Source organism: Methylovorus menthalis, assembly GCF_020523625.1.
GTDB lineage: Bacteria > Pseudomonadota > Gammaproteobacteria > Burkholderiales > Methylophilaceae > Methylovorus > Methylovorus menthalis.
In genome coordinates this window covers 1-57,671 of the sequence record NZ_JAJAQH010000004.1, presented here as the reverse complement: position 1 = coordinate 57,671, position 57,671 = coordinate 1, and the positions used below count along the sequence as shown (strand labels likewise).

Below are 57,671 nucleotides of genomic sequence, written 5' to 3'. Positions count from 1 at the left end.
CGTAAATGCGATAGTCATACCGCCAGTATTTACCCTTAGGATTGATGAGGAGGTAGAGACCATTGCCGTCTGTGAGCTTATAGGGCTTTTCTTGAGGCTTGGCATTCTTGATCTGGATTTCGGTTAGAGGCATGACGGTATTTTTTTAACGGTATCTGGCGGCCGAGAGTTGAAGATACTGTCCAAAATACCGTCAAAATTTATGCACTGTCAATACAAACCATTAAAATCCATCAGGCAATAAAAAAGCCCAAGTGGCTGTAACCATTGGGCTTTTTATCTTACGTCATCTTGCTTTACATTGCTTTAGACTACTATACATCCTTAAATGGTGGAGCCGGGGGGAATCGAACCCCCGTCCGCAAGCCCTCCACAGACAGTTCTACATACTTAGCTGTGTTGTTTGATTTAACTTGATACACACCAACGAGCAAGCAAATATCAAGCGAGTTACCTTGGATTTAATGCGTTATTAAGTAACCCAATAGCGCACGATCCTCTCTATATGACGCTGCTGCGGGTTTTACCCCGCCCGACCGAGAGGCTCTTCGGTGCAGCGTTCAGCCGGGATTAAGCGGCTAAAGCGTAAGTTTCGTCGTTTGCGACTATACTTTTTTCTAGTTTATTTACGAGGTGACTAGGCCTCGGTATGCCCTGCACTGCTTTGCAACCCACGTCGAAACCTGGTCGGCCCCTGTTGGTTTTGCATCTGCAACACTATGACAATGGGGATTGCCATTCGGTTTGCAAGAGTGCAATTATACGCGTTTATCGCTGAATCCCGCAGCACAAGCTGAATATCGGCTTAGTCTCCACACTCACCTTACTTGCCGGAGTATATGAATGTCCTCACTGGATGCCCTGTTTGACCGTTTGCAACAGTCGGCTTTTCGTCGTCAGTTCAAGCTGGGGCTCAAGGAACAGGCGTATGTGCGTGACAAGGGCTTGCGACTGGTGATGCAGCACGCGGGGGAGATCGTGGCGAACCGATTGGCGGCGGCCTTGCCTGCGCGGGATGGCAAGCAGACACCGTTTCGCGGGCACCCGGTGTTTATTGCGCAGCATGCCACGGCGTGCTGTTGCCGCGGCTGTCTGGCGGAGTGGCATGGCATTGCCCAAGGTAGTGCGTTAACGGCGGAGCAGCAGGCGTATATTGTGCGCGTATTGGCACGATGGCTGGAGCAGGCGGCGGGCAATCTGCCGCCATTGGCAGAGACTGTCATTCGCCCAGCGGCAAGACCCAAGCCTAGGCGAAACACTGACAAGCATCTCGGACAACTCCCGATAGTGTTCACAGATGAGGCTGAGTAGTATGAATCACGCGACATGACCTCTCTCACTTCATGTCGAAATACTCCGCAAGGGGTTATACCTGGCAGCGGTAACGTTGCCAGGTATTTTTATGCCCGGCGCAAAGAGGCATGCAATACCAGCCCGGCCAGGAGCACCAAGGGCACCACCAGCGCGTAAAACGAGACATAAAGGAACGCATAAGCGCCTGTGACCACGCCCGCCATAAAGGCAAAAATGGCAGGGCCGATGATCTTGAGACGCTTTAAGGCGGTATCGCGATGCGTGACATCGCGACTGAGGATATCCACCATATCAATCACCGCCTGGGTGATATTGCCGGTCATGATGGTGGTAGGTACTTGGCCTGGATTGATGAGGCGAGCCTGGGCATTCTGAATACTCATGGCGGCTACCCCCATCATCCCGGCGAGAATCGCCATGGGGGCATCCGGATCCGTGATCGGCAGCGCAGCCAGGCCGACCACCATAAACAGCAACAAAAACAGCATTTGCGTGCAAAACAGCAGGCGCCAGCATTGCTGACCGCGGCGCTGGTAATACAGCACCACCAGGCGACAGAGCGCCACACACATGACAAACACAGGAATAGCCAGCAGCTTGGGAATCAAGCCATCGGCATGGGTTGTTAGCAGGCCCCCTATCATCACGATATTGCCAGTGACGTGATTGGTAAACAGCCCAAACAGCGCTACAAAACCCAGCACATCCACAAACCCCGCGACATACGAGAGCAGATTGGACTGGCAGATAATGGCGAACTCATCGCGCGCGATCGGGCTGATTTCGGGCTCTAATGGATGGTCTGGTAGTTTCATGCGTTATCCGGCGGTAAATCTCATACGAGGGCAAACAAACAGCGCTATTGCCTGCGATAGTAGCATGCAACCGCAGGTGACTTGAATCACATACCGAGCGGGCTATGCCGAAAGCAGGACGGGCAATGCATTTGCACCCCAGACCTTAATTCCTGCATCAAGCAGCCATCGCGATCAGTCCGCGCCTTTAAGGATTAGTCTTGGTGGATTCGTTCCAGCCGCCGCCCAGCACTTTATACAGCGTCACCTGATTGGTTTGCGCTGTCAGGTTCACGGTGATCAGGGTTTGCTGCGCGGAATACAACGTACGCTGGGAATCCAGCACCGCCAGGTAGCTATCAATTCCGCCACGGAAGCGGGCATCCGACAGCTTGTAGCTTTCTTGCGAAGCTTCTACCAGCGATTGCTGGGCTTGCATACGTTCCGTCAGGTTCTCACGAATCGCCAGCGCATCGGCGACTTCCTTGAACGCACTCTGAATGGCTTTTTCATATTGAGCCACAGTAATTTGCTGCGCTACCTCGGCACTCTTGAGTTTTGAGCGGTTACGTCCGGCATCAAAAATCGGCAATGTCAGCTGCGGTGCAAACGACCAGACCTTGGAGCCCGAAGCAAACAGGCCGGAAAGCTGGTTGCTGGCGCTGCCCAGTGTGGTGGTCAAGGTAATGGTGGGGAAAAACGCCGCCCGTGCAGCACCGATATTGGCATTGGCCGCTTGCAGGCTGTGCTCGGCCTGCAAGATATCCGGCCTGCGTTGCAAAACCTCCGAGGGAATGCCTGCGGGCAGATCGGCCACGCTGGTGACCTGGTCAGGCTGGGATTGCGGCAGCAGGTTGTCCGGCACAGGCTGCCCGAGCAGCAAGGCCAGTGCATTCTGATCCTGCTTCACCTGGCTGCGATAATTGGCGACATCGCCGCGGGCAGTTTCCACGCTGATTTGAATCTGGCGCAGCTCCAGCGCAGAGTACACACCTATATCAAAACCTTGCTTGGTAAGATCATACGAGGCCTGTTGGCTCTGTAGCGTATCTTGCGCGAGTTTCAGCCGTTGCATATCCGCCGCCAGTGTCAGCCATGCCGAGGCAACTTCGGACACCAACGAAATATGCGTGCTGCGGCGCGCCTCTTCTGTGGCAAAAAAGCTTTGCAGGGCCTGCTCATTCAGACTGCGGATACGGCCCCAGAAATCCAGCTCATAGGCGCTGAAACCCACGGTAGCCCGATAACTCTGCGAGACAGATCCGCTCGAGCTTGAAGTCACAGCGCCCGTTGTGGCACTAGTACTGCTACTGGTAGTGCTCGCACTGCCCAGTTGCGCGGTGCGGCTGGCGATCACATTCACAGTGGGGAACAAGTCAGCACGCTGCACCTGATACTCTGCCCTCGCCTGCTCGATATTGAGCGCGGCTACACGCAGATCGCGGTTGTTTTGCAAGGCCAGCTCAACCAGTTGTTGCAAGCGGCTATCCAGCAAAAATTCGCGCCAGCCAATATCTGCCGCTGGCGTGCCTTGGTCGGATGCCTGCGCGGGCCATTGCTCGGCCACCGGCGCTGCCGGACGCTGATAATCAGGCGCCATGCTCGCGCAGCCTGCCAACATCGCAGCCAGCACCGCCTGGGTGATCAGGGAATACTTCATGATTGATGCTCCGTCTTTTCCGCCTCGGGTGCCTGATAAGGAAACCAGCCCCTGACCAGCACAAAGAACAGCGGAACAAAAAAGATACCCAGCAAGGTGGCGGTGAGCATGCCGCCCAATACGCCGGTACCAATCGCCTGGCGACTGGCCGCACCGGCCCCGCTACTGGCGGCCAGTGGCAGCACCCCGAAAATAAACGCGAGCGATGTCATCAAAATAGGCCGCAAGCGCTGCTGCACGGCTTGCAGGGTAGCGTCCATCAGGCTAAGGCCCTGCTCTTGCAGATGCTTGGCAAACTCCACGATCAGAATGGCATTTTTTGCCGCCAACCCCACTGTGGTCAGCAAGCCTACCTGGAAGTAAACATCGCCCGATAGCCCGCGCAAGGTGGTCGCCAGTAAGGCCCCCAAAATCCCCAGCGGCACCACCATCATGACCGAGAAAGGCACCGCCCAGCTCTCATAGAGCGCGGCCAGACACAAAAACACAAACACGACCGACACTGCATACAACATCGGCGCCTGCGAGCCGGACAAGCGTTCCTGATATGACTGCGCTGCCCACTCATAGCCGATACCGGTCGGCATTTCCTTCATCATGTTTTCCACGCTGTCCATCACGTCGCCCGAGCTGGCCCCAGGGGAAGACTCCCCTACCAGCTCAATGGACGAGATGCCATTAAAGCGCGATAACTGCGGCGAGCCATACGTCCAGTTGCCCTGCGAAAATGAGCTGAATGGCACCATGTCGTTATTCGCATTGCGCACATACCATTGGCCGATATTTTCCGGCTGCATGCGATAAGGCGCGTCTGCCATAATATAGACGCGCTTGACCCGTCCACGGTCAATAAAGTCATTGACGTAACTCCCCCCCATCGCCAGCGCCAGCGTTTCATTGATATTGCCGGTACTAAGGCTAAATGCGCCGGTTTTCTGGTCGTCAATCTGCACGTTATATTGCGGCGTGTCGTCGAGGTCATTGCTGCGCACGCGGGTCATGCGGGTATCCTGGCGTGCCAGCTTGAGAAACTGGTCACGCGCTGCCACCAGGGCCTCGTGCCCCAGGCCACCCAAGTCCTTAAGCTCTACAGTAAACCCGGCACTGGCACCCAGGCCGCGCACACTGGGTGGCTGCGTCACAAAAATGGTGGCATCGCGGATTTTGCCAAGCGCACGGGTAGCCTTGTCCGCAATCTCGGCAGCGCTTTGCCCTGGCCCTTTGCGTTCATCCCAGTCTTTGAGGCGTATGAAAATCCGCCCGGTATTCTGGCTGTTTCCGCTCACACCCAAGCCCGTGAAAATATTGATCGCCACAATATCGGGCTCTTTGAGCAAATACTCCTGCACCTGATCCATCACCTTTTGCAGGCGCTGATCGGTGGCGCCCACCGGCAATTGCACCTGGGCCATCAACACGCCCTGGTCTTCAGTGGGGATAAACGAAGTGGGCAGGCGCATATACAACACTGCCATCACGCCGACGATAGCGACATACACCAGCATGGTAAGCGCTTTACGCTTGAGGATGCCCTGCACGCCACCATGGTAAGCCTTGGAACCTCGCTCAAAATTTCGGTTAAACCAGCCAAAGAACCCACGGCGTGGTGCGTGCTCACCCGGCTTCAGCACAGTAGCGCAGAGCGCAGGCGTCAGAGTCAGGGCGACCAATACCGATAGCAGCATCGCCGAAACAATGGTGATCGAAAACTGACGGTAGATCACCCCGGTAGACCCGCCAAAGAATGCCATGGGAATGAATACCGCAGAGAGCACCAGGGCAATGCCGATCAGGGCGCCGGTAATCTCTTCCATGGATTTCCGGGTGGCCTCACGCGCGGATAGCCCCTGCTCGCGCATCACGCGCTCCACGTTTTCCACCACTACAATCGCATCATCCACCAACAAGCCAATTGCCAGCACCAGGCCAAACATCGTGAGTGTATTAATGGAATAACCAAAGGCCGCCAGAATGCCGAACGTCCCCAGGAGTACGACAGGCACCGCCACCGCAGGAATAATGGTGGCGCGCCAGCTCTGCAGGAAGATGTACATGATGAGCACCACCAGCAGAACCGCCTCAAACAGTGATTTGACGACTTCCTTGATAGAGATGCGCACAAACGGAGTGGTGTCGTAGGTGACCGCGGTTTTGAGTTTCAGGCTGGCGGGGAAATAAGGCTCCAGCTCTTTGACTTTGGCCAGAACAGCCTCGGAGGTCTTGAGCGCATTGGCACCCGATGCCAGCTTGACGCCCATACCGGCGGCCGGTTTGCCGTTATACCGCCCGGCAATCGCGTAATTCTCGCTACCCAGCTCTACCCGCGCCACATCGCCCAGATGCACCACGGAGCCATCCGCCGCCGATTTCACCACGATATTGCGGAACTGCGCGACGGTTTGCATTTTGCTGCGTGCGGTAATGGTCGCATTGAGCTGTTGCTGACCAACGGCAGGCAATGCCCCCAGCTGGCCGGATGACACCTCGGTATTCTGTGCCTCAACGGCTGAGGTAATGTCCGAAGGGATCAAGGCATATTTCTGCAGTTTTTCCGGATTAAGCCAGATGCGCATGGAGTAACCGCTCCCCATGGTCTGCACGTCACCCACGCCATCCACCCGGCTGATCTGGTCCAGCAGGCTGCTGCTGATGTAATCACCAATATCGGTGGTGGTGACCTTGGGGTCATCAGAGTAAATCGACATCACCATCAGGAAGTCGGTGCCGGTCTTGTTCACCGTCACCCCCAGGCTCTGCACAATCTGCGGCAAGCGCGGCAAGGCCTGTTGCAGCTTGTTCTGCACCTGCATTTGCGCCACATCGGGGTCGGTGCCGGCATCAAACGTCAGCGACACGCTGGCGCTGCTGGAGCTGCTGGTCGAAGACATGTAGGTCAGGTTATCGATGCCCTTCATGTACTGCTCAATAATCTGGGTGACCGAGTCTTCAATGGTTTTGGCGGAGGCACCGGTATAGGTGGCATTGATGGAAACGCGCGGCGGCGCGATGTCCGGGTATTGTTCCAGCGGCAATGTCTCAATGGCGGCGAGACCCGCCAGCATGATGACAATGGCAATAACCCAGGCAAAGATAGGGCGGTTGATGAAAAAACGGGCCATGCTTGCCTCTACTTCCCTGCGGCCGAAGCTGCTGAACTGGCAGGCGACGGTGTAGCACTAGCCTCGCCGGGAGCAGCCACTTCTACACTTTTCACCGTGTCACCGACCTTTACCCTCTGCAGGCCCTCTACAATCAGCTTTTCACCAGCACTCAAGCCTTTGCTGATCAACCACTGATTGCCTATCGCCCGCTCTACGGCCAGCGTGCGCAGCTCCACCTTGTTCTCAGCATCCACCACCAGAGCCGTGCCTTCTCCGCGATTATTGCGGCTCATCGCCAGCTGCGGGATCAGGATGGCATTGGTATTCACCGCTTCCTGCAAAATACCGCGTACATACATGCCCGGCAGTAGCAAGCCCTCAGGGTTGGGCACCACGGCGCGCAAGGTCACTGCACCGGAGCTTTGGTTGACCGTCACACCCGTTACGCTCAGCACACCATCGTGCGCATAGCGGCTGCCATCCTCCAGCACTACCTGCATGCGCGTGGCATTTTCACCGGACTTTTTCAGTGCTCCACTGGCGAGCTGCCGCTTCAGTTGCAGCAAGGCGCTGCTGGGCTGGGTAATATCCACATAAATCGGGTCGAGCTGCTGCACCGTGGTCAGCGCCGTTGTCTGGTTTGCTGTCACCAGTGCGCCCGGGGTGACCGTTGATGTCTCTACCCGGCCGGCAATCGGCGACACGATGCGCGTGTAGGCCAGATTGATGCGCGCGGTTTCAAGAGCCGCCTTGGCCGATGCCAGATCCGCCTCTCCCTGGCGCAAGGTGGCCTGAATATCATCATTATCCTGGCTGCTGACCGCATTAATCTTCACCAGCTGGGCATAGCGCTCTGCTTTCAGCCGCGTCGAAACCAGACTGGCTTCCGTCTTCTGCAGCGCGGCCTCTGCACTGGAATAGGTGGCCTGATAAGGCGCCGGGTCAATCTGGTACAGCAACTCCCCCGCCTTCACATTGGCGCCCTCGGTAAAGGCACGTTTGAGGATGATGCCGCCGACCTGTGGCCGTATCTCCGCCACCATGTGGGCCGCCGTGCGGCCTGGCAGTTCGGTTTCGAGTGGCTGCGACTGCAGCTTGATGGTCATCACGCCGACTTCTGGCGTGGGTTTTTCTTTAGGGGATTTGTCGCCAGATTGGCAGGCAACCGTCAATACAGAAATAAGAGCAAGCACCGCGAAGGATGCCATCTGCTGGTAAGGTATTGTTTTCATTTATTCTCCGCTTTCCCGTTTTTTTGAGCGCCGGGAAATACGTACAGGATCAATTCAATCATCAAATTCCATACGAAAGGCATGCTGGGCAGGCTCTGCATTCAAACATGGGACGGAAATTCAGCCAAGACTGGCATTCAAGCACGGAAGAACCCGGGCAGAACACAAGCATAACATTGGCATTATTCAACGTCATGCACAGAGACATAAAAACAGGACGCAGACAATTCACTGCGCCCTGCTTTATCTCGCACCCAAGGAGCACGCATGCTTGTGGCAACGGCTCTCAGGCGATACGCCCATCATGGCGGGCATTACTCCAGACTGAACGATATATCGCCGGAGTAATGAGAGAGATAGAAACCGGACATTCTATTAGCCACGATCTTCCGGTTTTTTAGGCCCACGCTCTGGCCGGTCATTCCACTTCTGCTTTTGCTCTGGGGTCAGCAAGGCATACACCTGATGCGCCGTATCCGTGCGCAAGACAATCAGGTCAGCCTGAATCTTGGCCTGCTCGCTTGCCGCCGCCTGCACCTTGGCAGGGTCATAAGGCTCGCTCTTCGCCAGCGTCTGCAGATTCTTCATGCCATCATGCAAAGCCTGCATCTTCTGCTCGCGCACCGCCTTCTGCTTATCCAGAATCTGCTTCACCTGCGCCTTTTGATCCGCAGTCAGATCCAGACCACGCAACCCGCGATGAAACCCCGCATCTTCAGCTCCAGGGCCACCTGCATGTGCATGCTTGCCATGCGGACCGGCACAACTCTCTTCATCGCCCGCATAACTCAGTGCCGTACCAAATGCTGCGATTGAACCCACCAGCAACAGACCTGGCAAAATAATATGTTTATTGATTTTCATGTCTCGCTCCTTTAATTCACTCAGTATTAAGTGTTACGCAAAGTAAGACGCCGCGTGTAGCAAAAGGTTAAAGACGTTTGAATCAAAGTATGTTAACTGGGGTAAATAGTTGTAAAGGAACACCGGCAAGCTAAAAAAGGGCACAGATGTAATCTGCGAGACAGGCAGCAAATAAATCATCACATCCTACTGAGCTAAATTAGCTGCTGTTAAAGCTACGGTTCTACCAATAGAATCAGTGATATTCACATCTGCGCCAGCCCCTACCAACAGCTTTACATTTTCAATATGCATCAAAGCATTCATCAGCGCGTTGTAGTCACCTCCATCATAGGAAGGCATTAGCGTTCCCTTTTTCGGAACGCTAAAAAATACAATCTTGAGACAACAAGTGTCTCAAACAAGACAGATCAATCGTTCTAGATTGCGAAACATTTAAACGAATGATTTTATTATTTAGGGATGGTCGGGGTAAGAGGATTCGAACCTCCGGCCTCCGCGTCCCGAACGCGGCGCTCTACCAGGCTAAGCTACACCCCGGAAGCCATGCGGGTGATGGCGAATGGAGGTTTAATTATCCTGGTGCTAATAGCAAAATTCAACCTACGGCCACCCTTCAATATTTGGGCGGCCTGATAGCGCAGTTTCAGGCGCGGTTGAGCCAGAAGTAGCGGTAGACGAAGCCGGGAAAGGCGAAGACGAGGAACAGGCTGCCAGTGGTGGCATAGAATTCCCAGCCTTGGGGAAAGGCCTGGCCCATAGTGGAGAGCTCGGCGTAGTGGGCAATGCCACCGGTGATGAAGTACATCACGATGATTTCGAGCAGGCACCAGCCGGTGTGCTTGGTGCCGCCTTTAAGCGGGATCACGAAAAACAGGCGTTCGGAAAACCAGGGCATATTTGCCAGCACCAGGGCCAGCAATAGCAAAATCGTTTGTGTCATATCAGCTACTTATTGAAAACTGTGGGTGATGGCGTACGCGCAAATATCCATCAATCGTTGCGGGAACATGCCGAGTGCGAGCAACAGCAGCGCATTCAGGCTGAGCAGCACTTTCATGTCGATAGGGGCCTTGATCGGCGTGTTATCCAGCGCATCGTCAAAGTACATGAGTTTGACCACGCGCAGGTAGTAGAAACCACCAATCGCGGCCATGACCACGGCAAAGATGACGAGGCCGACAAAGCCAGCCTGAAGCGCGGCCTGCAGCACGGCAAACTTGGCATAGAAGCCCAGCGTGGGTGGCACACCGGCCATGGAGAACATGATAATGAGCATGAGGAAGGCATACCATGGGCTGCGCTGGTTGAGGCCTTTCAGGTCTTCCAGGTTATCGGCCTCAAAGCCTTTGCGCGACAGCAAGAGCATGATGCCGAAGCCGCCCAGGGTCATCAGCACATAGGCCATAATGTAAAACATGGCGGAAACATAGCCATTGGTGCCCGCACTCATGAAGCCATACAGCAGGTAGCCCACATGCGAGATGGTGGAGTAAGCGAGCATGCGCTTGAGGTTGGTTTGCGCAATGGCGGTGATATTGCCGATGAGGATGGATAGCACGGCCATGATCGCCAGCATGCCCTGCCAATCGATGGCGAGCACATACAGCCCTTGGATCAACAGACGGATCATGAAGGCAAACGCGGCCAGTTTGGTCACGGAACCAATGAAGAGCGTGACGGCGGTTGGCGCGCCATGGTACACATCCGGCACCCACATCTGGAACGGCACGGCGCCGAGCTTGAAGCCCAGGCCTGCAATCAGGAATACCACGCCCAGCACCAGCACCGAGCGATCCGGTGCGCCCTGCAGCAGGGCATTGGCGACTTCGGCAACATCCAGCGTACCGGTCACGCCATACAGCATGGACATGCCATACAGCAACATGCCGGAAGACAGCGCACCCAGCACAAAATACTTCATGGCGGCTTCGGTGGCGCGAGGGTTGTCCCTGTCCATGGCAACCAGTGCATACAGGCAGAGCGACAGCAGTTCCAGGCCCATGTAGAGCGTGAGGAAGTGCTGGCCGGAAACCATGATCATCATGCCCAGCAAGGCAAACAACGTGAGGGCAAAATACTCGCCACGGAACATGTCGCGCAGCGAGACATATTGGCGGGTGTAGACCAGCATGACAGATGTAGTCAGGTACATCATCAGCTTGAGCACATCGGACAGAGGGTCATCGACAAACATGCCATTGAAGGCATAGCTCACCACCGAGACATTATGCGTGCACGCTGTGACGACGGCCGCCGCTGCGAGGCCCAGCTGGGTGAAGATGTAAATCAGGGAGCGATTGTGTGACTTGAGGAAAAGGTCCAGAAGCAGCACGAACATCGCCATACAGAGAATGATGATCTCCGGCAAGGCGGCATACAGGTCGGATTGAATCGCGTTCATTGGCTGGTTCGCTTGTTATCTAGGCATTATCAAAGCAGCTTGCTCTGCGCCAGGTGCGCAAGCAGGTTGTTTACGGTGGCGTGTGTCATTTCAGTAATCGGGTGCGGATACACGCCGAACCCGATTACCAGCACAGCCAGCACCGACAGGATGAAAAACTCGCGGCGATTCAGGTCTTTCAATGCAGCCACATGGGCGTTGCCGATTTCACCATAGAACACGCGCTTCACCATCCAGAGCGTATAGGCTGCACCCAGGATCAGCGTGGTTGAGGCGAGGAAGGCAAACCAGAAGTTGGCTTGCAAGGCGCCCAGAATCACCATGAATTCCCCCACAAATCCGGAGGTGCCTGGCAGGCCCGCATTGGCCATGCCAAACAACACGGCAAAGGCGGCAAACGTTGGCATGGTGTTGACCACACCGCCGTAATCGGCGATCTGGCGACTATGCATGCGGTCATACAGCACGCCAACCGACAGGAACATGGCACTGGACACAAAGCCGTGCGAAATCATCTGCACAATTGCGCCTTCCATGCCCAGCGGATTGAAAATGAAGAAGCCCAGGGTGACAAAGCCCATGTGCGAGATCGACGAGTAGGCGATCAGCTTTTTCATGTCTTTTTGCACCAGCGCCACCAGCGCGATATACACCACGGCAATCAGCGACAGCGTGATCATGAAGCCGGAGAGGTAATGTGCGGCATCCGGGGCAATCGGCATGGCAAAGCGCAGGAAGCTGTAACCGCCAAGCTTGAGGGCAATGGCCGCCAGCACCACGGAACCCCCCGTTGGCGCCTCCACGTGGGCATCCGGCAGCCAGGTATGTACAGGCCACATCGGCACCTTGACGGCAAACGCCATGAAGAAGGCCAGGAAGATCAGGATCTGCGCCTTGAAGCTCAGCGGCAGTTGGTAGTAGTCCACCAGCTCAAAGCTGTTGCTCTGGTGATACAGATAGATAAAGGCCACCAGCATCAGCAAAGAGCCGATAAAGGTATACAGGAAGAACTTGATGGTGGCATAGACGCGATTAGGCCCACCCCAGATACCGATCACCAGGAACATGGGGATCAGCATGGCTTCCCAGAACATGTAGTAAAGAATGGCATCCAGTGCGGCAAACACGCCGATCATCAGTCCGGACATGATCAGGAATGCCGCCATGTATTGGGCCACACGCTTCTCAATCACTTCCCAGCCAGCAATCACCACAATCACGGTGGTAAAGCTGGTGAGGATGATCAGCGGTACGGCCAGGCCATCAACGCCCAGGTGGTAATTGATATTGAAGGAGGTGATCCAGCGGTGACCTTCCTGAAACTGGAAGCCGCCATCCATCATGTTGAAATGGGTATACAAGGGCAGCGTAACCAGAAAAGCCGCGATACTGCCGAACAAGGCCAGCCAGCGCGCCAGGCGTGCGTTCTGATCACCGCCCGTGCACAGCACCAGCACCCCGGCGAAAATAGGTACCCAGATACTTAGACTAAGAATAGGCCAATCCACCGCTTATACTTTCATGAACAAGGACAGTAACAGGAACACGCCGATGATCATGGCAAAGGCGTAGTGATAGATCAGGCCGGACTGCAAGTGCCGGATAATGCCGGAAATGCGACCAATCAGGCGGGCCGTGCCATTGACCAGATAGCCATCGATCAATTTGACGTCGCCTATGCCCCAGAGCTTGCCGCCCAGGAAGCGCGAGCCACCGGCAAACACCTTCTCATTGAAGGTATCAAAGCCATATTTGTTTTCCATCAGGCGATACAGCCAGCCGCAACGCTTCTGGATAGCCGCAGGGATATCTGGCCGCTTCATGTAGAAGAACCAGGACAACACCACACCCGCCAGGGCAAAAATGAAGGGCAGGCTGGTCAGGGCATGCAGCGCCATGGCACCTGCGCCATGGAAATGATGTGCCAGCTCGTGCATGACGGGATGCGCTTCGGTATCCACAAAGATCACGCCATCAAAGAAATGCCCGTACAGCATGGGGCCAATGGCGATATAACCGATGACCAGCGATGGGATCGCCAGCGCGATCAAGGGCAGGGTCACCACCCAGGGTGACTCGTGCGGTTTGTCATGCGGGCCAAGGCCGTGATGGTGCTCGTCGTGATCATGATCATCATCGGCATGTGCATCATGGTGGTCATGCGCGTGCGCTGTTTTTTCCATCCAGCGCTCCTTGCCATGGAACACCAGGAAATACATGCGGAAGGAGTAAAACGCGGTCACAAACACACCAGCCAGCACGGCAAAGTAGGCAAAGCCACTGCCGGGGATATGCGACAGTTTGACCGCTTCGATAATCGAATCCTTGGAATAGAAGCCGGACAGCAATGGCGTGCCGATCAGCGCCAGGGAGCCAATCAGCGAGGTAATCCAAGTAATCTTCATGTATTTGCGCAGGCCCCCCATATTGCGGATGTCCTGATCGTGGTGCATACCCATGATCACAGAACCCGCGGCCAGGAACAGCAAGGCCTTGAAGAAGGCATGGGTCATCAGGTGGAAGATGGCAACCGAGTAGGCTGATGCGCCCAGCGCCACCGTCATGTAGCCCAGCTGTGACAGTGTGGAATATGCCACCACGCGCTTGATGTCGTTCTGGATAATGCCCAGAAAGCCCATGAACAAGGCAGTAATCGCGCCGATCACCATCACAGTGGATAAAGCTGTCGTCGACATTTCAAACAGGGGCGACATACGCGCCACCATGAAAATACCGGCGGTTACCATCGTGGCCGCATGGATCAGGGCGGAAATCGGGGTCGGACCTTCCATGGAGTCTGGCAGCCACACATGCAATGGCACCTGTGCCGATTTACCCATGGCTCCGATGAATAGCAGGATGCAAATCACCGTCAGCAAGGACCATTCGGTATTGGGGATGATGCTGACCGTGGCATCGGCAAACTGCGGTGCGATGGAGAACACGGCGGCGTAATCCAGGCTGCCAAAGAAATAAAGCACCATGGCAATGCCGAGCAGGAAGCCGAAATCGCCCACGCGGTTAACCAGGAAAGCCTTGAGATTGGCGTAGATGGCGGTCGGGCGCGTATACCAGAAACCAATCAGCAGATAGGACACCAGGCCCACCGCCTCCCAGCCGAAGAAAAGCTGCATGAAGTTGTTGCTCATCACCAGCATCAGCATGGAGAAGGTAAACAGCGAGATGTAACTGAAGAAGCGGCTATAGCCAGGATCTTCGGCCATGTAGCCTATGGTGTAGACGTGAACCATCAGCGAAACAAACGTCACCACCAGCATCATGACGGCCGTCAGCCGGTCAATCAGGAAACCGACTTCAAAGCTGGTATCGCCACTGGTCAGCCAAGTGTAGACCGTGCCGTTGAACACCCTGCCCTGCAACACATCATTGAACACCACCACTGAGAGCGCAAAGGCACCCGCCACACCGGCAATGGTGAGCCAATGTGCAGCAGCGCGCGGCAGCATGCGGCCAAACAGGCCCACAATGGTCGCCGCCACAAGTGGCAAGAGCGGAATCAGCAGATAGATGGTTTGCATGTCAGTCATTTGTTATTTTCCGCTTAACCCTTGAGACTGTTGATGTCATCGACGTTGATGGTTTTCAGGTTTCTGAACAGCACCACCAGAATAGCGAGGCCAATGGCAGACTCAGCTGCCGCCACCGTCAGAATGAAGAACACGAACACCTGGCCAGCCGTATCCTGCAGATAATGCGAGAAGGCAATAAAGTTGAGGTTAACCGCCAGCAGCATGAGCTCAATCGCCATCAACAGCACGATGACGTTTTTGCGGTTTAGGAAAATGCCGACCACGCTGATGGCAAACAACAATGAACCCAGTATGAGGTAATGCGAGAGTCCGACCATTACGCCTTGTCCTTTCCTTCGGTCTCGGCAGCTGCCGGGATTTCCACATCAGCAGGCATGCTCACCATGCGGATTCGGTCTGCACGCTTGACCTTGACCTGCTCGGCCGGATCAATGAATTTCGAATCCTTGCGATCGCGCAGGGTCAGCGCAATCGCTGCCACAATCGCTACCAGCAAGACAACGGAGGCCAGCTCAAAAGGCAGCAGGTAATCGGTATACAGCTGGCGCCCAAGCTCGGCGGTGTTGCTGTAACCAGCGGGATGTGGCGGCGGGGCGGCAACACGGTCTACACCGAAGTGCTTGGAACCAAGGATCATGACCATTTCCAGCGTCATGAGAATACCCACCGGCAAGGCAATCGGCAGGGCTTCCCAGAAGCCTTCGCGCAACTTGTCGAGATTGATATCCAGCATCATCACCACAAACAGAAACAGCACCATCACCGCGCCCACGTAAACCAGCACCAGCGCAATCGCCAGAAACTCGGCCTCCAGCAACAGCCAGATACCGGCGGCAGTAAAAAAGGCCAGCACCAGATGCAAGGCAGCCAGCACCGGATTGCGTGAGGTAATGACGCGCAGGCCGGCAAACAGCAGGATAGCCGCCAGGACATAGAATACGTAGTCGTTGAAATTCATCTAGTCAGCTCAGTTGATTTAGGCGCATGGTTATTCGAATCCGTCGCTCATGTTTATTAGCACGCTAAATTAGCGATATTTGGCGTCCGCACTGCGATCCGCCGCAATCTGGGTTTCATATTTATCGCCCACCGCCAGCAACATGGGCTTGGTATACATCAAGTCGCCGCGCTTCTCGCCGTGGTAATCAAAAATCCGCGTTTCCACGATAGAGTCGACCGGGCATGACTCTTCGCAGAAGCCGCAGAAAATGCACTTGGTCAGGTCAATATCGTAGCGGGTGGTGCGACGCGTGTTGTCTTCACGCTGTTCGGACTCAATGGTGATCGCCATGGCCGGGCAAACGGCTTCGCACAGCTTGCAGGCAATGCAGCGTTCTTCGCCATTCGGGTAACGACGCAAGGCATGCAGACCACGGAAGCGTGGGCTCATGGGCGTACGCTCTTCAGGGAATTGAATGGTGATCTTGCGTGCAAAGAAGTAGCGTCCGGTAAGCGCCATCCCCTTCAGCAGCTCTACCAGCATCAGGCTTGATAATACAGTTTTGATCTTGGCTAGCATAATGGTCTCAGTGGAACAGATAGGCCAGCGGGGTCTGCATCAGACCGCCAACCACGATGATCCAAACAAGCGTGATAGGAATAAACACCTTCCAGCCCAGTCGCATGATCTGGTCATAGCGATAACGCGGGAAAGTAGCCCGAAACCAAAGAAAGAAGAACAACAGGAAGGCAACCTTGATGATCAGCCACAGGAACCCTGGGATCATGTTGAATGGTGCGACATCCAGCAGAGGCTGCCAGCCGCCCAGGAACATGATGGCCGCCAGCATGCAGACCAGTATCATGTTGGCGTATTCCGCCAGGAAGAACACGGCAAACGCCATGCCCGAATATTCCACATGGAAGCCCGCGACAATTTCCGACTCGCCTTCCGCCACATCAAACGGCGCGCGATTGGTTTCCGCTACCGCACTGATAAAGTAAACGATAAACAAGGGGAACAAGGGCAACCAGTACCATTGCCAGAAACCGCCCGCCTGCGCGACCACGATCTTTCCCAGATTCAGGCTGCCGGCACACATCAGCACGCCCACCAGCGCAAAGCCCATGGCAATTTCGTAAGAAACAATCTGTGCTGCCGAGCGCAACGAGCCAAGGAAGGCATACTTTGAGTTGGATGCCCAACCCGCGATGATCACGCCATATACGGCAACTGAAGTCATGGCGAGGATATACAGCAAGCCGGCGTCAATATCGGCCAGGATCATGTCGACATCAAACGGCACCACGGCCCAGGCCGCCAGCGCAGGCGCAATCGCCAGCACAGGCCCCAGCAGGAACAGGGTTTTATTGGCCGCCGAAGGAATGATAATTTCCTTCATCAGCAGCTTCAGGCCATCGGCAATTGGCTGCAACAGGCCAAAATAGCCCACACGGTTGGGCCCTATGCGTACCTGCATGAAGCCAATCACCTTGCGCTCAGCCAGGGTCAAGTAAGCCACAGCGCCCATGATAGGCGCCACGATGGCGATAATCTTGATCAGCGTCCAGACCACAGGCCACGCCGGACCCAACAGGTTTTGCATAAAAGCTATCATGCGCGTGTCACCTCAATTTCGCCCATGAGATCACCCAGCAGGCTGGTCACTGGCATCGCCGTGGGAACGCGCACCACCCCATGTGGCAGGCCATCATCGCGCTTGGCTTTAAGTAGAACGCTCGCTACGCCTTGCTTCACGGTGACCATTTCACCATCATCAAGGCCCAGCTCTGTGAGCAGTTGGCTATGCATGGCGGCTACTGGAGCCTGCACAGCACGGGTTTTCTGCAAGGGCGGTGAGCGACGCACAATGGCATCGGACTGGAACTGCGGCACTTCGCCCAGGCGCTGCAAGACATTGGATTTGATCTTGACCTGAATCTCGATCAGCTCGCGCAGATTGTTATTGAGCGAGTTCCAGACCACAGTAGACGGTTTCTGGCCGCCAAAAATCGCGTTTTTAACCTGCTCACTGCTATCGAAATCGAACCCGGACAAGCCCAGGGTATTCCCCAGCACGCGCAATATCTTCCAGCCGGGACGACACTCGCCCAATGGCTTGGTCACTGCGGTAAAGCTTTGCACGCGCCCTTCCATGCTCATGTAGGTACCCGATGTCTCGGTAAATGGCGCGATCGGCAGCAGCACATCCGCATGCTCCAGCGCCTCGGATTTGTATGCTGTCAGTGCGATCACACACTCGGCTTCCGCAATGGCCTGGCGAGCCTGGGCAGCATGATGGCAATCCAGCTCAGGCTCTACATTCACCAGCAGGTAAGCCTTGCGAGGCGACTTCAGCATGGCTTTAGCATTCAGGCCATGTTCGCCGGGCAAAGCGCCAACCAGATGGGCACCGGTGCTATTGGCTGCTGGCGACAGGATGCCAAATGTGGCGCCGCAGAGCGATGCAATCGCTTCGGCCAGACTATAAAGCTCGGTAAAGCGAGGATGACTTTGCGCAATATTGCCTAGGAAAATACCCGTGCGCGGGCTGACCAGATCGACTTCCTTGCCCAGCCCAGCCAGGCTTTCTGCCATGGCTTGCGAGTTCTCCCACACACGGACTGTTTCCAGCAGATCATTGAGTGACTTTGGCAAACACAGCGACAGGCGTTGCAAGCCGGACATGGCTTTCAGTATCTGCGCCAGCACGTTGACCATATCGTTCGGGGTACAGATCGCCTTGTGTTTCACCGCCATCAGCTGATCATCATCCATCGGATTAACCAGCGACAGCTCGGCGCCCAGTGCCACCGCTTTACGAATACGGTTTGCCAGCAGCGGGTGCTCGTTGCGCAGATTGCTGCCAATGACCAGTATGCGATCCATCTCTTGCAGATCAGGAATATTGCAGCCCATCCACGGCGTACCCATGCGCTTGCCGTCCAGGCGGAAGTCGGTCTGGCGCAGGCGGTAATCAAGATTGTCCGAGCCCAGGCCATGCGCAATCTCTTTGGCGAGATAGGCTTCTTCCATGGTGCTGTTGGGCGAAACCAGCACGCCCAGCTGTTCGCCGCCTTCGGCACTGGTGATATCTTTCAGCTGACCCGCGGCAAATTCCAGCGCGGTCTTCCAGTCGGTTTCATGCCACTCGCCATGATGCTTGATCATGGGCACGGTCAGACGGTCTGGGCTGTTCAGGCCTTCATAGGAAAAACGGTCACGGTCAGACAGCCAGCATTCATTGATGCTTTCTTTTTCGCGCGGCAATACGCGCAGCACTTTGCCATCCTTGATATGCACTTCGATCTGCGAACCCAGACCATCATGCGGCGCGATGGAAGGACGGCGGGTCAGTTCCCAGGTACGGGCTTTGTAGCGGAATGGCTTGCTGGTAAGTGCGCCCACGGGGCACAAATCAATGATATTGCCGGAAAGTTCGGAATTGACACTCTTGTCCACATACGCCGTAATTTCGGCATGCTCACCACGGCCGACCATACCCAGTTCCATCATGCCGCCGACTTCTTTCAAGAAGCGAACACAGCGCGTGCACTGAATGCAGCGCGTCATGTCGGTGGAGACCAATGGGCCGATATTCTTGTTAAGTACTACCCGCTTTTCTTCGGCATAGCGCGAAGCGGGGGCGCCGTAGGCAACGGCGATATCCTGCAGGTCACACTCACCGCCCTGATCGCAAATCGGGCAATCCAGCGGGTGATTGATCAGCAGGAACTCCATGACACTTTTCTGCGCTTCCACGGCGGCTTTGGAGCGGGTGAAAATTTTCATGCCATCGGCAACTGGCGTTGCACAGGCAGGCAGAGGCTTTGCAAACTTCTCGACCTGCACCAGGCACATGCGGCAATTGGCGGCTACGGAGAGTTTTTTGTGATAGCAGAAACGCGGAATGGCAATGCCAAGCTTGTCCGCTGCATCGATGATCGTGGTGCCGTGATCGACTTCTACGGCTTTGCCGTCTATCTCTATATTCAGCATGGTACTAACCTTGAAAAGCCTAACACTGAAAAGCTATGTACAACCCCGGACACACACAAGAACGCCATCTGGCTTGCTTCATCAGTATTGAAATCGCGTGTGTACGTGGTCATGACCATCACTCCGCCTTGCCCGTCACCATGGACTTGCCATGCTGAATGTAATATTCGAATTCGGGACGGAAATGCTTGATGAAACTGAGCACCGGCGTGGCAGCGGCATCGCCCAGCGCGCAAATCGTGCGGCCGGAGATATTGCTGCTCACATCGGTCAGGAGATCAAGATCGCCCATGCGCCCTTCGCCCTCCACAATACGTTTCACCACGCGGTAAAGCCAGCCTGTACCCTCGCGGCAGGGCGTACATTGACCGCAGGATTCTTCATAGAAGAAATACGAGAGACGCTTCAGCGTTTTCACCATGCAGGTGGTTTCATCCATCACGATCATGGAGCCAGCACCCAGGCTTGAACCTGCCTTGGACAAGCCATCGTAATCCATGGTCGCGCCCATGATGGCCGCAGCGGGCATGACGGCCGTTGATGGGCCGCCAGGAATCACGGCCTTCAGCTGACGGCCTTTCCATACGCCGCCCGCGATATCGAGCAGTTCGGTAAACGGCATGCCCATGCGCACCTCGTAATTGCCTGGACGCTCAACATGGCCCGACACCGAAAACAGCTTGGTACCGCCTGAGTTTGGCACGCCCAGCGCCTGGAAAGCATCGCCGCCATGTTCCAGTATCCAGGGAATCGAAGTGTAGGACTCGGTATTGTTGACATTGGTCGGCTTGCCGAACACGCCGTAACTGGCTGGGAATGGCGGTTTGAAACGCGGCTGGCCCTTCTTGCCTTCGATGGACTCGATCAGTGCGGTTTCTTCGCCGCAGATGTAAGCACCATAACCATGCACGGCGTAAAGATCAAAACTGAAAGTGGTGTTAAACAGGTTTTCACCGATGAATCCGGCAGCACGCGCTTCATCCAGCGCCCGCTCGAAGATCTCGTAGTCTTGCCAGATTTCACCGTGAATGTAGTTGTAGCCCACACGTGCACCCAGCGTATAGGCAGCGATGGCCATACCCTCGATCAGCTGGTGCGGGTTGTAGCGGATGATGTCGCGGTCCTTGAAGGTACCAGGCTCGCCTTCATCAGTATTGCATACCAGGTATTTGGTGCCATCGTAATAACGAGGCATAAAGCTCCACTTGAGGCCAGTGGGGAACCCTGCACCGCCACGGCCGCGCAGACCGGAGAGCTTGACCTGGGTGATGACGTCAGTGGCTTTCACCTTATCCTGCACCAGGCGTTGCAATTGCTTGTAGCCGCCTACATTAAGATAGGCTTGCAGTGATGCGGGATCAGGCTGCCCAAGCGTGCGCAGACAGACCAGGGCTTCTTTGTCGGAGCGATGTTGAACAGGCGTATCAAAAGCAGCCATTACTTCAACTCCTCCAGAATCGCATCCACTTTTTCCTTGGTCAGGAATTCACACATGCGCTTGTTGTTGATATGGAACAAAGGTGCACCGCCGCAGCAGCCCATGCATTCGCCCTCTTTGAGAGTGAATTTGCCATCAGGTGTGGTTTCGTTGAACCCAATACCGAGGCGTTCTTGCAAATGGTCAACAATGACATCGGAGTCACGCAGCATGCAGGAAATATTGGTACAGACGGTGATCTTGTACTGACCCACTGGCTCCAGCTCATACATATTGTAGAAACTGGCTACCTCAAGGGCAGCTATCGGCGGGATACCCAGATACTCAGCCACAAAGGCCACCGTATCTTTTGATAACCAGCCCTTTTCGTCCTGGGCAATGCGCAAGGCGGACATGACGGCTGCCTGACGATGGTCAGCCGGGTATTTGGTCAATTCGCGATCAATCTTGGCGAGGGATTCCTGAGACAACATTAGCGATCAATCTCCCCGAAAACGATATCCTGTGTACCGATAATGGCCACCAGGTCGGCAATCATATGGCCGCGCGTCATTTCATCCAGCGCTGCCAGATGCGGAAAACCAGGCGCACGAATTTTCAAACGGTAAGGCTTGTTGGCCCCATCCGAAATCAGATAAATGCCAAACTCCCCCTTGGGGTGCTCCACCGCCGCATAGGCTTCCCCGGCTGGCACATGAAAGCCTTCGGTAAAGAGCTTGAAGTGGTGGATCAGAGACTCCATGTCCTGCTTCATGCCTTCACGAGCAGGCGGTGCCACCTTGTGATTGTCAGTAATCACCGGGCCAGGATTTTTGCGCAGCCATTCTATGCATTGCTTGATGATGCGGTTGGATTGACGCATTTCTTCGATACGCACCAGATAGCGGTCATAGCAGTCGCCATTCACCCCCACCGGGATATCGAAATCCATCTTATCGTAGACTTCGTAGGGCTGTTTCTTGCGTAAATCCCATGCAAAACCGGAACCGCGCAACATGGGACCAGACAGGCCCAATGCCAGTGCACGCTCCGGCGTCACCACACCTATGCCGACGGTACGTTGCTTCCAGATACGATTATCGGTCAGCAGGGTTTCATACTCGTCCACATACCCCGGGAAGCGGTTGGTAAAGTCCTCAATAAAATCGAGCAGGGAACCCTGGCGATTTTCATTGAGGCGCTTGATTTCATCCTTGGCACGAACCGCGGAGCTTTCGTATTGCGGCATACGGGCCGGCAAATCACGATAAACACCACCAGGACGGTAGTAAGCAGCGTGCATGCGGGCGCCGGAGACGGCTTCATAACAGTCAAACAGATCTTCGCGCTCGCGGAATGCGTACAGGAATACCGTCATTGCGCCGACGTCGAGTGCATGCGCACCCAGCCAAAGCAGGTGGTTCAGCACGCGAGTAATTTCATCGAACATCACGCGGATGTATTGCGCGCGGATGGGAACTTCGAGCCCAAGCAGCTTTTCAATCGCCATCACATAGGCATGCTCGTTCGCCATCATCGAGACGTAGTCGAGACGATCCATATAAGGCACGGATTGCAGATAGGTACGATTCTCGGCCAACTTTTCAGTAGCACGATGCAACAGGCCGATATGCGGGTCCGCCCGCTGGATGACTTCGCCATCCAGCTCCAGCACCAGTCGTAGCACGCCGTGTGCAGCCGGGTGCTGGGGACCAAAGTTCATGGTGTAGTTACGGATTTCAGCCATGATGGAAGCCCTCGTCACGGATAACACGCGGCACATTGTTGCGGGGATCAATCGTCACCGGCTGATAGATCACGCGCTGCTGCTCAGGGTCGTAGCGCATTTCCACATTGCCTATCATCGGGAAATCCTTGCGGAAAGGATGGCCTACAAAGCCGTAGTCAGTCAGCAGTCGGCGCAAATCAGGATGGCCTTCATACATGATGCCGTAGAGGTCGAACGACTCGCGCTCAAACCAGTTGGCTACCGGCCACATGTCCACCAGCGTTGGCAGAACGGGGAAATCATCATCCGCCGCAAATACGCGCAAACGCACACGCTGGTTCAGGCTGATGGAAAGAAAATGATAGACCGTGGCAAAACGCAGCCCGGTCCAGCTGCCCTCACCATACTCCGCATAATCGACACCGCAAAGATCGATCAACTGTTCAAACTTGAGCGAGGGGTGATCACGCAGGACAAGGCAGACATCCAGCATATTGGCAACGGAACACTCTATCGTCACCTCGCCGACGTTGCTTACCAGACGACCCAGCTTGTCTCCAAGCGCCGACTCGATATTGGCGATAAGTTGTTGCAGACGGGTCATGTGTTCACCTGGCGATAGTGTTGGTACGCTTGATCTTGTTTTGCAACTGAATGATGCCGTAGAGCAGCGCCTCGGCTGTCGGCGGACACCCTGGCACGTAGACATCGACAGGAACGATACGGTCACAGCCACGCACCACAGCATACGAGTAATGGTAGTAGCCGCCGCCATTGGCACAGGAACCCATGGAAATGACCCAGCGCGGCTCGGCCATCTGGTCATACACCTTGCGCAGCGCAGGGGCCATTTTATTAACCAGCGTGCCAGCGACGATCATCACATCGGATTGGCGCGGACTGGGGCGAAACACGATGCCAAAACGATCCAGGTCATACCGCGATGCACCTGCGTGCATCATTTCCACCGCACAGCACGCCAGACCAAACGTCATCGGCCACAGCGAACCCGTGCGCGTGTAATTGATGACCGTATCCAGCGTGGTCGTGACAAATCCTTTTTCCAGTACACCTTCAATACTCATGCAGAGACCCCGTATTCGGCATCTACTTGCCACAAAGCAGGTAGCAGAGCGATAACAATATGCGTAATGGGTAGTAAGGCGGCAGACTGAGAGTGCGCCGCCAACGGCACATCACCAGGACAGCGATGGAGGTTTATTCCCACTCGAGCGCCCCCTTCATCCATTCGTAGACGAAACCCACTACCAGAATTCCCAGGAAAACCAGCATGGCAATAAAACCGAAAAGACCAATCTCCTGCAGCACCACGGCCCAAGGAAAGAGGAAAGCGATTTCAAGATCGAACAGGATAAAGAGGATAGCGACGAGATAGTAACGAACGTCGAATTTCATGCGAGCGTCTTCGAAAGCTTCAAAGCCGCATTCATACGGAGAGTTTTTTTCGGCGTCAGGGCGGCTTGGGGCCACCACTTTGCCAAGGACAATAGGGGCTATACCGACGGCTAAGCCGACGATGATGAACAGTAATATAGGAAAGTAGTTTTCCAGCATGTTCACGCCCCAATTTAACGCAATGCACATAATTGTGATTGAGTATTTTAATTATTGGTGCCGTCGATGAGACTCGAACTCATACGTCTTTCGACACTACCCCCTCAAGATAGCGTGTCTACCAATTCCACCACGACGGCAAGTCTGGCTGCTAAAGCCAGTACAACTATTACTGCGGCACATCCTTTGCTGGTGAGGATTCAGCAGGTTTGGCTGGCGCGCTTTCGCTTGCTTTGCCAGGTGCGACAACAGAATTCGTTGGGAGCTTGACGACGCTTGAACCTTGAGTGCGATGGCTCGACATATAAGCCAGGGTCAAGCTGGTAGCAAAAAAGATGGCCACAAAAACAGCCGTGGCACGACTCATGAAGTTGGAGGATCCGCTAACACCGAACAGACTGCCGGAAGCACCACTACCAAAAGCGGCGCCCATATCAGCACCTTTGCCGTGCTGAAGCAATACCAATCCGATAACACCGAGTGCAGCCAATACGTGCACAATTGATACTAAAGTTTCCATGTTCTCTCAAATCCACTGCTTAAGTCAGCTTTAGTTTGATTTTATCAAATCTACTGACAAGCAGCGCGACAAATTTCCTCAAAATCGTTGGCATTCAATGAACATCTGCCAATCAAACCGCCGTCTATATCCGGCATAACGAATAATTGTGACGCATTTAGGGGATTTACGCTACCCCCATACAGAATTCTTACGGTTTCTGCCGCATGCACATCCAGCGCGGCGATTCTATCACGGATAAACGCGTGCACCTGCTGTGCTTGTTCCGGCGTTGCAGATAAACCCGTGCCGATGGCCCACACGGGCTCGTATGAAACAACCGCATGCGCAAATACCCCTGCACCCACGGTCTTCAGCACAGCATCAATCTGGCTGGCGATCACTTGATGACACAGGCCGGACTCACGCTCGGCTAGAGTCTCGCCCAGGCACAGCACAGGCGTGATGCCAGATTTGCGCGCCACCACAAACTTGGCGGCAATATTCTCATCACTTTCGCAATAGGCGGTGCTGCGTTCGGAATGCCCCACAATCACATAGCTGGCACCAAAGTCCTTGAGCATGCGGGCACTGACTTCCCCGGTATATGCGCCGACTTCATGTTTAGCGACATTCTGGGCACCCCAGGCAATATGGCTGCCCTGCAACGCCTGCTGCGCCTGGAATAGATAGGGGTATGGAACACAGACCGCAAAATCGGCCGAGGTCAAATGATCAAGCCGCTGCCTGAATGCTTCAAACAGCACCTTGTTTTGCGCAAGGTCGCCGTGCATTTTCCAATTAGCGACCACCAGCTTACGACGCATATGAATACCTAAAAATTTTCCGAATGGTAACGTGCAGCCTGCTTGGCAGTCAATTTGACTGCGCCGGCACAGGCTGCCAGTGCTTGATCAGCAACTGAACATTACGAGCGCCATTAAAGGCATTGGTCTGCAATTCGTACACCGCCGTTACATACTGCGGCAAAAACTCTTCCTGCCGGAAAAATATCGCATCCACGGCTCTTCCACGGGTCGATAAAGTGAGTTTGAGATGCTTGCCACCGACAATACGTTGCGCCACCACCTCAAACTCGTCGCAAAACATGGGAGGAGGAAATCCCTGCCCCCATACCTGGCGTTGCAGGGCAACCGCTACATCCCAGTGCATGTCATCCAGGGCGAGCGCTCCATCAACCTCAATAATGGACTCAAGATCGGCAGGAGTCAGCAGCCCTGCCACCACCGACTCAAAGCCCAGCCGGAAGCGCTCCATGTCATCCTCGCGAATACTGAGCCCGGCTGCCATGGCGTGTCCGCCAAACTTTAGTATCAGATCAGGCTCGTGCTTGGACACTAAATCCAGCGCATCGCGCAGATGCAGCCCGGGAATCGAGCGACCCGAGCCTTTGAGTACACCATCGCCCGCTTGAGCAAAGGCGATCACGGGACGGTGATAACGCTCCTTGATGCGCGATGCCAGAATGCCAATAACTCCCTGGTGCCAATCCGGCTGATACAGACTCAGGCTATAGCGGCCTTCTGCATCCAGCCCATCCAGTTCTGCCAAGGCGCTTTCCTGCATATCGGCTTCTATACTGCGGCGTTCATAGTTGAGGGCATGCAGCTGCTGGGCCATGGCATGGGCTGATTGATCGTCCTCGGCCAGGAGGCAGCTGATACCCAGCGTCATGTCATCCAGACGACCTGCCGCATTGAGGCGCGGCCCCACACTGAAACCAAGATCCTGCGCGCAACTTGAGGCTGGCTCCCGGCCTGCCAGACGCATCAGCCACAAAATACCTGGGCTGCACTGCCCGGCACGAATGCGGCGCAGCCCCTGCTCGACCAGAATGCGATTGTTGTCATCCAGCTTGACCAGATCAGCCACCGTGCCCAAGGCCACCAAGTCGAGCAGGCTGGTCAAATTCGGCTCAGCCTTGCCCTCAAACAACCCTCTCGCCCGCATCTCGGCACGCAAGCCCAGCATCACATAAAACGCGACGCCCACGCCAGCGAGGTGCTTGCTGGGGAAGTCGCAGCCATGCTGATTGGGATTCACAATACAGGCCGCTGCCGGCATATGGTCGCCTGGCAAATGGTGATCAGTCACCAGCACGGACATGCCCAGTGCATTAGCACGCGCGACCCCATCTACGCTGGCAATGCCATTATCAACGGTAATGATGAAGTCCGGCTTGGACTGCGCAGCAAGCTCCACAATTTCAGGCGTCAGGCCATAGCCATATTCAAAGCGGTTAGGCACCAGAAAATCAACCACCGCGCCCAGCATGCGCAGCCCACGCACCATCACGGCGGTGGCGGTGGCCCCGTCCGCATCATAATCGCCCACCACCAGCAATGAGCGCTTTGCAACAATCGCATCTGCCAGCAAAGCTGCCATGCGGGTGTTATTGGTCAGACGATCGGGAGGAATCAGCCCCGCGAGCGACGCCTCAAGCTGCCCCGGCGTTTTAACTCCGCGTGCCGCCAGCAGCTGCGCCAGCAATGGCGACAAGCCACTGGCTACCAGCGTGGCAGCCGCAGACTCATCAAGCTCGCGTCTCACAATATTAACCACCAAGCACCTCCGTCCACGGTCTGGATTTACGCCAGAATTGATAGGTATCCCATTTACCCACGCGACACTGCAATACCCTATCCCCAATGGCGATATTCAGCTCCAGCTGACTTACCCCCCCGCGACGCAGCGCCTGCCATAGTGTGGGCAACCCATTGACCACCGCGGCTGCTGATTCAACCGGAGCAAGCCAGGCATGCTTCGCTTCGTATCGCAGCACTTCATGCATCTCCTGCGGCACCTCATGGCATTCGCCGACATGCAAGACAGCCAGACCACGCACCACAGGATCCTCTGTAAAGAGCAGCGGCAAGACGCCGGTAGCTTCAGATGGCAAGACGCCGCCGCCATACACCCACACCCCGCTCACTGGCAACTCGCCTCGGGCCTCGCGCGCCTGGTTAAGCGGATGCTCAAATAGCAACATCTGCACTTCATTCAAAAAGGCATTCCAGAAAGCAGCATCTCGCCCCTGGGGCATCAGGTTGCGAATGTCACGCCCCATCGCCACATCAACCGGGGTTGTTTGAATGTTAGGCTGTGTTTGCACCTGCAAATACCAGCGGTGAGCGCAATACGGGCTCTGCACAAACATCAGCCCCTGCTCCGCAAAATGCTGGTTCAATAAGGCCAGCAAGGCATCGGCCTCTGTTTTTTGCAGCGGCAAGCCCTCAGGCCCTGCAATCGAAAAAGTGTCGCGCTGCAGTTGCAGATGCACGGGCTGGGCAAACAATACATACTCAGTCGACAGCGAAAGGCCGTCAGCCAGCGCGGCCAGTGACGCCAACGGCCAGTCTCGCTGCCTGGCAAGCCCGGCGCTGCTGCATAACATTTCATCAATGGTCGTCGCCAGGAACTCGCGTCGACCTACCGCCAGAAGACGCTCAAAGGTCGCCGTCACGGCGGGACTCATGGCCATTAAGGCGTGCGGTGTTTTCAGGAAAATCTGGAGATTCAATTCAGGTTCACTTAGATGTCACTTTGTTATACGCCGTGCAGGCGCTAAGATATATTCAACTTAACAGAATGATACGCTATATGGATCTCATTTTATGGCGTCATGCCGAAGCAGACGACACCTCACCTGACATCACGCGCGCCCTCACGGCCAATGGGAAAAAGCAGGCTGCTGCCATGGGAGAATGGCTGCGCAAGCATCTGCCGCCCGCCACCCGCATTATCGTGAGCCCCGCGACGCGTACCCAGCAAACTGCGCTGGCACTGGGGATGGATTTCACAACAGTCGACGCCCTCGCTCCCGGTGCAGCTCCGCATGATGTATTGCAAGCCGCCGGCTGGCCCAAGGCTCAGGGCGCAGTGCTGGTCGTCGGGCATCAACCCTCGCTGGGCATGGCCGCCGCGCTGGCCATGAGCGGAAAGATTCAATACTGGTGCGTAAAGAAAGGCAATATCTGGTGGCTGAGCAATCGCCAGCGTGCCCATGAAGACCAGACCATACTGCGCGCGGTTATTTCACCGGACTATCTTTAAGAAATTTTATACGGTGATGACAGGTCTGATCATCGGAATATCCATGGCGCCGCATGCCGTCATGAGTGCGAAGATTTAAGTACACAGAAATTTAAGCGCAAAGAAGTCAGCGAGAAAATTCGCCACTGTATACATACACGCCTATAAAATTTTAAGCGCTCAAACACATACAGATACAAGAAAAAATGCCTCGCAGAATAACGTTACCAGCAACTGGCTGGCATACCATTCCGGCAAACAAGGAAGACTGAATTTGAGAACTGTACTGATCGCCAACCCCAAGGGAGGCAGTGGAAAAACCACGCTGGCCACTAATCTCGCCGGGTACTTTGCCAGTCGCGGACGCCATGTGGTGCTATCCGACATGGACAGGCAGCAATCCTCCCTGCAATGGCTGGAGCGCAGACCTAGTCAATTGCCTTTGATCCATGGCATGGATGGTCGCGGCAAACATGCAGACAGCCTGAGCGCAGACTGGACCATCATCGACTCCCCCGCTGGCCTGCGCGGTGACAAGCTCACCGAAGCTGTGAAAACAGCCGACTGGGTGATTGTGCCTATCCAGCCATCGGCGTTCGATATCGGCGCCAGCCAGGAATTCCTTGAAACCCTGCGCGAAGAAAAAGCTGTGCGCAAAGAGCGTACTTTTGTGGCCGTCGTCGGCATGCGCATCGACAGCCGGACCCGCTCGGCAGCGAATTTGCAGCGCTACCTGGACAAAAGCGGCTTTCCCGTCATGGGTAATCTCCGGGACGCCCAGATTTACGCCCTGGTCGCCGAGCAAGGCGCCAGCCTGTTTGACATTCGCCCATCGCAGGTCGCTCGCGACTTGCAGCAATGGGCTCCTTTGCTGCACTGGCTGGTGAACGCAGACCGCAATGCCAAATGAAATAGAACTGAAGCTGCGCATAGACGCGGCGGATGCCCCCTTCCTGTTCAATCACCCTGCACTCAAACACGGGCTGGAGCATGGCCCGCTTACACGCCAGCTCATCAGCACCTACTTCGACACACCCGAGCTGGGTTTGCTGAATGCCGAGATCAGTCTGCGCGTGCGCAGCATGTCGGGCGGCTGGTTTCAGGCGGTAAAAGCTGCAGGCTCCTCCGTCGCCGGCCTCCACCAGCGCATGGAGTGGGAAGACATCATCAACGGCAGCAGCCCTGATTTCAGCAAAATCACCGAACCCGCACTCGCCGCCATTTTTGCTGACAGTGCGTTGCGCGATGCCTTGCAGCCTATCTTTCTTACCGATGTGGAGCGCACCGAATGGCAGTTACGCATGCCGGACGGCACGGCGCTGGAAGTGGCACTTGATCTGGGCGAGCTGGAGGTAGGTAGCGATATCCGCGAAACCATCAGCGAGGTGGAAATCGAGCTGAAAAGTGGCGATGCTGCACAGGTATTTTCGCTAGCGCTCGCCTTGCAAGCGGACATTCCGCTCACCATCGAAAACATCAGCAAGGCGCAGCGCGGTTATGGGCATTACCGCACACTGCCGCCCGAGCTTTCAGTGTTGACTCCAGCCACATTGCCGGACATGCTGGATAAAGAAGGCCTCACCAAACTGGCCTGGGCATGTCTGCATCATCTGCAAAGCAAGCAAGCCCTGCTGGAAGCCGATGCCACGGAACTCCAGCAGCATGCCATCGCCGAGATCCGCAGCACATTGCAATATCTGGTCAATGCGTTGCAGGCGTACACGAGCACCCCCGCTGCATTGCTGACCGAATATCATTGGCTGCAGGATGCGATAGCGGCCATGCAGCCAGATGAAGAGGCACTACCGCAGCAAGTAAACACACGACTGCAAAGCCAGCATTGTCAGCGCCTGCTGCTGCAAACCGGCGCGTGGTTACTGGCATAGGCAACGCTTGTCCAGCCTTGGCAAGCTCTGCATAATGGGCAACCGCTTTTAGCATCATCCGCACAAGGGAATACCATGAATCTCGAGAAAGTCATTTTCGGTTTTTTTATCCTGTTGGCATTGACGCTGAATTTCGGCTTTTTTATCGGCGACATCGATAACCCGCACCATCACCACGCGTATGAGCTTTACATCGCGATTGTGGTAAACCTGATTGCCACCGTACTCAAGTTCGGCGACCGCACGCACATTGGCGCGATCCACCTGGCCACCAGCCTGGTAGCGGATCTTCAACTGATTGCCGCGGCCATCCTCTGGGCAGCAGCGGGCACACAGGGCGATGACCCCAGCGTGATTGTCAGCGTAGTGTCACTGTCGGGTGGAGCCTTGCTCGCCAACATCACCTCGGTTGTGCTACTGATTGCAGAAACCATCCAGATCAAGCGCTAGGCCAAGGCAAGTCAACCGTAAAGCCGCCGCGCCGTGAACAACATCCTGTTTCTGATTCTCAGGCGCATGCGCCTGCCTATCATCGCGGTGATTGTCAGCTACACCATCGCAGTCGCTGGCATGTCACTCATGCCCGGCGTAGACCCGGATGGTCATCCATGGCGGCTCAGCATTTTTGAAGCGTTTTACGTCATCAGCTATACCGCGACCACCATTGGCTTTGGCGAAGTGCCTTTCCCCTACTCCACCGCACAACGCATGTGGATGTCGTTTTCCATTTACCTCACCGTGATCCCCTGGTTTTATGCCATCGGTAAGATCATTACCCTGTTCCAGGACCCGGGCCTGCGCCAGGCCTTTACCACCTCACGCTTTGCCCGCGAGGTGCACCACCTGCTGGAGCCGTTTTATATCGTCTGCGGCTATGGTGAAACCGGCAGCCTGCTGGTGCGCGCGCTGGATAAGAATGAAGTGCGCGTGGTGGTGATCGAAATGGAGCAAGAGCGCATCAATGAACTGGAGCTGGAAGACTACCAGTTTGATATCCCCAATTTGTGCGCAGATGCCAAGCTACCTGAAACCCTGTTGCGTGCCGGGCTGAAAAACCCGATGTGCCAAGGCGTAGCCGCACTCACCGATGATGACCATGCCAATCTCGCCATTGCCGTAGCGGTGAAGCTGATCAGCCCGGAACTACGTGTGCTTGGGCGTGCTGAAACCGAGCAAACGGCTTCCAACATGGCATCGTTTGGCACCGACCACATCATCAACCCTTACACGATTTTCGGTGACCATCTGGCGATGGAAGTGCACGCCATCGGCACTTACCTGCTGCATGAATGGTTAACCGGGGTGCCTGGGGAAAGCCTGAAGTCGCCGATTTGTCCGCCCATCGGCAAATGGATCGTTTGCGGCTATGGCCGCTTTGGCCGTTCGGTCGTGCAGAATCTGGAGCTGGAGCACATCGTTACCACCATCATTGAGGCTGACCCGGAACGCACCGGCTGCAAGGAATGTATCGTGGGCAATGGCACCGAGAAAGAGACACTGCAACAGGCGGGCGTGCATGAAGCGGTCGGTATCGTGGCGGGTACCAATGACGACATCAACAACCTGTCTATTGTGATGACCGCGCGGGAAATGAACCCGGATCTGTTTGTGGTATTGCGCAAGAACAAGCGTTTCAACGCCGCGCTGTTCGAGCACTTCAAGGCAGATATCACCATGGAGCCCAGCGACATCATTGCGCATGAATGCCTGGCCAACATGATTTCGCCACTGCTGGCGCAATTCCTGAGTCTAGTAAGGCTGCAAAGTAATGCCTGGGCAAACAGCCTGATCCAGCGCCTAGTGGAAACCGTCGGCGAAAATGTCCCGGAAACCTGGGCCATCAGCATCACCAACGAAAACACGCCAGCCCTGTTTCACATGCTGGCGCATGAGCCCATTACGCTGGCCGACATCCTGCGCAACCCCAATGATCGCGCCGCAACCCTGCCGATTGTGCCGCTGATGATACTGCGGCGGAATCAGCCCCTGCTATTGCCAGAAGCAGATACCGTATTGGAACGTGGCGACCGCATCCTGTTTTGCGGGCATGACAACGCCAAGAGCACCACCACCTACGCCCTGGGTGATTTCAAAACCATGCGTTACATGCTGCATGACCAGCAATTGGCCGACAGCTGGTTGTGGCGGCAGATCAAACGGCGCAAATCGGCACAAACAAGCGCGCCTTAAATCTCACGCACTCTGGGCTACCAGGCCGCCACTCCTCAACGCCTTCACTCCCTGAGTGATCCAGGCTCACATTGTTTGCCCTATGTGACTGAAGTTACTGTGCAATCTCCACCTCAAGCCGATACTCGGTGACGGATCAACCGATCCTCATATAAAAAACATAATGCAACTCATGGCCACCCAGGTGGCATGGGGCAACCAACAATGGAGATGGAAATGGAAATGAACAGACACTTCTTGCACAGCTTTAGCCTGCTGGCCTTATCTCTGATTGGCACACCTGCCCTGGCGGGCGAGTTTGGCAATCAATGCACCAATGGCCTTGCTCAGGGCGCCGTCGTCAATACCGATTGCAGCATCCAGACAATCTTCAAAGGCAAAACCTACTGCTTCAGCAATCAAGAGGGGAAAGACGCTTTTATGGCAAATCCGGACGCCATGTTGCGCAAAGCGAATGCCTTTTATGAAACACAGGCTGCCCCATCACCAGCCAAAGACAAGGAAGTCATGCAGGAGCGGGGGGAAATCAGCCAGGATGACGCCATTAACCAGATCAAAAGTGCACATTGCGATTTATCCAATCGGGATGCTGGTTATCTGGAACTGGATGGCATGGACCTGCGGCATTGCAATATGCAGAACACCAGCTTCTTCGGGGCTTATCTGCGCGGAGCAGACTTGAGCGGCGCAAATCTCGAAGGGGCTTATCTGAATCTGGCGCGACTGGAAAAAACCAACCTCAGCGGCGCCAATTTGAAAAATGCGAGCATCTTCCAGGCCATTTTCGACAAGACGAATTTCAAGAACGCCAATCTTGAGAATGCACGCATGATAGGCACGCTAGGCAATGTAGACATGAGCGAGGCCCATATCACCCACGGCCGCTTTGGCCTGGATATTGGCAATCAGCCCATGGGCGCCATGCGTTTTGACGCGGTGGGCGGCAATTTTGCCGATACCGATTTTGAAGGGGCAGACATCAATCGCTCGAATTTTCAGTTCGCCAATTTCCGGGGTGCCAACTTGCGCAATACCGATTTGTTCAGGGCCGACCTGAGCAAGGCTGACCTGACCGGAGCCGATATCAGCGGTGCCAATATGAAAGAAGCTATTCTGGATGGCACCATCATGACCAAGGTCAGCGGGCTGGAAGCGATTGACGGGTATGACATCGCCAAAGGGAAATGCGTGGACTGCGCACTGCCTGTCGCGAGCAAGTCCAGCGCCGCGCAAACGGCCACCAATAGCCGATGCTTATTGGGTCATACGCTTCAGGGCCGCACGGTCCAGTAACTCCAGCTGCCCTCGCCCCAACGCCAGCCAGCCCTTCATCTCGAAGCGCTTGAGCTGGCGGCTGACCACCTCACGGGCGGTACCCAGTTCATCGGCAAGCTGCTGATGCGTACGGCGGACCTGGTCGCCGGGCTCATCCAGCAGCAGCTTCGCGAGCCTGGCATCCAGGCTGTGAAAGGCCACTTCGTCCAGCAGCACAATCAGGTCACTGATCAAGGCGCCATAGTTTTCCATGACAAAACGGCGGAATACCCGCGACTCCAGCATCATTTCATGAAAGGCAGCGGCAGGCACCAGAATGTCGCGTATCGGCTCTTCTACAATAGTGGATGCCGGATAATCGCTGGAGCCCAACAGACAGGTGGTGGTCAGCACGCAGGTTTCGCCGCCGGTGACGCGATAGAGCAAAATTTCACGGCCGCTACTGGATAGTTTGTATACGCGCGACTGGCCAGCCAACCTCAGCACATAAGCATGACACGGCGTGCCCTCTTCATAGCCTATCGTGCCGATGGGAGCTTCCACCATCTTCGCATGTTTCAGCAGCAAGCTCCGCGCCTCGGGCTCCAGTGCCGTCAGCGCGGGAAACTGTACCAACCACTCCAGATCCGTTATGGGCTTAATTTGTGGCATCGCTCCCCCGTGAATATTGACTGATGGCGTCAGGCCTTGCTCACACCTTGGATGCCATATAAAGAAGCTATTACATTAAGGGTAAAACCAACCCCGAAACCGGTGGTATCGGTGGCAACGGCGCCCAGCCCACCCTTGCGGTTCACGGCAGCGAGGTCTACATGCATCCAGGGAATATCGCCCTCGATAAAGCGTGAGAGAAAACGCGCCGCAATGATATGGTCGGCGTCCGAATCCAGCGTGCATTGCTTGATATCGGCAATATCACTATCCAGATCTTCCTCGTAATCCGCATCAAACGGGAATGCACACACGCGCTCGCCCGCCTCATTCCCCGCCGCCACCGCATGGCACAGCATGTCGGGGCGATTGCCCAGCACACCGCTGTAGCGGTTACCCACAGCCGTCACCATGCTGCCGGTCAGGGTGGCAAAGTCGATCATCAGGTCCGGCTTCTGGCGTGAAGCCAAAGTAAGCGTGTCTGCCAGCACCATGCGGCCCTCGGCATCGGTATGCACAATCTCGATAGTGGTACCGTTGAGCGCGGTAATGACGTCATTCTGTTTATAAGCTCGCGGGCCAATGTGGTTTTGCGCAATGGCAAGCCAGGCATCAATTTCCACGGGCAAGCCTGCCTCGGTAGCGGCAAGCAGCGTCCCCAGCACCACGGCGGAGCCATTCATGTCTTCATGCATGCCATTCATGTAGCGAGCGGGCTTGAGATTATGGCCACCGGTATCAAAACAGATACCTTTGCCCACCAGCGAGATGCGCTTTTTGGCATGCTTGGGTTTATAGCGCAGATGCACAATGGCTGCGTCTAGCGGGTCCGAGCCCTGGCCCACGGCCACAAATGCCCCGGCGCCCATTTTGCTGAGCTTCTTCATGTCAAAGCTCTCATGGTCCCAGCCATGCTTGGCTGCCAGCTCGGCGATACGGTCCCGGTAGAGGGCGGGCGTCAGTTCATTCGGCGGCAATACGGTAAGCTGGCGCACCAGAATATTGCCCTGGGCACGCGCACGCACCGTGGCAAAGCCGTCGGCACGCTTGTGTCCGTACAAATGAACCGTCTTGAGCGCATGTTTTTTTGGCTTGGATTTGCGGGTAGGCAACACCGCTGCATTCACCTCAGTGACATACAGCGCCTCTGCTGCTGCCTGCGCGGCCTCTTCCGCGTCACCATATACCGCGATCACCAATTGCGCGGGCGACTCATCCAGCAGCGGCTTGACCGCTTTGCGCAGCAAGGTGTGACGCTGGAACACAGATTGCTTTTGCTCAAGCACAACCCAGCTTGCCTTGGCGCCTTCTGGCAAATCTGCGGTCAAGGGGGATTTGGCGAGTTCGGCATATTGACTACGCTGGCGTTTCATTCTGGCATCCAGCACCGATGCATGGGGGATATGCTGCGGCCGCTTGGCGGGGAGTACAAACAGGATATGCGTCGCGTTGTTTAGCTGGCTGGCATCAGCATATGCCGCATTTTGCTTTAATTGGATAGCCATAAACCCTCTTGGAATGTATACAGTTTGTTACAAATTTTTCAGATTTTGCGGGCACTTAGCAGCAGAAGTTTTAAATCTACTGGAGATGCTTAACTTGACCAAAATAGTCAAAAAAGCCAATATATCGCCTTAAGTCAGTCAGTCAAAAACTGCCTCGGCACTCAAGCTTCAGTTCAAGCACAACAATAAGTCCTTGGCTGATTATACCTACAGCATAGACAAAAGTTTCCCGGAGACTTCTCACATGGCATTAACCCCCGATATTGACCCTCAAGAAACCCACGAGTGGCTGGAAGCCATCGATGCGGTACTTGAGAACGAGGGATCAGAACGCGCGCACTTTTTGCTCGAAACCCTGGTAGACAAAGCAAGACGCTCAGGCGCATACCTTCCGTACAATGCCACCACGGCCTACGTTAACACCATTCCATCGCACCTGCAGCCCAAGCACCCGGGTGACACCGCCATGGAACGCAAGATCCGCGCACTGGTGCGCTGGAACGCGATCATGACGGTATTGCGCGCCAATGAAAAATCCCCTGGCGTCGGCGGCCACATTGCCAGCTTCCAGTCTGCTGCCACCCTGTATGACACCGGGTTCAACCATTTTTTCCGCGCCGCTTCCGATAACTTCGGTGGCGACCTGGTGCTGTTTCAGGGTCACTCTTCCCCCGGGGTGTATGCCCGCGCCTTCCTTGAAGGCCGCATCGATGAAGAACAATTATCCAATTTCCGTATGGAGACCGGCGGCAACGGCCTGTCATCCTACCCACACCCATGGTTGATGCCTGATTTCTGGCAATTCCCCACGGTGTCCATGGGCCTGGGGCCATTACAAGGCATCTATACCGCACGCTTCCTGAAATACCTGCATGACCGCGGCATTGCCGATACCTCCGATCGCAAGGTCTGGGTATTCTGCGGCGACGGCGAAATGGATGAGCCGGAATCGCTGGGTGCGATTTCACTGGCCGCCCGCGAAAAGCTGGACAACCTGATTTTCGTCATCAACTGTAATCTGCAACGCCTGGATGGCCCGGTACGCGGCAATGGCAAGATCATCCAGGAACTGGAATCCGATTTCCGTGGTTCCGGCTGGAATGTACTCAAGGTGATCTGGGGTTCCTACTGGGATCCATTGCTTGCCATGGACAAGGACGGCCTGCTCAAGAAGCGCATGGAAGAAGCCGTGGACGGCGAATACCAGAACTTCAAGGCCAAGGGTGGCGCCTATACCCGCGAACATTTCTTTGGCAAGTATCCTGAGCTGAAGGAAATGGTGGCCGCCATGTCCGATGAGGATATCTGGCGTCTCAACCGCGGCGGCCACGATCCACACAAGGTGTACGCGGCCTACCACTCGGCAGTCAACCACAAGGGTCAACCTACCGTGATCCTGGCCAAGACGGTCAAGGGCTACGGCATGGGCGAAGCTGGCGAAGGTCATAACACGACCCACCAGCAAAAGAGCATGGATATTGCCTCGCTGAAGGCGTTCCGTGATCGTTTTGATCTGCCGCTGACAGACGAACAGGTAGAAAACCTGTCCTTCTACAAGCCTGCGGATGACAGCCCTGAAATGCAATACATGAAGCAGCGTCGCGAAGCCATGGGCGGTTTTGTGCCATCACGTCGCCGCAAGGGCAACGAACTGACCGTGCCCGAGCTTTCCGCCTTTGAGAACATGCTAGGTGCTACCGGCGAGCGCGAAATCTCGACCACCATGGCCTTTGTTCGCATTCTCTCCACGCTGGTGCGCGACAAGCAACTGGGCAAATTCGTGGTCCCTATCGTGCCGGATGAAGCCCGTACCTTTGGTATGGAAGGCATGTTCCGCCAGCTCGGCATCTACTCCCACCTGGGCCAGCTGTATGAGCCCCAGGATGCTGACCAGGTCATGTTCTACAAGGAATCCAAGGACGGCCAGATTCTGGAAGAAGGTATTAACGAAGCCGGTTCATTCTCGTCCTGGATTGCGGCGGGTACCTCCTACAGCGTGACCGGCGTGCAGATGATCCCGTTCTACATCTTCTACTCCATGTTCGGTTTCCAGCGTATTGGCGACCTGGCTTGGGCCGCTGGCGACAGCCGTACACGTGGCTTCCTGCTGGGCGCAACCGCTGGCCGCACCACGCTGAATGGCGAAGGCCTGCAACACGAAGATGGCCACAGCCACCTGATGTCTGCCACCGTGCCGAATTGCATTTCCTATGATCCGACCTTTGCTTACGAGCTGGCCGTGATCATTCAGGAAGGCCTGCGCCGCATGGTGCAAAATCAGGAAGATGTGTACTACTACATCACCCTCATGAACGAAAACTACAGCCATCCGGCCATGCCCAAAGGTTCTGAAGAAGGCATACTCAAGGGCATCTACAACTTCAGCAAATCCAAAGCCAAAGGCCCCAAGGTGCAACTCATGGGCAGCGGCGTGATTCTGCGCGAAGTGATTGCCGCTGGCGAATTGCTGGAAAAAGACTGGGGCGTATCCGCCGATGTCTGGAGCGTGACCAGCTTTACCGAGCTGCGTCGCGAAGGCCTGGATGTCGAGCGCTGGAATCTGCTGAATCCGGAAAAGAAACAAAAGCAAAGCTATTTGGCACAACAACTGTCCAAGGCCGAAGGTCCGGTCATTGCCTCCACTGACTACATGCGTTCGTTTGCTGACCAGATCCGCAACTTCATCCCGCAACGCTATGTCGTGCTGGGTACCGATGGTTTCGGCCGTTCGGATTCGCGTGAAGCCTTGCGCAGCTTCTTCGAAGTAGACCGCTACTACGTTGTGCTGGCCGCCCTCAAGGCGCTGGCTGACGAAGGCAAACTGCCTGCAGCCAAGGCCGCTGAAGCGATCAAGAAATACAACATCGATATCACCCGCCCAAACCCGGTGACTCTTTAATTCAGGAGACGATTAGAAAATGGCAATCAAGGAAGTACTCGTCCCCGATATCGGCAATTTTGATAGCGTAGATGTCATCGAAGTGCTGGTCAAAGCTGGCGACACCGTCGCCAAGGATGACTCGCTGGTGACCCTGGAATCCGACAAGGCATCCATGGACATTCCCGCGCCATTTGGCGGGGTAGTCAAGGAAGTCAGCATCAAGGTAGGTGACAAGGCAGCCCAGGGCACATTGATCCTGACGCTGGATGCCGCAGAAGAGCAGGCTACTGCAGCCAAGCCTGCGCCAGCTCCCACTGCACCACCCGTAGTAACCTCGGTACAGGAGCAAGCCGTGCCTGCACCTACCCGTCCAGTGGCTGAACCACCCAAGGTGATCCAGCCGCAAGCCACGCCAAATCCGGTCGCCGCCAGCACAGCGGCAGCGCCTGGCAAACTGGCACATGCCAGCCCATCCATCCGCAAGTTTGCGCGCGAGCTCGGCGTCAACCTCTCGCTGGTCAGCGGCAGCGGCCCGAAAAACCGCATCTTGCAAAGCGACGTGCAAGCTTATGTGAAAGCTCAGCTGGCCAAGCCGCAAAGCAGTGGTGCCGCCGGTGGCATTGCCGTTTCACAGGCGCCTGTGATTGATTTCAGCCAGTTCGGCAACACCGAGCAAAAGCCGATGTCCCGCATCAAGAAGCTGTCAGGTGCCAACCTGCATCGCAACTGGGTGACCGCGCCTCACGTCACACAATTCGACGAAGCCGACATCACCGATCTGGAAGACTTCCGCAAGTCCATGCAGGATGAGGCTGCCAAGCGCGGCGTCAAGCTGACCATGCTGGCTTTCCTGATGAAAGCCGTGGTCAACGCCCTGCGCACTTACCCCAATTTCAACTCGTCGCTCTCTCCCGCGGGTGACGAGTTGATCCTCAAGCAGTATTACCACATCGGTTTTGCTTGCGACACGCCAGATGGCCTGGTCGTGCCGGTCATCCGTGATGTGAACCAGAAAGATGTGCTGGATATTGCCCGTGATCTGGCCGACCTGTCGGCCAAGGCGCGCGAACGCAAACTCAAGATCGAGGAAATGCAGGGTGGTTGCTTCACGATTTCCAGCTTGGGTGGCATCGGTGGCACGGCGTTCACGCCTATCATCAATTGCCCTGAAGTGGCGATCCTGGGTGTGTCACGTTCAAGCTTCCAGCCGGTGTATGACCCCAAGACCAAGGGCTTCGAGCCGCGTCTGATCCTGCCGTTGTCGTTGTCTTACGACCACCGCGTGATCGATGGCGCCGATGGTGCGCGCTTTACCAGCCACCTGCGCATGATGCTGTCCGACGTTCGCCGTCTCTTGCTGTAAAGGGTTTTCATGAGTCAGTTAACAGAAGTTTTCGTCCCGGACATCGGCAATTTCGATAGCGTCGATGTCATTGAAGTATTGGTAAAAGTTGGCGATGTCATCGCCAAGGAAGATGCACTGGTAACCCTGGAGTCCGACAAGGCCTCCATGGACATTCCATCCTCCCACGCTGGCACCGTCAAAGAGGTCAAAATCAAGGTCGGTGACAAAGTGGCCAAGGGCACGCTGATTTTACTGGTGGAAGCCTCGGCTGCTGAGGCGGCACCTGCTGCAGCCAGCGCCCCGGCACCAGTTACGGCTCCGGCAGCTACTCCTGCACCAGCGCCCGCTCCTGTGGCCGCTGAGCCCAGTGGCAATAATGATATCGATACGGAAGTCGTCGTACTGGGCTCTGGCCCTGGCGGCTATACCGCTGCCTTCCGCGCCGCTGATCTGGGCAAGAAGGTAGTGCTGATCGAGCGCTACTCTACCCTGGGTGGTGTTTGCCTGAATGTGGGCTGCATCCCATCCAAGGCCTTGCTGCATACCGCCAAAGTCATTACCGAAGCCGAAGAAACCAGCCATCATGGCGTGAGCTTCAGTGCCCCCAAGGTAGATCTCGACACGTTGCGCAACTGGAAAGCCAACGATGTTGTCGGCAAGCTGACTGGCGGCCTAGCCGCCATGGCCAAGCAACGTGGCGTAACGGTAGTGCAAGGCGTGGGCAAATTCACCAGCTCACATCAGATCGCTGTCACAGCGGCAGATGGCAAGGTCACGACTGTCGGCTTCCAGAACGCGATTATCGCGGCTGGTTCGCAAGCTACCAAATTCCCCGGCGCCCCCGATGATGAACGCATTATGGACTCCACTGGCGCTCTCGCGCTGGCGGATATCCCCAAGCGTCTGCTGGTCATTGGCGGCGGGATTATCGGCCTTGAAATGGGCACCGTATACGACGCATTGGGCAGCAAGGTCAGCGTGGTCGAATTCATGGATGGCCTCATCACCGGTTGCGACCGCGACCTGGTCCGTCCATTGCAAAAGCGCATGGAAAAACGCTTTGAAAGCATCATGCTGTCAACCAAGGTTGCCAAGATTGATGCAAAAAAAGACGGCATTCATGTCAGCTTTGAAGGCGAAAATGCACCGAAAGAAGCCCAGGTCTATGACCGCGTACTGGTTTCGATTGGCCGCCGTCCCAATGGCAAGAATATTGGCGCCGAGAATGCCGGTGTCGCGGTGGATGATCGTGGCTTTATCGCGGTGGACAAGCAGATGCGCACCAATGTGCCCCACATCTTCGCCATCGGCGATATCGTGGGACAACCGATGCTGGCGCACAAAGCCACGCACGAAGCCAAAGTCGCCGCCGAAGTCATTGCCGGTCACAAGGTCGAGTTCCAGGCATTGGTCATTCCATCCGTTGCCTACACCGACCCTGAGGTCGCATGGGCAGGCATGACCGAAACCGAAGCCAAGGCCAAAGGCATTGAGATCGAAAAGGCCTCCTTCCCGTGGGCCGCCAGCGGCCGTGCATTGTCTATTGCTCGCACCGAAGGCACGACCAAGCTGATTTTCGACAAGGAAACCCACCGCGTCATTGGTGCTGGTATCGTCGGTGTGAATGCCGGTGAATTGCTGGCAGAAGCCGTGCTCGCCATCGAGATGGGAGCCGACGCGCATGATCTGGGTCTCACCATCCATGCCCACCCTACACTGTCCGAAACCATCTGCTTTGCAGCGGAACTGAAGGAAGGCACGATCACGGATATGTTGCCGCCGAAAAAACGCTAATCAAGTTTTTGCGATTTGTGCCGTAAAAATAGCTGAGGCTTTCCTCAGCTATTTTTTTGTCCGATTTTTCCATCCTGGCACAAGGAATACGTTATGCGCACAGCAACATGCTTGGTCATTATCCTGCTGTCCAGCCTCAATGGCTGTGCCACGCTAACACAGGATGGCATGCAGACTGTGATGCTGGAGGCCTACACCAAGGATAACCAGCCAGTACAGGCACGCTGTGTTGCCAAGAATGATGTAGGAACCTGGGTTGGCTATGCCCCCGGACGTCTGCAGATACATCGCTCCAGCGGCGACCTAAAGATTCTTTGTGAACGGGAGCGTGGTGACAATGAGGCCGGACATTTCACCTCAACCTCACATGCCAATGATGCAACACGAGGCAATTTGATCATGCCAGGTGGCGCCATTGGGGCGCTTATCGATCACGCCACTGGCTATGGCTATAACTACCCGATTACCATGCGCGTTGTCATGGGAGATGATCAGCCGCGCTTATACGAGACGAAAAAAACTCTTGGCAATGAATCTTCGGATGCAATACCTCTAACCACCGCAAGCAACACTCCCCTCCATCCCTAAATAACCCCAAAAAAACACTCTCGTCAGTGATAGCTGCATGCTCTGTTGAATAGGAGTCATGGCAAAATAGAGCGCCGCAAAAACGCGGCTTTTCTATTTTTAGGGATAATCACAATAATGAAAAAAAACATGTTTTTGCTCACAGGTTTGTTAGCATTTTCAGCAGCACTTAACGGTTGCGCAACGATCACCAAAGACGCCAATCAGAACGTCCAGATTGAAACATTCACTGCTGACAATCAACCCATGAAAGGGGTACGTTGCTCGGCCAAAAATGACAGGGGTACATGGACCACCTACACACCGGGTAGCGTCAGCGTGCATCGCTCTGGAGAGAATCTGGAAGTACATTGCGAGTTGGAAGACAAGCCTACGGGTGATGGCACGGTGATCTCACGCGCCAACGGGGGGATGTATGGCAATATCCTCCTGGGCGGAGGCATTGGTGCCATTATTGACCATAACAAAGGCACGGCTTATAGCTATCCAGCATGGATCAGGGTTGTCATGGGCCAGCATCTGGTTTATGACCGCAAGGATGAAGTAGAAAACCAACCTCTGGCAGGCAAGAGCACTGGCACTGCGCCTACCGAGGTCGCCGTTGCTAACCCGCAAGCAAGTGCAGAAGTGAAGTAATAAAGAAGTCATACCCTCGCCTGTCCTAGGCGAGGGTTAACATTGCCTACTGGCTGGACGTGTCTTCTGTTGGCACAGTCACAGAGCTTGGCTCTACCGCTTGGCTTTCCACACTCTTAGGTTTTCTCGGTGCCCGTGGTTTCCGAGTCGTTGTCGTCACGGCGCTGGCATCCTTGGGCTTACTGCGGCTGGCAGCTGGTTTTTTGGCGGGCGTGTCATCAGCAGTTGCAGCTGGCTTGGCTTTGGCGCGTGATTTGCGTACTGGTTTGGCTTTTACCGTCGATTCAGATGTTGTAGGCGTGGTCTGTGAGGGCGCTTTTACTTCCTCACTAACGCCAGCATCTTCGGCTTTGCGTTTATCAATAGCGCTCCCGATGGCCTTGGTGAGAACCTGCTTCCCCACCACGACCAATGCAGCGAGCGCGGCTTTCTTCGCGATGGACTTCAGTACTGTGTTGAATAACCCCATACTACCTCCTATTGGCAATTAACCTGCTTGAATTCAGACCCGGCAAACTCCGGTTTGAGCTTTTCGACTTCCGTCACGACCTCGGGAGATAATGGCCCGAGCAACAGTGTGGTGAGCCCTTTTTCAGCATGCCTCATTCCCTTGATTGCAGAACGCACTCCGCGGTTCCGCAAATCAGTAAGCAGGCGATTGGCGAGCTGTTCATCTGTAAACACCCCTAGTGAAATTGCGTTTCTCCACAATGGATCTTGCATTACTGCACTTTCGGCAACACCCAGCGCCTGTAGCTCCTGGATTTTTGTCTGGGCGGCCTGCAATGATTTGAATGGGGGAATATAAACCCAATAGCGGATAGTATCGCTCACCACATCCTCACGCTCCTGAGGAGATATCGACAACTTCAGCAATGCAGCACGCGCAGTTGCAACCGTATTAGTATTAAATCCGCCCCATTCGTAGCATGCGTTAGTAACGGGATCCGTCGTCACCGCCGCTTTTTTCGGCAACTTGGCCGCTTCTTCTGCCGTATAGAGCTTGATACGCTCGGGAGAAATCGACTGTTCGGCAGTTGCAGGCAATCCATCATAGGGAGATTGGGTTGCAAAATAGGCCCATATCAATACATTGATGACTACCAGCGCAGAAACCAGCCACTTCATAAACATTCTCTTTCCAGATAGAACAAGCCCCGCAATACCAGCGAGGCATCTATTATTACAGGCAAATCGGGCTGGGCATGCAGCAAGGCCTGTCTCAACAATTCCGCATCGCCGCCAGTCAGCACGCATGGAATAGTTGTGTCGGCACCCTTGCCCGGCATCGTCTTCATCTGCTGCCATTGCAACAATACGCTACCTGCCATTGCATGCGATATACCAGTATACAAGGCATCTCCCGTATTCGTCGGCGCCGAACTTCTCATCCCCGGCAACGTACGGATGCCTTCGGTGTTTTGTAAAAGCGCTTGATGCATCAGTCGAAACCCAGGGCTGATGGTCCCTCCCACAAATTCGCCTGCTGGCTGCTGGTTGCGACTCAACATATCCACCGTCAGGGCTGTTCCTGCACTCACTACCAGACAGGAGGCCTGGTAGTGTTGCCAGGCCGCAATCAATGCTGCCCAGCGATCGCTACCCAATGCCTCTGGCGGCTGGTAGCCATTAATCACCCCGGCTGCCGCATGCGATGCATGGGCCCAGTGCACCGGCGCCTGCATCTGCTGAAACAAGCCCAGTAAGGGTCGGCTTGCCGCCATACCAGCCACATTTGAGACGACGATGCGCTTTGCCTCATGCCAGCATGTGGGCAAGGCCTGATCTGCCAACTCTTCGTTTACCCAATTACCGTCTGCCACCATGCTTGCCTTGGGATCAAACAAGGCCCATTTGCAACGGGTATTGCCAGCATCAATCGCCAATATCATGCCATGGCCTTTCGCAAACTGATTTCGCCGGAGGTAAAACGCTGTTCGCCAGCCTCAGTCGTCACCAGCAAACTTCCATCCTCCGCGACGCCAGCGACTACACCATGGCGTTCAGTGGCGTCGGGCATCAGCAAACGAACGGCCTGCTGATGGTAAACGTGCATGGCTTGCCAATCTGCCACCAGCGCGGCAAACCCCTCTTGTTCGAATCGGGTAATCACCTGCAGCATGTGTTTCAGCACAACCCCCAGCACCACGTTGGCATCCACCGGTTCGGCTTTCAGGCTTTGCAGGTCTATCGCTGCCTGGTCAATCTGAGCCAGCATGCGCTGCGGCAAACGCAAATTGATCCCGACTCCAATCACGGCAGCACTCGGGCCTTCCATGTCACCTTGCAACTCAATCAGAATACCGGCAAGTTTCCGGTACTCCACCAGCACATCATTCGGCCACTTGAGCGCGACGGGCACGCCCATCTCGGCAAATGCCTGCCCAAGCGCCAGGCCAACCGCCAGACTCAGGCCGGATAATGCGGCAGCCCCTGATTCAAATCGCCACAGCAAAGAAAAGGTAAGGCTATTGCCCAGCGCGGATTGCCATACTCGACCACGTCGGCCACGTCCATGCGTCTGGTGACTGGTCACTGCACAGCTGAGGTGGGCAGCGCCGTTCGCTGCCTGCTGCATCAACCAGCGATTGGTGGAATCAAGTTGGTCGTGCACAAACAATTGCACGGGAATAGAAGCAGGCCCCAGCGCGGCCGAAATCTTGTCGGCCCGCAATAAATTGAGTGGCTGAGAGAGACGATAGCCTTTGCCACGAACCGAGAAAATTTCCACGCCCAGGGTTTCTGCATGTTTGATGGCATTCCATACGGTGGATCGGCTTACTTTGAAATGGGCAGCCAGTGCCTCGCCAGAATGGAAGCCCCCATCCGCCAGGCGGTGCAGAATGGGGAATGTAAGCGGGTTTGTCATGTCAGGGCTATATTAGCATAGGCACGAGTGTCCACTCAGCAGGCGGCTGGGTGTAAAATATCGGCAATCCTATTTTAGTCAGATTCCATGTCAGCCGATAAAACCCCAGTAGCACCTGCCTCCAATTTCATTCGCCATATCGTTGAACGCGACATCGAGCAAGGCACCTATGCCAGCCGCCAATGGTGCGGCGAGCCCGGCGACGCAAGCACGCAGGCCACTGGCCAGCCCGATCCGGCCAAGATCCGCACGCGCTTCCCACCTGAGCCCAATGGTTACCTACATATTGGCCATGCAAAAAGCATTTGCCTGAACTTTGGCCTGGCGCGAGATTATCAGGGCGTATGCCACATGCGTTTTGATGACACCAACCCGGAAAAAGAAGAACAGGAATACGTCGACTCCATCAAGGATTCGGTGCACTGGCTGGGCTTCGGCTGGGAGGCGTTTGGCCACTCCCATCTGTATTACGCCAGCAATTATTTCGACTTTATGTACCGCGCGGCCGAATATCTGATCACTTCAGGCAATGCCTATGTGGACCAGCAATCCGCCGAAGAAATGCGCACCAACCGCGGCACACTGACCGAAGCGGGCAAAAACTCGCCCTGGCGTGACCGCCCGGCAGACGAAAACCTCGCCCTTTTCCGCGAGATGCGCGATGGCAAACATCCGGATGGCAGCATGGTATTGCGCGCCAAGATCGACATGGCCTCGCCCAATATCAATCTGCGAGACCCGGCGATTTACCGCATTAAACGTGCGACCCACCACAACACAGGCGACACCTGGTGCATCTACCCGATGTATACCTACGCCCACCCGCTGGAAGATGCCTTGGAAGGCATTACCCACTCCATCTGCACGCTGGAGTTTGAAGACCAGCGCCCGTTTTACGACTGGGTATTGGAAAAACTGGCGGAGGGGGGCCTGCTGGCGCACCCGTTACCCAAACAATACGAATTCTCACGGCTCAATCTCACCTATGTGGTGCTGTCCAAGCGCAAGCTGATTGAACTGGTAGAGGGCGGCCATGTGAGTGGCTGGGATGACCCTCGCCTACCAACCCTGGCGGGCGCACGCCGTCGCGGCTATACCCCGGAAGGGTTCCGCCTGTTTGCCGACCGCATCGGCGTATCCAAAGCCGATTCGTGGATTGAGTACACCATCCTTGAAGACTGCATGCGCGAGACGCTGAATGAATCTGCCGAACGCCGTATCGCCGTGCTGGACCCGATCAAGCTGGTCATCGACAACTACCCGGAAGGTCAGTCGGAAGACTGCTTTGCGCCCAACCATCCGCAAAAGCCAGAACTCGGCAAGCGCACGGTACCACTGTCGCGCGAACTGTGGATTGAGCGCGAAGACTTCATGGAAGTCCCCAGCAAGGGATATTTCCGCTTGTTCCCGGACAATACCGTGCGCCTGCGTTATGGCTATGTGATCAAATGTACCGGCTTTGAAAAAAACGCCGATGGCCATGTGACTGTCGTGCATTGCGATTACCTGCCAGACACCAAATCTGGCACGCCAGGTGCTGATAGCATCAAGGTCAAAGGCAACATCCACTGGGTATCCGCTGCGCATGCCTATGCGGCTGAGGTGCGCCTGTATGATCGCCTGTTCAAGGACGCGCATCCCGGCAGCGGCGACCGCAACTATCTGGATGACATCAACGCAAACTCGCTTACCGTAATCACGGCGCAACTCGAACCCGCCCTGAAGGATGCCAAGCCGGAAGACACCTTCCAGTTTGAACGACACGGTTATTTTGTTGCTGACAAAAAAGACTCGGTTGCAGGCAAGCCAGTATTCAATCGAACCGTGACATTGCGCGACGCCTGGCAAAAGTAAACACGCAGATTGATTTCCATGGAAAACAAGGCAGTAGCGGTAAGTCTGGACAAAGCATATCGACTGCTGAACCACGGCCCTACCGTGCTGGTAACCTCTGCCCATGGTGATCAATGCAATGTGATGGCAGCGGCCTGGAACATGCCGCTGGACTTCAAGCCGCCCAAAGTGGCCATTGTGATCGACAAGAATACCTACACGCGCGAACTCATAATGGCGAGCGGCAACTTTGCCATTAATGTGCCATGCGCCGCTCAGACCGAGATGGTCATGAAGGTCGGCTCCAGCTCCGGACGCGAGTTGCTGGGGAAAGAACAATCCACCAAGTTTGCGGCATTTGATCTGGCAACATTCCCCGCCAGCAAGGTCCATGTGCCATTAATTGCAGGCTGCATCGCCTGGCTTGAGTGCCAGCTGATTTCTGAGCCGCACATTCAGGAGGCTTATGATCTATATCTCGCTGAAGTCGTCGCTGCATGGGCGGATGAACGTGTTTTTTCGGATGGTCGCTGGCATTTTGATGGTCATGACGATCTGAAAACCCTGCATCATGTCGCCGGGGGATTTTTCTTCACGCCGGGCGATAGCATTCAGGCGCATCAAGAATAAGCACAGCAAGTGTGCATAAAAAAGCCGACAATTAAGTCGGTTTTTTTATGGGCGCTACTTTCCTATTGGGACGAATATGCACTATTTTTTCTCTGCCGGAAGTAAAGCATCATGAATCTCCTGCTCTCCATCACGCCCGGTCTTGTTATCTGCATCTTCCGCCGCCGGAATCTTCTCAAACGTGAATTCCAGAATATTGGTTTCCGCCAGTGGCTTTAGCGGCTCAAACTCCGGAAGAACTGGATGCTCCTCCACAATTGACTCCAACTCAGGCAGCATGAGGGTATCCTCTTCAAGCTCGGGAGCAGGCTCCTGATCAGTCAGACCCTCAATCATATAAAGTGGGTTATGGGGGGATAAACCATGGCCCATCACGGCAGCGGCATGCCATTGCTCCAAGGTGCCCGGCTCCTCATTCTCGGCAGCGTGTTGCAAGCGCAAGGCAAGATTGTCAAACGCGATCGTGTCCTCACGTTCCGCATATATTTTCAATAGACAAAGCGTCAGTTCATGGCGATCGGGGGTTTTTTCCAGCGCATTCAGCAAAATGTTTTCGGCTTGCTCGTCACGACCATAAGAAATATAAATTTCCGCCTCGACGATAGGGTCTACCTCGTGAATGTCAAAGTCGGCCTCCTGCGCAGCGTTTGACTGCGCAGCGGCAACCGGGGCGGGAGCATCTTGCCTGCCCCTCAACGCGGCCACGGCGATCACCGGGGCAACGCTTGCTGCTGGGGGAGCCTCGACAGGCGAGGCAGCCTGTCTGTTAACCACTTTAGGCTCAACATCATTCGGATGAGGACGACTGGTAGTTTCCACCATGCTTTCATGCCACTTCTGCATGGCCGTCAATCGGCGCATATGCAGGTAATAGACTAGGCCTAGTGAGGCTAATCCCAATAATAAGCCCAAGCCTATCCATAGCAAACGGTCAAGCAAGGTATCTAAAAAACCAGGCTGATCCTGATTGGCTAAAGTTGCCAGTGAAGGCGCAGGAGCCGGCGTTACAGGCGGGATTGCTGCCGGTGCCGCGGCAACAGGTTCGGGAGTTGGTGTGGCTTGTGTGCTGGAGCTATCCCCTGCGGCTTTTGCATCAGCGAAGGGCTCACCGTTTTGGCTATCTTTATCACCAGCCTCGGACGTATCGCCTGGTGATATTTTTAAAACAAACTCTGGGTTAGGTGGGGCATCAGCAGATTTTGTCGGCGCAGGCGGAGGAACTTCGACGATGGCAGGCTGCGCCTTGTTTGGCAGTTCCCCCCCCAACGCATCCGGGCTGGGAACCTTGAGCACCTGGCCAGACTTGAGCTGGTTGATGTCGCCATCACGAAAGGCCTCGGGGTTGGCTGCATAGAAAGCGGCCATCACTTTTTTTAACGCCACGCCAGCAGGCTGATACTGTTGAGCCACCTTGCCAAAAACATCCCCCGGCTGTGTCAGGTAAGTATCCCCGGAGACAGGGACAGGTGTTTTGGACGGTGCAGCGGCGGGGAAACCGTTACTGCCTGACCGCACTTTACGGCCTTGGGGTTTTACCGGAAGCGGTGGAGGCACATCGGCAACCAAGCCCTGACTTTTCAACTCGGGAATAGTATTGACTGCCACGGGCTCATCCGCCATTTTGCTGACGGGGGGGTCGAGCAACACAGTGTATTGCCGAACCAAATGCAAATTGTCCGAGTCCACCTTGATAAGCAGTTCAAGAAAGGGTTCATTGACCGCTCTTGGTGTAGCGACATGCAGCACGTGCCTACCATCTGGGCGCGTAACGCTGGTCACACGAACCCCAGGCGGCACGATGGCATCCTGCAGCCCCGCTGTCAGATATTCATCATTAGTGCCGATACGCGCAACAAGGGTTGCGGCTTCATTTGCTGATGTTTCCAGTAACTCAATGTCAGCATTAAGCGGTTCCCCTAACGCCGATTTGACGTTAATACGCCCCAGACCTGCACCATATGCAAGTACAGGCACTAACACCAGTAGAAGTGTCAGCGAAATCGCTTTATATCCAGACTTGCGCGCGAGGGAATTTATAGAAGGCATATTGGCATCATTGAATTTTTTAATAATGGTAGTAATTTCATCATGTTGCATCTGTTTTTATAAGTACATCCCTAATGTTCGGTACAGTAACCCTTTCCAAGGTGACTGTAAATGGCAATGCTTGTTTGACCAGACTGAATAATCTGCTAGGCAGATGCAATTTATGCGCCTACTCAAGCATTCGCGCAGATAAAATAGTGGCGATGTACTTTGCCTTATTAAATCGCACATTTTTGGAGAGCAGTCAGCATGAACATTGCCAACAATACCGCTGAGTTGGTGGGAAACACCCCACTGGTCAGGCTCAATCGCATCAGCGCCAATTTGGGTGCCACCATTGTCTGCAAACTGGAGTACATGAATCCAGCCCATAGCGTGAAAGACCGTATTGCGGTGGCCATGATTGATGCCTTGCAGGCAGCAGGCAAACTCACCGCAGAAAGCATCGTGCTGGAGCCAACCAGCGGCAACACGGGCATCGGTCTCGCCATGGTCTGTGCCGCGCGCGGATTGCGCTGTGCGTTTGTGATGCCGGAAACCATGAGCCGCGAGCGTAAGTTACTACTGAAGGCATACGGCGCAGAACTGATCCTTACCCCGGGCAGCGAGGGCATGCCTGGTGCCATACGTAAGGCAGAAGAGCTGGCTGCTGCCGACTCACGTTATGTGATTGCCCAGCAATTTTCCAATCCCGCCAATCCGGCCATACACCGCAGCACCACTGCCGAAGAAATCTGGCGCGATACCGATGGCAAAGTGGATATTTTTGTTTCGGGCGTCGGCACCGGTGGCACGATTACCGGCGTGGGCGAAGTGCTGAAAGCACGCAATCCAGCTGTCCAGGTCGTTGCTGTAGAACCCGATGCCAGCCCGGTATTATCCGGGGGTGCTCGCGGGCCGCATCCGATTCAAGGCATAGGGGCAGGGTTTATTCCCGAGATTTTGAATACGGCGATTTACGATGAAGTCGTCCGCGTTAAAAACGATGATGCCATGAACATTGCCCGCCGCATGGCCACGGAAGAAGGCCTGCTTGTTGGCATTTCTTCCGGTGCCGCCGTCTGGGCGGCCCTGCAATTGGCCGCTCGCCCCGAAAACAAAGGTAAGCTGATCGTGGTCATTATTCCCTCCTTCGGCGAACGCTACTTGTCGACGCCGCTTTATAGCCATCTGGATGTGTAATGGCCAGTAAAAAACACCGCAAATCCCGCCTGAAAAAAGCGGGGGCAGCGCCCGGCACCCTGGTTTATATCGGGGACATAAAAACACAGCAACCCGCCATCCATATTTTGGAATATGGACCGGAGAGCCTGCATGAAAAGCAGCTTACCCAAGCCGAGCTCGCGAATTACCAGCGGCCGCCCTCATGCAAGTTATGGCTGAATGTCTATGGTTTGCACGAAACCAGCCTGATTGCCGAATTGGGTAAGTGTTTCGGACTACATCCGCTGGTGATGGAGGATATTCTCAACACCAATCAGCGTCCCAAAGTGGAAAGTTATGGCGATTATCTCTATATCGTATTGCACCATGTGGCCTATGACTCGGTATCTGACCAGCTGCAATCCGAACAAATCAGCATCATCCTCGGGCGCGACTACGTATTAACCTTTCAGGAACGCCCCACTGGCTGCTTTGAGCCGGTACGCGAGCGCCTGCGTAATGGTCGTGTACACATCCGTGAGGCCGGGACAGATTACCTCGCGTATGCCTTGCTGGATGCCGCCGTAGATCAGTATTTCAGCACCTTGGAAAAGCTGGGCGATGAATGCGAAGAACTGGAAGAACAATTATTGCATGCTCCCAGCAATCAACATTTGCTCCAGCTGCATAAGCTCAAAGGGCAGAGTATGGAACTACGCCGAAGCATCTGGCCATTGCGCGAAGCGGTTAACCAGCTGGTGCGGAATGACGATAAGTTTTTTGCAGTAGAGAATGTTGTCTTCCTGCGCGATGTGTATGACCACACCATCCACTTGATCGAATCGCTGGAAGCAATACGTGACCAGCTGGGCAGCATGCTGGATATTTACATGTCGAGCATCAGCAACCGGGTCAATATGGAAGTCAGGGCACTGACTGTCGTTACCATGCTGTTTATGCCGGCCACCTTGATCACCGGGATTTTCGGCATGAACTTTGACAGCATGCCGTGGCTTAAAAACCCGAATGGATTTTGGTGGACCTTGTCCGTCATGGCCGTGGTCGCTTCATCCATGGGACTTTTATTCTGGCGTCGCCAATGGCTGAGTCGACATTAAGCATTCACCACCCGGGGGATGCTTAATCAGTTGCGGATCTTTTCGGGGAATTTGGCACGAATTTTGGCTACCTTTGGGGCCGCAACCAGCATGCAATAGGGCTGCTCCTGATGTTGCTCATAGTATTGCTGGTGGTAATCTTCCGCCGCATAAAATACGGCAGCATCATTCACTTCGGTCACGATAGGCGATGCAAACACATGCAACTGATTCAGCTCGGCGATCATTTGCTCCGCGGTGGAACGCTGAGTGGCATTCTGGCAAAAAATAGCCGATCTATATTGGGTTCCGATGTCATTGCCCTGCCGATTGGGAGTCGTAGGGTCGTGCGACAAGAAGAATATCTCCAACAGCTCATAAAAACTGAGGCGGGCAGGGTCGAAACTGATGCGGATAGCTTCTGCATGCCCCGTGTCACCGCGACACACCTGTTTATAATCCGGTTGCGATGTATGCCCACCCGTATAGCCAGAGACAACTTTCTCAACGCCATCCAGTTGTGAGAACACAGGCTCCAGGCACCAGAAACAACCGCCTGCCAATACTGCTACATCCAATTCTTTAACCATGGCGCATCCTGTTAATTATCGCGAACGTAAGAAAACCCTGATATGCATCACTATCGAATTAGTGGGCTTGATCGTATGATAGTTCTGTTTCATAAGAAGATCCGGTTTTAGATTCAGCTTTTGTATGCCTTAAAGGAACTACATGCGTCGAATTGCGATATTCAATCAAAAAGGAGGCGTAGGGAAAACAACCTCCGTACTTAATCTCGCAGGTGCCATGCTCAGTCAGAAGCAATCCCCGTTATTGATAGACATGGATCCCCAATGTCACCTGACGGAGATCCTGAGTGAAGCCCTTCCTGGTTCGCAACGCAGCTTGTTTGGTTTTTACCAGAACAATACGCCGCTTGATGAGCTCATGGTGGCCTGGAACGATACGGGCTTGTTGATTCCAGCCCACCGCGAACTCGCGAAAGTCGACAGCATTTTCGGTAAGGGGCCAAGCATCCTTAACCGCCTTCGATTGGGACTGGATTCTCTGGAAAAAAAGATCAGTGCTGATAGTATTTTATTGGATTGCTGCCCCTATCTGGGTGTACTTTCCTTAAATGCAGTTTTTGCAGCAGATTTGATGATTGTGCCGATTTCTTCGGACTTTTTGTCCTTGCAAAGTGCTCAGAAAGTAGAAAAAACGCTCAAGGCACTCGAAATCGTACTTAAGCGTAGAGTCCCCCGACGTTACTTAATGACATGCTACGATAGGCGCAGAAGCATGACATTCGAGGTCGAAAAACTAGCCCGGCAATATTTCGGTCATGAGCTGTTTCAAACAGTAATTTCGGAAAATGTGGCGGTTGCCGAAAGCCCTCAGTCCAAACAGGATATTTTTCGTTATAACAACCAGGCAAAAGGCGCACACGATTACATAGCCCTACTTCAAGAGCTGAACAATATTGAGCTAGCTGGAGAAATTGATGATACTGCTCAGGTGGATTTAATCAAGAAATCGAGTATATCTTCATAATTGGACGTCACGGCTTTAACACTCGATAAAGCTCTGCAATCCAGGATTTCACAATGCATATACATTTTTTGTAATTTTTGCCGGGCATCGTCTTCATCTCGGCCATATATTTGCAAATTATCTATCACTACACCATTTTTGCTGCGTATCCGATATACATATTTTGTCATTACATTGCTTTTTCTCTTGTACTCTTATTCATCAATATAAGGCCCCTAGAGAAGCAACTCAAGCGTTTACAACATATCACGCTGAATTGTACTGATGCTTATCGGATAAATTCCACATAAACTTTATGAAAATAGTACGTTCCAATTGAACAATTGCCTTTAACTTTTGTTCTGAGGATAGTATGCGCACATTAAAAGAAGGATCCCCCTTCCCCCGGGGCGCCACTTACGACGGCCGCGGTACCAACTTTGCCATTTTTTCTGATAACGCCACTGGGGTGACGTTATGTCTTTTTTCGATAGATGGAAAAGAAGTTGAGCGCATAGACCTTACTGAATGTACTAATGGTGTTTGGTATGTTTATATCCCGGATATCAAACCGGGTCAGTTGTATGGTTACCGTGTTCACGGCCCGTGGGATCCCATGCAGGGGCAACGTTTCAATAGCAACAAATTACTGCTTGACCCTTACGCACGTAAGCTTTCCGGCGATATCCAGTGGGATGACGCACTATATGGCTATCAACTCAGTCCATCCAAAGATGCCGACTTGCGCATGGATGATCGCGACAGTGCTCCTTTTATGCCCCAAGCCATCGTGGTTGATCCAGCACCCCTGACAAAATCTGGCAAGCCTCAGGTCAAGTGGCCAAAAACGATTGTATATGAGGCACATGTAAAGGGTCTCACAATGAAACATCCATTAATACCGGATGATATTCGCGGAAGCTTTGCGGCACTATCAGACCCCGCACTGATCGATCACATGCATCGCATAGGCATCACCTCGTTGGAGTTACTGCCCATTCATGCGTTTGCTCAGGATAGACATCTTATCGAACGCAACCTCCGAAACTATTGGGGTTATAACACCCTGGCTTTCTTTGCACCCGAGGCAAATTATCTGCATAGCGGTGATCTCGAAGAAATTGCCAACACAGTTGATAACCTCCATGAAGCAGGTATCGAGCTGATTCTGGACGTTGTATACAACCATACATGCGAAGGGAATCATCTGGGCCCCACCCTATCCTGGAAGGGTATAGACAATTTAAGTTATTACCGTACGTTGCCGGGCGAACCGCGTTATTACGATAACCTCACAGGCTGTGGTAATGCATTGAATACCTCACATCCCAAAGTGCTGCAAATGGTGATGGATAGCCTGCGCACGTGGACTACGGTTTATGGGGTGGATGGTTTTCGCTTTGATCTTGCCTTAACCTTGGGACGAGAGGATTCTGGCTTTACCGCTCGCCATCCTTTTTTCCACACGATTTTGCAAGATCCCGTGCTGTCCCGCTGCAAGCTCATCGCAGAACCTTGGGACGTGGGACCTGGAGGCTATCAACTGGGTGAATTCCCCCCTGGGTTTTCGGAGTGGAATGGCGACTACCGTGATGTAACCCGTGACTTCTGGAAAGGAGATGAAGGCTGTCTGGCAAAATTTGCGGGCAGATTTGCCGCATCAAGCGATCTGTTTGATGCGCAACACCGGCGTCCGTGGTCCAGTGTAAATTTCGTGACGGCACATGACGGATTTACCCTGCATGACCTTGTTTCCTATAACGAAAAGCACAACGAAGCCAATGGGGAAGACAATAACGACGGCGCTAATGACAATAGAAGCTGGAACTGCGGCGCAGAAGGTGAGACGGACGATCCGGATATTAATGCATTGCGCTCACAACAAAAGAAAAATTTTCTCATCACTCTATTTCTTTCGCAAGGCGTTCCCATGTTGTTGGCGGGGGATGAACTACATAATAGCCAAGGCGGTAATAACAATACCTATTGTCAGGATAGCCAGATCGGATGGGTAGACTGGCAAAATCCGGACAAAACATTGATAGAGCTTGTTGGATTACTTGCACAGATACGCCGCGAGAATAATGCTATATCCAGAGCGGAATTTCTTACCGGAATGAACAAGCACGGTAATACCGATGTAGCTTGGTACAACGTCAATGGCCAGCTAATGTCCAATGAGCAATGGGAGGATCCATTCAACAAGTCGCTCATGGTTAAGCTAATGGCTGTAGACAAACATCAAGCCAGCATTCTCGTTATTTTCAATGCAGCCCATATAGAAATTGAGGCCACCATCCCCGACTGTGAAATCAAGCAATGGCAGTTCCTTGTGAGTTCAACCGGTGAAGGGCAAGACGTAAAACAGCAAGAGAAATTACAAATACCTGCCCGTTCGATATATGTATATAAAACCGCAACGACCTAACGTTTTTAGAAATCGGAGATAAGCCAAAATAGACAACTACGGGGAATATAAAAGCAAAAAGCCTCTGCAAGAGCAGAGGCTTTTTTTATGAGAAGCTTGGCGGTGACCTACTTTCGCATACGAGAAGTATACTATCATTGGCGCAGAATCGTTTCACGGCCCTGTTCGAGATGGGAAGGGGTGGTTCCAATTCGCTATGGCCGCCAAGC

The 57,671-nt window shown here is 54.6% G+C and carries 52 protein-coding genes, 2 tRNA genes, 1 rRNA gene and 1 other RNA gene (1 of these 56 running past the window's edge); 18 read left to right on the top strand and 38 right to left on the bottom strand.

Features of this window, described 5'->3' with window-relative positions; translation table 11 throughout:
• Window positions 1–133: the start of a tyrosine-type recombinase/integrase gene (locus tag LG204_RS04565; RefSeq protein WP_230336164.1), read on the bottom strand. It extends 1,055 nt beyond the left edge of the window; the window shows 133 of its 1,188 coding nt (coding positions 1–133); it begins with the start codon at window positions 131–133; the stop codon falls past the left edge of the window.
• A 196-nt stretch (window positions 134–329) separates the two neighbouring features.
• Window positions 330–695: a transfer-messenger RNA gene (ssrA, locus tag LG204_RS04560) on the bottom strand.
• A 148-nt stretch (window positions 696–843) separates the two neighbouring features.
• Between ssrA and LG204_RS04555 the strand changes: the two genes are divergently transcribed.
• A complete protein-coding gene (locus LG204_RS04555; RefSeq protein WP_230336163.1) occupies window positions 844–1,311 on the top strand; it encodes a DUF4186 domain-containing protein in 468 nt (155 codons plus the stop codon).
• Between the two features lie 89 nt (window positions 1,312–1,400).
• Here LG204_RS04555 and LG204_RS04550 read toward each other — a convergent pair whose 3' ends face one another.
• The 27 genes from LG204_RS04550 to LG204_RS04420 all read right to left on the bottom strand — a co-directional run bounded on the left by LG204_RS04550 (window position 1,401) and on the right by LG204_RS04420 (window position 28,581).
• The gene (locus tag LG204_RS04550) at window positions 1,401–2,129 is read right to left on the bottom strand and encodes a YoaK family protein (RefSeq protein WP_230336162.1); all 729 of its coding nucleotides are present in this window, start codon (window positions 2,127–2,129) and stop codon (window positions 1,401–1,403) included.
• Between the two features lie 187 nt (window positions 2,130–2,316).
• Window positions 2,317–3,768 (bottom strand): AdeC/AdeK/OprM family multidrug efflux complex outer membrane factor, encoded by a 1,452-nt coding sequence (gene adeC / locus LG204_RS04545; protein WP_230336161.1) that lies wholly within the window; start codon window positions 3,766–3,768, stop codon window positions 2,317–2,319.
• Complete coding sequence (locus LG204_RS04540) at window positions 3,765–6,887, bottom strand: efflux RND transporter permease subunit (RefSeq protein ID WP_230336160.1); 3,123 nt, start codon at window positions 6,885–6,887, stop codon at window positions 3,765–3,767. The genes adeC and LG204_RS04540 overlap by 4 nt, the downstream gene beginning before the upstream one ends.
• Before the next feature lie 8 nt (window positions 6,888–6,895).
• Window positions 6,896–8,101 carry an efflux RND transporter periplasmic adaptor subunit gene (locus tag LG204_RS04535; RefSeq protein WP_230336159.1) on the bottom strand — a complete coding sequence of 402 codons (1,206 nt, stop codon included), beginning with the start codon at window positions 8,099–8,101 and terminating at the stop codon, window positions 6,896–6,898.
• 375 nt (window positions 8,102–8,476) lie between these two features.
• Complete coding sequence (locus LG204_RS04530) at window positions 8,477–8,965, bottom strand: Spy/CpxP family protein refolding chaperone (protein WP_230336158.1); 489 nt, start codon at window positions 8,963–8,965, stop codon at window positions 8,477–8,479.
• Window positions 8,966–9,151: 186 nt separating this feature from the next.
• Window positions 9,152–9,307, bottom strand: coding sequence for a hypothetical protein (locus LG204_RS04525; RefSeq protein ID WP_230336157.1), 156 nt, complete (start codon window positions 9,305–9,307; stop codon window positions 9,152–9,154).
• A gap of 121 nt (window positions 9,308–9,428) precedes the next feature.
• A tRNA-Pro gene (locus LG204_RS04520) sits at window positions 9,429–9,505 on the bottom strand.
• Between the two features lie 106 nt (window positions 9,506–9,611).
• A complete protein-coding gene (locus tag LG204_RS04515) occupies window positions 9,612–9,908 on the bottom strand; it encodes a DUF2818 family protein (protein WP_230336156.1) in 297 nt (98 codons plus the stop codon).
• Between the two features lie 9 nt (window positions 9,909–9,917).
• The gene (nuoN, locus tag LG204_RS04510; RefSeq protein ID WP_230336155.1) at window positions 9,918–11,369 is read right to left on the bottom strand and encodes an NADH-quinone oxidoreductase subunit NuoN; all 1,452 of its coding nucleotides are present in this window, start codon (window positions 11,367–11,369) and stop codon (window positions 9,918–9,920) included.
• Window positions 11,370–11,398: 29 nt separating this feature from the next.
• Window positions 11,399–12,877 carry an NADH-quinone oxidoreductase subunit M gene (locus LG204_RS04505; RefSeq protein ID WP_230336154.1) on the bottom strand — a complete coding sequence of 493 codons (1,479 nt, stop codon included), beginning with the start codon at window positions 12,875–12,877 and terminating at the stop codon, window positions 11,399–11,401.
• Between the two features lie 3 nt (window positions 12,878–12,880).
• The gene (nuoL, locus tag LG204_RS04500; protein ID WP_230336153.1) at window positions 12,881–14,917 is read right to left on the bottom strand and encodes an NADH-quinone oxidoreductase subunit L; all 2,037 of its coding nucleotides are present in this window, start codon (window positions 14,915–14,917) and stop codon (window positions 12,881–12,883) included.
• A 14-nt stretch (window positions 14,918–14,931) separates the two neighbouring features.
• Complete coding sequence (gene nuoK / locus LG204_RS04495; protein ID WP_013441515.1) at window positions 14,932–15,237, bottom strand: NADH-quinone oxidoreductase subunit NuoK; 306 nt, start codon at window positions 15,235–15,237, stop codon at window positions 14,932–14,934.
• Window positions 15,237–15,878 carry an NADH-quinone oxidoreductase subunit J gene (locus LG204_RS04490; RefSeq protein WP_230336152.1) on the bottom strand — a complete coding sequence of 214 codons (642 nt, stop codon included), beginning with the start codon at window positions 15,876–15,878 and terminating at the stop codon, window positions 15,237–15,239. The genes nuoK and LG204_RS04490 overlap by 1 nt, the downstream gene beginning before the upstream one ends.
• 69 nt (window positions 15,879–15,947) lie before the next feature.
• Entirely contained in the window at window positions 15,948–16,439 is a 492-nt protein-coding gene (gene nuoI / locus LG204_RS04485; RefSeq protein WP_230336151.1) for an NADH-quinone oxidoreductase subunit NuoI, read from the bottom strand.
• Window positions 16,440–16,446: 7 nt separating this feature from the next.
• Entirely contained in the window at window positions 16,447–17,478 is a 1,032-nt protein-coding gene (nuoH, locus tag LG204_RS04480; RefSeq protein WP_230336150.1) for an NADH-quinone oxidoreductase subunit NuoH, read from the bottom strand.
• Entirely contained in the window at window positions 17,475–19,859 is a 2,385-nt protein-coding gene (gene nuoG / locus LG204_RS04475) for an NADH-quinone oxidoreductase subunit NuoG (protein WP_230336149.1), read from the bottom strand. Before nuoG ends, nuoH begins: the two co-directional genes overlap by 4 nt.
• A gap of 118 nt (window positions 19,860–19,977) precedes the next feature.
• Complete coding sequence (gene nuoF / locus LG204_RS04470) at window positions 19,978–21,297, bottom strand: NADH-quinone oxidoreductase subunit NuoF (RefSeq protein WP_230336148.1); 1,320 nt, start codon at window positions 21,295–21,297, stop codon at window positions 19,978–19,980.
• Complete coding sequence (gene nuoE / locus LG204_RS04465) at window positions 21,297–21,770, bottom strand: NADH-quinone oxidoreductase subunit NuoE (protein ID WP_230336147.1); 474 nt, start codon at window positions 21,768–21,770, stop codon at window positions 21,297–21,299. The genes nuoF and nuoE overlap by 1 nt, the downstream gene beginning before the upstream one ends.
• Window positions 21,770–23,023, bottom strand: a complete 1,254-nt coding sequence (locus tag LG204_RS04460; protein WP_230336146.1) for an NADH-quinone oxidoreductase subunit D — start codon at window positions 23,021–23,023, stop codon at window positions 21,770–21,772. Before LG204_RS04460 ends, nuoE begins: the two co-directional genes overlap by 1 nt.
• Window positions 23,016–23,609, bottom strand: a complete 594-nt coding sequence (locus tag LG204_RS04455) for an NADH-quinone oxidoreductase subunit C (RefSeq protein WP_230336145.1) — start codon at window positions 23,607–23,609, stop codon at window positions 23,016–23,018. Before LG204_RS04455 ends, LG204_RS04460 begins: the two co-directional genes overlap by 8 nt.
• A 4-nt stretch (window positions 23,610–23,613) precedes the next feature.
• Window positions 23,614–24,090: a NuoB/complex I 20 kDa subunit family protein gene (locus LG204_RS04450; protein WP_013441505.1), complete on the bottom strand. Its 477-nt coding sequence runs from the start codon at window positions 24,088–24,090 to the stop codon at window positions 23,614–23,616.
• A gap of 133 nt (window positions 24,091–24,223) precedes the next feature.
• Window positions 24,224–24,580: an NADH-quinone oxidoreductase subunit A gene (locus LG204_RS04445; protein ID WP_015829529.1), complete on the bottom strand. Its 357-nt coding sequence runs from the start codon at window positions 24,578–24,580 to the stop codon at window positions 24,224–24,226.
• Window positions 24,581–24,635: 55 nt separating this feature from the next.
• Window positions 24,636–24,720 (bottom strand) — tRNA-Leu (locus tag LG204_RS04440).
• A gap of 29 nt (window positions 24,721–24,749) precedes the next feature.
• Window positions 24,750–25,100 carry a preprotein translocase subunit SecG gene (gene secG, locus LG204_RS04435; protein ID WP_015829528.1) on the bottom strand — a complete coding sequence of 117 codons (351 nt, stop codon included), beginning with the start codon at window positions 25,098–25,100 and terminating at the stop codon, window positions 24,750–24,752.
• Between the two features lie 50 nt (window positions 25,101–25,150).
• Window positions 25,151–25,906, bottom strand: coding sequence for a triose-phosphate isomerase (gene tpiA, locus LG204_RS04430; protein ID WP_230336144.1), 756 nt, complete (start codon window positions 25,904–25,906; stop codon window positions 25,151–25,153).
• 49 nt (window positions 25,907–25,955) lie between these two features.
• Window positions 25,956–27,662 (bottom strand): single-stranded-DNA-specific exonuclease RecJ, encoded by a 1,707-nt coding sequence (gene recJ / locus LG204_RS04425; protein ID WP_230336143.1) that lies wholly within the window; start codon window positions 27,660–27,662, stop codon window positions 25,956–25,958.
• Complete coding sequence (locus tag LG204_RS04420) at window positions 27,655–28,581, bottom strand: hypothetical protein (RefSeq protein WP_230336142.1); 927 nt, start codon at window positions 28,579–28,581, stop codon at window positions 27,655–27,657. Before LG204_RS04420 ends, recJ begins: the two co-directional genes overlap by 8 nt.
• 119 nt (window positions 28,582–28,700) lie before the next feature.
• On the opposite strand from LG204_RS04420, the gene LG204_RS04415 reads away from it, so the two are divergent.
• From LG204_RS04415 to LG204_RS04390, 6 genes are all read left to right on the top strand, one after another.
• Window positions 28,701–29,153, top strand: a complete 453-nt coding sequence (locus tag LG204_RS04415; protein ID WP_230336141.1) for a SixA phosphatase family protein — start codon at window positions 28,701–28,703, stop codon at window positions 29,151–29,153.
• A 253-nt stretch (window positions 29,154–29,406) separates the two neighbouring features.
• Window positions 29,407–30,042 carry a ParA family protein gene (locus LG204_RS04410; protein WP_230336140.1) on the top strand — a complete coding sequence of 212 codons (636 nt, stop codon included), beginning with the start codon at window positions 29,407–29,409 and terminating at the stop codon, window positions 30,040–30,042.
• Window positions 30,032–31,018 (top strand): CYTH domain-containing protein, encoded by a 987-nt coding sequence (locus LG204_RS04405; protein WP_230336139.1) that lies wholly within the window; start codon window positions 30,032–30,034, stop codon window positions 31,016–31,018. The genes LG204_RS04410 and LG204_RS04405 overlap by 11 nt, the downstream gene beginning before the upstream one ends.
• A gap of 75 nt (window positions 31,019–31,093) precedes the next feature.
• Window positions 31,094–31,468 (top strand): DUF6394 family protein, encoded by a 375-nt coding sequence (locus LG204_RS04400; RefSeq protein ID WP_230336138.1) that lies wholly within the window; start codon window positions 31,094–31,096, stop codon window positions 31,466–31,468.
• A 33-nt stretch (window positions 31,469–31,501) separates the two neighbouring features.
• Window positions 31,502–33,208 (top strand): potassium channel family protein, encoded by a 1,707-nt coding sequence (locus LG204_RS04395; protein WP_230336137.1) that lies wholly within the window; start codon window positions 31,502–31,504, stop codon window positions 33,206–33,208.
• 222 nt (window positions 33,209–33,430) lie between these two features.
• Window positions 33,431–34,501, top strand: coding sequence for a pentapeptide repeat-containing protein (locus LG204_RS04390; protein WP_230336136.1), 1,071 nt, complete (start codon window positions 33,431–33,433; stop codon window positions 34,499–34,501).
• Here the strand turns inward: LG204_RS04390 and LG204_RS04385 are convergent.
• Both LG204_RS04385 and LG204_RS04380 read right to left on the bottom strand, forming a co-directional pair.
• On the bottom strand, window positions 34,463–35,134 hold the full coding sequence (locus LG204_RS04385; protein WP_230336135.1) for a Crp/Fnr family transcriptional regulator: 672 nt from the start codon (window positions 35,132–35,134) through the stop codon (window positions 34,463–34,465). The two genes, LG204_RS04390 and LG204_RS04385, sit on opposite strands and share 39 nt — an antisense overlap.
• Window positions 35,135–35,163: 29 nt before the next feature.
• Complete coding sequence (locus LG204_RS04380) at window positions 35,164–36,639, bottom strand: M17 family metallopeptidase (protein WP_230336134.1); 1,476 nt, start codon at window positions 36,637–36,639, stop codon at window positions 35,164–35,166.
• 244 nt (window positions 36,640–36,883) lie between these two features.
• Between LG204_RS04380 and aceE the strand changes: the two genes are divergently transcribed.
• The 5 genes from aceE (at window position 36,884) to LG204_RS04355 (ending at window position 43,883) form a co-directional block, all read left to right on the top strand.
• Window positions 36,884–39,538, top strand: coding sequence for a pyruvate dehydrogenase (acetyl-transferring), homodimeric type (gene aceE, locus LG204_RS04375; RefSeq protein WP_230336133.1), 2,655 nt, complete (start codon window positions 36,884–36,886; stop codon window positions 39,536–39,538).
• A gap of 19 nt (window positions 39,539–39,557) precedes the next feature.
• Window positions 39,558–40,883: a dihydrolipoyllysine-residue acetyltransferase gene (gene aceF, locus LG204_RS04370; protein WP_230336132.1), complete on the top strand. Its 1,326-nt coding sequence runs from the start codon at window positions 39,558–39,560 to the stop codon at window positions 40,881–40,883.
• A gap of 9 nt (window positions 40,884–40,892) precedes the next feature.
• Window positions 40,893–42,659 (top strand): dihydrolipoyl dehydrogenase, encoded by a 1,767-nt coding sequence (lpdA, locus tag LG204_RS04365; RefSeq protein WP_230336131.1) that lies wholly within the window; start codon window positions 40,893–40,895, stop codon window positions 42,657–42,659.
• 93 nt (window positions 42,660–42,752) lie between these two features.
• Window positions 42,753–43,247: a hypothetical protein gene (locus LG204_RS04360; RefSeq protein ID WP_230336130.1), complete on the top strand. Its 495-nt coding sequence runs from the start codon at window positions 42,753–42,755 to the stop codon at window positions 43,245–43,247.
• Between the two features lie 129 nt (window positions 43,248–43,376).
• A complete protein-coding gene (locus tag LG204_RS04355; protein ID WP_230336129.1) occupies window positions 43,377–43,883 on the top strand; it encodes a hypothetical protein in 507 nt (168 codons plus the stop codon).
• Between the two features lie 46 nt (window positions 43,884–43,929).
• On the opposite strand, the gene LG204_RS04350 is transcribed toward LG204_RS04355, so the two are convergent.
• Genes LG204_RS04350 through LG204_RS04335 form a run of 4 tightly spaced genes read right to left on the bottom strand, consistent with a single transcriptional unit; the run spans window position 43,930 to window position 46,752 of the window.
• Entirely contained in the window at window positions 43,930–44,352 is a 423-nt protein-coding gene (locus LG204_RS04350) for a molecular chaperone DnaK (RefSeq protein ID WP_230336128.1), read from the bottom strand.
• An 8-nt stretch (window positions 44,353–44,360) separates the two neighbouring features.
• Complete coding sequence (locus tag LG204_RS04345; RefSeq protein WP_230336127.1) at window positions 44,361–45,011, bottom strand: SPOR domain-containing protein; 651 nt, start codon at window positions 45,009–45,011, stop codon at window positions 44,361–44,363.
• Complete coding sequence (locus LG204_RS04340; protein WP_230336126.1) at window positions 45,008–45,775, bottom strand: type III pantothenate kinase; 768 nt, start codon at window positions 45,773–45,775, stop codon at window positions 45,008–45,010. The genes LG204_RS04345 and LG204_RS04340 overlap by 4 nt, the downstream gene beginning before the upstream one ends.
• Complete coding sequence (locus tag LG204_RS04335) at window positions 45,772–46,752, bottom strand: biotin--[acetyl-CoA-carboxylase] ligase (RefSeq protein WP_230336125.1); 981 nt, start codon at window positions 46,750–46,752, stop codon at window positions 45,772–45,774. The genes LG204_RS04340 and LG204_RS04335 overlap by 4 nt, the downstream gene beginning before the upstream one ends.
• Before the next feature lie 87 nt (window positions 46,753–46,839).
• Between LG204_RS04335 and LG204_RS04330 the strand changes: the two genes are divergently transcribed.
• Both LG204_RS04330 and LG204_RS04325 read left to right on the top strand, forming a co-directional pair.
• A complete protein-coding gene (locus tag LG204_RS04330; protein WP_230336124.1) occupies window positions 46,840–48,606 on the top strand; it encodes a glutamine--tRNA ligase/YqeY domain fusion protein in 1,767 nt (588 codons plus the stop codon).
• An 18-nt stretch (window positions 48,607–48,624) separates the two neighbouring features.
• The gene (locus LG204_RS04325) at window positions 48,625–49,215 is read left to right on the top strand and encodes a flavin reductase family protein (protein WP_230336123.1); all 591 of its coding nucleotides are present in this window, start codon (window positions 48,625–48,627) and stop codon (window positions 49,213–49,215) included.
• An 81-nt stretch (window positions 49,216–49,296) separates the two neighbouring features.
• On the opposite strand, the gene LG204_RS04320 is transcribed toward LG204_RS04325, so the two are convergent.
• Window positions 49,297–51,312, bottom strand: a complete 2,016-nt coding sequence (locus LG204_RS04320) for a type IV pilus assembly protein FimV (protein ID WP_230336122.1) — start codon at window positions 51,310–51,312, stop codon at window positions 49,297–49,299.
• Window positions 51,313–51,510: 198 nt separating this feature from the next.
• Between LG204_RS04320 and cysK the strand changes: the two genes are divergently transcribed.
• Window positions 51,511–52,443, top strand: a complete 933-nt coding sequence (gene cysK, locus LG204_RS04315; RefSeq protein WP_230336121.1) for a cysteine synthase A — start codon at window positions 51,511–51,513, stop codon at window positions 52,441–52,443.
• Window positions 52,443–53,522 (top strand): magnesium/cobalt transporter CorA, encoded by a 1,080-nt coding sequence (gene corA, locus LG204_RS04310; RefSeq protein ID WP_230336120.1) that lies wholly within the window; start codon window positions 52,443–52,445, stop codon window positions 53,520–53,522. The genes cysK and corA overlap by 1 nt, the downstream gene beginning before the upstream one ends.
• Window positions 53,523–53,548: 26 nt before the next feature.
• Here corA and msrA read toward each other — a convergent pair whose 3' ends face one another.
• Entirely contained in the window at window positions 53,549–54,091 is a 543-nt protein-coding gene (msrA, locus tag LG204_RS04305; protein WP_230336119.1) for a peptide-methionine (S)-S-oxide reductase MsrA, read from the bottom strand.
• A gap of 142 nt (window positions 54,092–54,233) precedes the next feature.
• Between msrA and LG204_RS04300 the strand changes: the two genes are divergently transcribed.
• Both LG204_RS04300 and glgX read left to right on the top strand, forming a co-directional pair.
• On the top strand, window positions 54,234–55,055 hold the full coding sequence (locus LG204_RS04300) for a ParA family protein (RefSeq protein WP_230336118.1): 822 nt from the start codon (window positions 54,234–54,236) through the stop codon (window positions 55,053–55,055).
• A 352-nt stretch (window positions 55,056–55,407) separates the two neighbouring features.
• The gene (gene glgX, locus LG204_RS04295) at window positions 55,408–57,462 is read left to right on the top strand and encodes a glycogen debranching protein GlgX (RefSeq protein WP_230336117.1); all 2,055 of its coding nucleotides are present in this window, start codon (window positions 55,408–55,410) and stop codon (window positions 57,460–57,462) included.
• 94 nt (window positions 57,463–57,556) lie between these two features.
• Here glgX and rrf read toward each other — a convergent pair.
• Window positions 57,557–57,670 (bottom strand): 5S ribosomal RNA (rrf, locus tag LG204_RS04290).
• Between the last annotated feature and the right edge of the window lies 1 nt (window position 57,671).

Coding starts and splice junctions, on each gene's coding strand:
- LG204_RS04355 (WP_230336129.1), top strand. CDS start 43,377: ATGTTTTTGCTCACAGGTTTGTTAGCATTTTCAGCAGCACTTAACGGT.
- nuoK (WP_013441515.1), bottom strand. CDS start 15,237: ATGGTCGGACTCTCGCATTACCTCATACTGGGTTCATTGTTGTTTGCC.
- LG204_RS04350 (WP_230336128.1), bottom strand. CDS start 44,352: ATGGGGTTATTCAACACAGTACTGAAGTCCATCGCGAAGAAAGCCGCG.
- tpiA (WP_230336144.1), bottom strand. CDS start 25,906: ATGCGTCGTAAGCTGGTGGTCGCTAATTGGAAAATGCACGGCGACCTT.
- LG204_RS04535 (WP_230336159.1), bottom strand. CDS start 8,101: ATGAAAACAATACCTTACCAGCAGATGGCATCCTTCGCGGTGCTTGCT.
- LG204_RS04405 (WP_230336139.1), top strand. CDS start 30,032: ATGCCAAATGAAATAGAACTGAAGCTGCGCATAGACGCGGCGGATGCC.
- nuoI (WP_230336151.1), bottom strand. CDS start 16,439: ATGCTAGCCAAGATCAAAACTGTATTATCAAGCCTGATGCTGGTAGAG.
- LG204_RS04335 (WP_230336125.1), bottom strand. CDS start 46,752: ATGACAAACCCGCTTACATTCCCCATTCTGCACCGCCTGGCGGATGGG.
- LG204_RS04330 (WP_230336124.1), top strand. CDS start 46,840: ATGTCAGCCGATAAAACCCCAGTAGCACCTGCCTCCAATTTCATTCGC.
- LG204_RS04515 (WP_230336156.1), bottom strand. CDS start 9,908: ATGACACAAACGATTTTGCTATTGCTGGCCCTGGTGCTGGCAAATATG.
- corA (WP_230336120.1), top strand. CDS start 52,443: ATGGCCAGTAAAAAACACCGCAAATCCCGCCTGAAAAAAGCGGGGGCA.
- lpdA (WP_230336131.1), top strand. CDS start 40,893: ATGAGTCAGTTAACAGAAGTTTTCGTCCCGGACATCGGCAATTTCGAT.
- glgX (WP_230336117.1), top strand. CDS start 55,408: ATGCGCACATTAAAAGAAGGATCCCCCTTCCCCCGGGGCGCCACTTAC.
- aceE (WP_230336133.1), top strand. CDS start 36,884: ATGGCATTAACCCCCGATATTGACCCTCAAGAAACCCACGAGTGGCTG.
- LG204_RS04400 (WP_230336138.1), top strand. CDS start 31,094: ATGAATCTCGAGAAAGTCATTTTCGGTTTTTTTATCCTGTTGGCATTG.
- LG204_RS04450 (WP_013441505.1), bottom strand. CDS start 24,090: ATGAGTATTGAAGGTGTACTGGAAAAAGGATTTGTCACGACCACGCTG.
- LG204_RS04420 (WP_230336142.1), bottom strand. CDS start 28,581: ATGGCCATGAGTCCCGCCGTGACGGCGACCTTTGAGCGTCTTCTGGCG.
- LG204_RS04490 (WP_230336152.1), bottom strand. CDS start 15,878: ATGAATTTCAACGACTACGTATTCTATGTCCTGGCGGCTATCCTGCTG.
- LG204_RS04555 (WP_230336163.1), top strand. CDS start 844: ATGTCCTCACTGGATGCCCTGTTTGACCGTTTGCAACAGTCGGCTTTT.
- nuoF (WP_230336148.1), bottom strand. CDS start 21,297: ATGGCTGCTTTTGATACGCCTGTTCAACATCGCTCCGACAAAGAAGCC.
- nuoE (WP_230336147.1), bottom strand. CDS start 21,770: ATGTTGTCTCAGGAATCCCTCGCCAAGATTGATCGCGAATTGACCAAA.
- LG204_RS04540 (WP_230336160.1), bottom strand. CDS start 6,887: ATGGCCCGTTTTTTCATCAACCGCCCTATCTTTGCCTGGGTTATTGCC.
- secG (WP_015829528.1), bottom strand. CDS start 25,100: ATGGAAACTTTAGTATCAATTGTGCACGTATTGGCTGCACTCGGTGTT.
- LG204_RS04525 (WP_230336157.1), bottom strand. CDS start 9,307: ATGCCTTCCTATGATGGAGGTGACTACAACGCGCTGATGAATGCTTTG.
- cysK (WP_230336121.1), top strand. CDS start 51,511: ATGAACATTGCCAACAATACCGCTGAGTTGGTGGGAAACACCCCACTG.
- nuoG (WP_230336149.1), bottom strand. CDS start 19,859: ATGCTGAATATAGAGATAGACGGCAAAGCCGTAGAAGTCGATCACGGC.
- LG204_RS04445 (WP_015829529.1), bottom strand. CDS start 24,580: ATGCTGGAAAACTACTTTCCTATATTACTGTTCATCATCGTCGGCTTA.
- nuoH (WP_230336150.1), bottom strand. CDS start 17,478: ATGATAGCTTTTATGCAAAACCTGTTGGGTCCGGCGTGGCCTGTGGTC.
- LG204_RS04300 (WP_230336118.1), top strand. CDS start 54,234: ATGCGTCGAATTGCGATATTCAATCAAAAAGGAGGCGTAGGGAAAACA.
- LG204_RS04345 (WP_230336127.1), bottom strand. CDS start 45,011: ATGAAGTGGCTGGTTTCTGCGCTGGTAGTCATCAATGTATTGATATGG.
- nuoN (WP_230336155.1), bottom strand. CDS start 11,369: ATGAACGCGATTCAATCCGACCTGTATGCCGCCTTGCCGGAGATCATC.
- LG204_RS04320 (WP_230336122.1), bottom strand. CDS start 51,312: ATGCAACATGATGAAATTACTACCATTATTAAAAAATTCAATGATGCC.
- LG204_RS04340 (WP_230336126.1), bottom strand. CDS start 45,775: ATGATATTGGCGATTGATGCTGGCAATACCCGTTGCAAATGGGCCTTG.
- aceF (WP_230336132.1), top strand. CDS start 39,558: ATGGCAATCAAGGAAGTACTCGTCCCCGATATCGGCAATTTTGATAGC.
- LG204_RS04530 (WP_230336158.1), bottom strand. CDS start 8,965: ATGAAAATCAATAAACATATTATTTTGCCAGGTCTGTTGCTGGTGGGT.
- LG204_RS04360 (WP_230336130.1), top strand. CDS start 42,753: ATGCGCACAGCAACATGCTTGGTCATTATCCTGCTGTCCAGCCTCAAT.
- adeC (WP_230336161.1), bottom strand. CDS start 3,768: ATGAAGTATTCCCTGATCACCCAGGCGGTGCTGGCTGCGATGTTGGCA.
- nuoL (WP_230336153.1), bottom strand. CDS start 14,917: ATGACTGACATGCAAACCATCTATCTGCTGATTCCGCTCTTGCCACTT.
- msrA (WP_230336119.1), bottom strand. CDS start 54,091: ATGGTTAAAGAATTGGATGTAGCAGTATTGGCAGGCGGTTGTTTCTGG.
- LG204_RS04550 (WP_230336162.1), bottom strand. CDS start 2,129: ATGAAACTACCAGACCATCCATTAGAGCCCGAAATCAGCCCGATCGCG.
- LG204_RS04415 (WP_230336141.1), top strand. CDS start 28,701: ATGGATCTCATTTTATGGCGTCATGCCGAAGCAGACGACACCTCACCT.
- LG204_RS04325 (WP_230336123.1), top strand. CDS start 48,625: ATGGAAAACAAGGCAGTAGCGGTAAGTCTGGACAAAGCATATCGACTG.
- LG204_RS04380 (WP_230336134.1), bottom strand. CDS start 36,639: ATGGCTATCCAATTAAAGCAAAATGCGGCATATGCTGATGCCAGCCAG.
- LG204_RS04390 (WP_230336136.1), top strand. CDS start 33,431: ATGAACAGACACTTCTTGCACAGCTTTAGCCTGCTGGCCTTATCTCTG.
- LG204_RS04385 (WP_230336135.1), bottom strand. CDS start 35,134: ATGCCACAAATTAAGCCCATAACGGATCTGGAGTGGTTGGTACAGTTT.
- LG204_RS04460 (WP_230336146.1), bottom strand. CDS start 23,023: ATGGCTGAAATCCGTAACTACACCATGAACTTTGGTCCCCAGCACCCG.
- LG204_RS04455 (WP_230336145.1), bottom strand. CDS start 23,609: ATGACCCGTCTGCAACAACTTATCGCCAATATCGAGTCGGCGCTTGGA.